Below are 54,861 nucleotides of genomic sequence, written 5' to 3'. Positions count from 1 at the left end.
ACCTGGGCCTTGGCGTGCGCCAGGGACTCCTCGACGCGCTCCAGTAGTTGCCCGGCTTCAACGCGCTGCTGCTCGTCCGCGAACAAGTTCTCGCGCAGGTCGGCAGACATGGGCGGTTCCTCCGGAGCCAGGTTTGGAAGCTGACACTTAGGAGCGTAACACTGTTTCACTTATAAGTGGTGTCGCGCTGATCACGATTCACCTGCCATGGCTACGGGCGCGGCGTCCGCGCTCGTCAGTCGCCGTAGCCGCGGCGGTTGTCGCGCGCTGGCACAGGCGCCGACCGGGGTCCCGATCACCTCGCCAGCGTGGCCAGTGGCGCCTTGCGGTGATGTCGACCGGGACGCCTGGCAGGTCGCGTCGCCTGAGCGAACCACGTGAGAGGCTCGACGGACCGGCAGGTCCACAGCCCCAGGAGGTACCCGTGCGCGCGATCGTGTTCACCGAGCTCGGCGGACCCGAGGTCCTGCACCTCGCCGACGTCCCGGCACCGGAACCGGCCGCCGGCCAGGTCCGCGTGCGGGTCGAGGCCGCTGCCGTCAACGGCTGGGACCTCAAGACCCGCGCCGCCCGGATCCCCGGTGTTCCCCTGCCGGAGTTCCCCGCCGTGCCGGGGCTGGAGGTCGCGGGTGTCGTGGACGCCGTCGGCGACGACGTGACGGGCGTGCGGCCCGGTGACCGGGTCGTCGGGTTCGCCGACACCGGCGGGTACGCCGAGCTGGCCCTGACCTCGACGTTCGCGCTCGTCCCGAGCGGCCTCGACCCCACCCGCGCCGTCACGCTGCCCGTCTCGGCGGAGACGGCGCACCGGGTGCTGCGCGTGCTCGGGGTGGCCGACGGCGAGACCCTGCTCGTGCACGGCGCGTCCGGGTCGGTGGGCGAGCTCGCCGTGCAGCTCGCCCGGCGCCGGGGAACGACGGTGATCGGCACCGCCTCGCCGGCGAACCAGGACCGGGTCGCGGCGCTCGGCGCCACGCCGACGACCTACGGGCCGGGCCTCGTCGAGCGGGTGCGGGACCTCGCGCCGTCGGGCGTCGACGCGGTCCTGGACACCACCGGCGCGGGCGTCCTGCCCGACTCGATCACGCTGCGCGGCGGGACGGAGCGCATCGTCACCATCGCGGACCCGGCGGCCGCCGACCTGGCGATCACCTTCAGCTCCGGGGCCCGGCGCGACCCCGACGAGCTGGCCGACGACGTGACCTCCCTCGCGCGGGGCGAGCTCACCACGACGCTCGGCGAGGTCCTGCGGCTCGACGACGCGGCACGCGCCCACGCGCTGGTCGAGGGCGGCCGCGGCGGCGGCAAGGTCGTGCTCACCCCTCATCCGTCTCATCATGCGACATCGCTTGTCCGCGGGCTGAGCAGCGCGTAGGGTCGGACCCCGACAAGCCATCCAGAGCGGCCGAGAGTCCTGGCTCGACGACGCCGCAGCAACCCGTTCTCCGACGGAAGCCTCCCGAGGACGAAGGTGCTCAACACCAGGCCCGATGGAGTGACGCATGGTCGCCGAGGCATCCCCGCATCTCCCCGCGTTGTCGCGCCCGGAGCCGTCCCGCCAGACGGTGAGCTTCGAGCTCATGCCGCCGCGGCGACCCGACGCCGCCCCGAAGTTCTGGGAGACCGCCCGTCGGCTCGTCGCCGCGCGCCCGGACTTCGTGTCGGTGACCTACGGCGCGGGCGGCGGGGACCGGGACACCGCCCGCGACGTCGTCTCCCGACTCCTCGCCGGCACGCCCGTGCTGCCGATCGCGCACCTGACCTGCGTCGGCGCCTCGCGGGAGAACGTCTCGGAGGTCGTCGACGAGTTCCTCGAGGCCGGGGTGCGATCCTTCCTCGCGCTGCGCGGCGACCCGCCGCGGGACCAGCCCGACTGGCGACCGCCCGCCGGCGGCGTCCACTCGGCCGTCGAGCTCGTGCACCTGCTGCGGGAGGTCGAGGCCCGGCGGTGCGCCACCGACCCGGCTGCCGCCGTCCGCGGCGCCGCCCGCCCGCTGACGATCGCCGTGGCCGCGTTCCCCGACGGCAACGTCCAGGCCGGCACGACCCGTGCCCAGGAGGTCCGGCGCCTGCTGGAGAAGCAGCAGGCCGGCGCGTCCTTCGCCGTCACCCAGTTCTTCTACGAGGCCGAGACCTACACCGACTTCGTCGCCGAGGCCCGCGCGGCCGGCGTGACGATCCCGATCCTCGCCGGGCTGCTGCCCACGACCGAGCCGCGCCGGCTCCGTCGCGTCGAGGAGCTCACCGGCGTCCGTGCGCCCCAGCACCTGCTGGACGCGCTGGACTCCCGGCCGGACCCGGAGGCGCAGTACGCCTACGGGACCGCGTACGGCACCGAGCTCGCCCAGCGGGTGCTCGACGCCGGCGCGCCCGGTCTACACGTGTACACGTTCAACAAGCACCGTCCCGCTCTGGACCTGCTCGAGGGTGTCCACCTCGGCGGTCCGGCGTCCGTCCCCGTCGACGACGCCGACCTGGCCGGCAGGCCGTGGGTACCGAGCATCCCGACCCCCGCACCGGCCGCGCTCTGAGGGGACGGACCGCTGCCCGGGACGCACCCGCGTCCCGGGGAGTCCCGTCGTCCCGACCACGCGTCCCGGAGCCCGCGAAAGGACTGCTCATGACCGTTCCGACCACCACCCCGTTCCCCGGCGGCACCATCCTCGGCTACCCCCGGATCGGCCGCCGCCGTGAGCTCAAGCGCGCCGTCGAGGCGTACTGGGCCGGCCGCACGGACGCCGTCGACCTCGAGGTCGCGGCCGGCACCCTGCGCCGCGAGACCGTGCAGCGGCTCGTCGCGCTCGGTCTCGACCCCGAGGACGGCTCCGTCCCGGGTTCGTTCTCGTACTACGACCAGGTGCTCGACGTCGTCGCCCTGCTCGGCGCCGTCCCGGCCCGGTTCCGGGACCTCCTGGACGCCGACGACGGCTCCCTCGACCTCGACGGCTACTTCACCGTCGCCCGCGGACGCGGCGAGGACGCCCCGCTGGAGATGACCAAGTGGTTCGACACGAACTACCACTACCTGGTCCCCGAGATCAGCGAGACGACACCGATCTCCTTCGCCGACCACCGCGTCGTGCGCGAGTACGCCGAGGCGAGGGAGGCCGGGGTCACCACGCGGCCGGTGCTCGTGGGACCCGTGACCTTCCTGGCGCTGTCGAAGGCGGCCGACGACGCGGGCGACGGGTTCCACCCGCTCGACCGGCTCGACGACGTCGTCGCGGCGTACGCCGAGCTGCTGCGGGCCCTCGCCGCCGTCGGCGTCCCGTGGGTGCAGCTCGACGAGCCCGTGCTGGTGACGGACTCGGTGGACGCCGACCCGGAGCGGGTCGACGCCGCGATCGCCCGGGCCTACCGGGAGCTGGCGACCGGTCTGGCACCCGCGTCGGCGGACGACGCGCTGGACACCGTGCCCGAGCGACCGCGCCTCCTCGTGGCCGCGCCGTTCGGCGGGCTGGCCGCCCCGGGCGCCGACGGCCGGCCGGCCCGGGACGGGCTCGCGCTGCTGGCCGGGACGGACGTCGACGCCATCGCGATCGACCTGGTCCAGGGTGCGGTGCCGAGGGGCTCCGCTCCCGACGGCTCGGTCCCGGGCCTGGGCACGAAGACGCTGGTGGCCGGTGTCGTCGACGGGCACAACGTCTGGCGCACCGACCTCGCTGCGCGACGGGGCACGCTCGAGGCGTTGCGCGGGCTCGGCGCCCGGTCGTTGGCCGTCGGCACGTCGACGTCCCTGCTGCACGTGCCGCACGACGTCGACGACGAGACCTGGTCCGGCCCGTCCGCCGAGCGGGCCGGGCGGACCGAGGCGCTGCGCCGCTGGCTGGCGTTCGCCGACCAGAAGGTCGGCGAGGTGACGACCCTCGCCCGGGCCCTGACCGACGGGCCGGACGCGGTGCGCGCCGAGCTCGAGGAGGCGAGCGCCGCGCTGGCCGACCGGGCCGCCGCGACCGGCGTCGTCGTCCCCGCCGTCCGGGAGCGGCTCGCCGCGCTGTCCGCGACGGACTTCGCGCGGGGTGATCACGCGGGACGCGTCGCCGCCCAGCGCGAGAGCCTCGACCTGCCGCCGCTGCCGACGACGACGATCGGTTCGTTCCCGCAGACGGCCGAGATCCGCCGCACGCGGTCGGCGTGGGCGAAGGGCGAGCTGGCCGACGACGCGTACCGCGCCGCGATGCGGGACGAGATCGCCCGGGTGATCGCGCTCCAGGAGGACATCGGCCTGGACGTGCTGGTGCACGGTGAGCCGGAGCGCAACGACATGGTCCAGTACTTCGCCGAGCTGCTGGACGGGTTCGCGACGACGGACCTCGGCTGGGTGCAGTCGTACGGGTCGCGGTGCGTGCGCCCGCCGATCCTGTGGGGCGACGTCACGCGGCCCGCCCCGATGACGGTGGAGTGGACCCGCTACGCCCAGTCGCTCACCGCGCGCCCGGTCAAGGGCATGCTCACCGGACCGGTGACGATCCTGGCCTGGTCGTTCGTCCGCGACGACCAGCCGCTCGGCGACACCGCCCGCCAGGTGGCGCTCGCCCTGCGCGACGAGGTGACCGACCTCGAGGCCGCGGGCACCGCCGTCGTCCAGGTGGACGAGCCGGCGCTGCGCGAGCTGCTGCCGTTGCGGCGGGCCGACCAGCCGGCCTACCTCGACTGGTCGGTGGGGGCGTTCCGTCTGGCGACGGCGGGTGCCGCGTCGTCGACCCAGGTGCACACGCACCTGTGCTACTCGGAGTTCGGCGAGATCATCGGCGCGATCGACGGGCTCGACGCCGACGTGACCTCGATCGAGGCGGCCCGGTCGCGGATGGAGGTCGTCCCCGAGCTGCACGAGGCCGGGTACGCGCGCGGGGTCGGCCCCGGCGTCTACGACATCCACTCCCCGCGGGTGCCGTCGACCGCCGAGGTCACCGAGCTGCTGGGGCTGGCGACGTCGGCGATCGACCCGGGCCTGGTCTGGGTGAACCCGGACTGCGGCCTCAAGACCCGCGGGTACGCGGAGGTGGAGCCGTCGCTGCGGCACCTCGTGGAAGCCGCGCGGACGGTGCGGGCCGGCCTCTGACCGCACCGGGGTTCCGCCGGACGGTCGCACGGTCGAATGACCTGGACCCGGCCGGGATGCTGTGCGAGCATCGGTCCCGGCCCGCCGACCGGTGGGCCGGGACCGGAGTCGAGGAGCGAGTGATGCGGCGCGTCACGGGGAGCGGGGTGGCCGTGCAGGCCTGCTCGGCCGACGCCGCCCACCGGGTCCCTCGCCGCTGACCGCCCGGCCGGCGTGAGGGCCCGGCGTCAGCCTGCCCACTCCCCCGCCGACCGAAGGCACCCCATGACTCCCCTCACCGAGCAGCAGCTCCGTGCTGCCCTCGTCAACGCCACCCGCAGCGAACGCCAACGCATGCTCCCCCCGGACCTCGACGCCCAGCGGTGGGACCGCCTCGAGTTCCTCGGCTGGCGCGACCGCAAGCAGCCCCTGGCCGCCTATGTCGTGGCCGAGATCGACGGCGCGCCGACCGGCATCATCCTGCGCGCCCCCGAGACCAGCGCGCGGCGCTCGGCGATGTGCGCCTGGTGCGAGCACGCCGGCGACCCCGGCGACGTCGCTCTGTTCGTCGCCCGCCGGGGCGGGGCGTCCGGACGGAAGGGCAACACCATCGGCACGCTGATCTGCACGGACTTCCGGTGCTCACGCAACGCGCGGCGTCGGCCGACCCTGGCCGAGGCGGGGTCCGACGACGACGCGGCCCGCGCCGCCGTCGTCGAGCGGCGCGTCGCGGGCCTCGGCTCGCGCGTGACCGCGTTCGTCGAGCAGGTCCGCAGCACCGCCTGACCCGCTCACGGCTGTGGGCATGAGATCCGCAGTCCCGGACCGCTCCGGTCTGCAGATCTCATGCCCACAGCCGAGGTGGTGCGCTCCTGTTCAGCGCTCGCTGCCGCCGATCATCGGCAGGCCGAACGCCAGCCCGACCGCGACGATCCCACCGGTGAAGACGAACGGGGCGAGCGAGGGGTCGGCCGTGGCGCCGACGCCGATGAGGACGAGCCCCGCGACGAACAGCACGAAGGACACGATGACGCGCCCGAGCATCGCCCCGGGGGCGTCGTTCTGCGGGGCTCGGTTGACCTGGAAGTCGCTCATGGGACCAGCCTAGCCCGCCGGGCGTCCCCGGCATCGGCGGCCGGTCCAGGTCGACGACGGCGTCACGGCAGCCGCGGGCGCCGTACCGCCTCGCCGGCGCGAGCCGGGTCGAGCTCCACCGGGCTGACCAGCACGGCGGGTCCCCGGTGCAGCACACCGTCCGTGACCGGCATGCACCGCACTCCCCCACGTCCCCGCATCGCGGCGTGCACCCCGGGGGCCAGCATGCGGTCCATCCAGGCGCAGGGGTGGGCCGGCCGGCCGCCGCGCAGCGTCACGGCCGAGCGGCGGGAGCGGATCTCGAACTCCTGCCCGATCAGCGGTGCCAGCTCGGCGCCGCGCAGCACCACGTTGCGCCGGGTCAGCAACGGGTCGAGCGGGCCCGTGCCGAGCTCGCGAGCGATCTCCTCGAGGGCCTCGGCCGCGAACACCGTCACCGCGGCGTCCATGTGGGCGGCCTTGCCGAAGAACCGGTCGCCCACGATCCCCCGACCCGCCACGACCTCGGCCTCGTCGCGGTCCGTCGTCGGGACGTCCGCCGCACCCTCGCGGGGACGCCCGAAGTAGGCGTGCTGGGAAGACACGAGCAGGTGCTCGATCACGACCGGGTAGTCGTACGCCGTCATGCCCCGAGTCTGGCAGCATCCGGGCGACGGGACCCCGCTAACCTGGCGGGATGCCCGCCGACACGCCGCCCGCCCTCCCCCGCCGCGTCCTCGTGGCCGGGACCTCGGGCGCCGGGAAGTCGACCCTGGCGGGTCGGATCTCGACGCTGCTCGGCATCACGCACACCGAGCTCGACGGGCTCTACCACGGCCCGGGATGGACGCCGCGACCCGCGTTCGTCACCGACGTCGAGCGCCTGGTCGCCGGGGAGTCCTGGGTGACGGAGTGGCAGTACCGCGCGGTGCGACCGCTGCTCCTCGAACGGGCGGAGCTGCTGGTGTGGCTCGACGTGCCGGTCCGCGTCCGGATGCGGCGCGTGGTCACCCGGACCGTGCGGCGTCGGGTCCGCGGGACCGAGCTGTGGAACGGCAACCACGAACCACCGCTGCGCACGTTCGTCAGCGACCCGGACCACATCGTGCGCTGGGCCTGGCGCACGCGTCACGGGTTCCGGGGACTCGCGTCGCACGTGGCGGAGGTCGCACCGCACCTGACGGTGGTCCGGCTGCGGAGCCAGGACGACGTCGAGCGCTGGCTGGCCGAGCTCGCGGGACGGGTCGGCCGTCCGGTCCCGCCGCCGCGTCGCGACGCCGACCGACGACCCGGAGGCGAGCAGCGCTAGGCGATCCGCCCGGCGAGCTCCTCGACGATCCGGACGTCGCCGTCGAGCCAGTCGACCTCCCACAGCGAGCCGGCGTCCAACCAGCGCAGCTCGTCGTGCTCGATCAGGGGCCGCGGGAAGCCGGTGGCCACCGACGCGAGCCAGAGCCGCAGGACGTGCCGGTCCGTGATGATCCAACCGCCGTCGTCCGGCCCCACGACCTCGTCGCCGAGCTCCACGCGCACCCCGAGCTCCTCGTGCAGCTCGCGGTGCAGGGCGTCGACCGGGTGCTCCCCCGGCTCGGCCTTGCCCCCGGGGAACTCCCAGCGTCCCGCGATGGCCGCGGGACGGGTCCGGCGTGCCGCGAGCAGCCGGGTGGGCCGGTCGAAGGCATCGACGATCGCAGCGGCCACGACGAGTCGACGAGTCATGGCGCGAGTGTGTCACCCGCGGCGACGACGACGCCGTCGCGGAGGTCACATTCCGTCGACGTGCCCGCCCTGCCCACGACATCCCCCGATAGGGGGCAGGGCGTCCGGTGCCGACGCCTCAGCTGGACCGGATGCCCGCCCGGCGGGCCCAGGCCACCGCGTCGGCCCGCGTCGAGACGCCGAGCTTGCGGTAGACGCTGCGCACCTGAGACTTCACGGTGTTGCGCGTGACGAACAGCTTGCTGGCGATCTGCTCCAGCGTGACGTCCTCGGACAGGTTCGACAGCACGACCTGCTCACGACGCGTCAGGGTCGGCTTGAGCGTCGGCCGCTCGAGTTGAATGGCACTCATCGTTCCGCTCCTCCACGACGGCCGCCGATCGCTGACGATCGACCTGGGGATCTGCCGTCATGGATGTGAGAGGGGAACGGAAGACGATCATGACGCGGATCACGGCGAAGAAGTCTGCGCGGACGCCGTCATCGGGCACCGTCACGGCGTCACGGGCGGGAGCGCGGTCACGTCGTCGCAGGTCACCACGTCCTCGAGGCCGGGTGCCGCGGGCAGGTGTCCGATCATCACGATTTGGTCACAGCGCCCCCGGCCCCGGTCCGGAGCACCTCAGCCTGCGTGCTGCGCGTACTCCTCGGCGCTGAGCAGCTGGCCCTCGCCCGACACCTCGATCTTGAACAGCCAGCCCGCGCCGAACGGCTCGGTGTTGACCAGTGCCGGGTCGTCGACGGCGGTCTCGTTGACCTCGACGACCTTCCCGGACACGGGCGTGTAGAGCTCGGAGACGGACTTGGTGGACTCGATCTCGCCGACGACGCTGCCGGCCTCGATCTCGGCGCCCACCTCGGGCAGCTCGAGGTACACGACGTCTCCGAGCGCCTCGACGGCGTAGGAGGTCACGCCCACGGTCGCCGGGGTGCCGTCGTCGATCCACTCGTGCTCGACGGAGTAGCGCAGGTTGCTGGGGTAGTCGGCCATGCTGGGTCTCCTCGGTGGGTGGCTGGTTCTCGGACCGCGCGGCGGGGTCAGCCGCGACGGTAGAACGGCATCGCGGTGACGACGAACGGTTCGGCGCGTCCGCGCACGTCGACGGCGAGCTCGGTCCCCTCGGCGGCGACCTCCGGGCGCACGTACGCCATCGCGATCGGGTGGCCGAGCGTGGGCGACGGCACGCCGGAGGTCACGGTCCCCACCTGCTCGCCGACCTCGCCGTCGTCGGTGGTGCGCACGACGGCGTACCCGGACCGGGCCGGGCGGCGTCCGGTGCCGCGCAGGCCGACCAGGACGCGCTCCGGGTCGGCCTCGCTGCGGGCGGCGAGCGCGTCGCGCCCGACGAACTCCAGCGGCGTGCCGTCCTCGGAGGTCTTGTCGAGCTTGACGATACGGCCCGCGCCGGCGTCGTACGGCGTCGTGGTCGTGTCGAGCTCGTTCCCGTACAGCGGCATGCCGGCCTCGAGGCGCAGCGAGTCGCGGGCCGCGAGCCCGGCCGGCACCAGGCCGTAGGGCTCGCCGGCGGCGAGCAGGGCACGCCACAGCGCCACCGCGTGCGGGGCGTCGACCCAGATCTCGAACCCGTCCTCGCCCGTGTACCCGGTGCGGGCGACGAGCATGCTCTCCTCGCCGAACCGCATGCCGAGGCAGGCGTAGTAGCGCAGGTCGTCCAGCGACGTCCCGCCGGAGATCTCGGCGTCCTCGGTGAGGACCTCTCGGAGGATCTCCTCGGCGCGCGGACCCTGCACGGCGATCAGGGCGAGACCCGCGGAGATGTCCCGCACGGCGACGTCGAAGCCGGCAGCGCGCTCCAGCAGGGCCACGAGCACGGTGTCCGCGTTCGCCGCGTTGGGCACGGCGAAGTACTCGTCGGTACCGTTGTGGTAGACGATCAGGTCGTCCAGCACTCCCCCGTCGTCGGCACAGATCATGGTGTAGCGCGCCCTCATCGGCCGCAGGGCGGAGAAGTTGCCGACCAGTGCGTGGTCGAGGAAGGCGGCGGCCTCCGGGCCGGTGACGCTGATCCCGCCCATGTGCGACAGGTCGAACAGACCGGCCGCCTCGCGGACCGCCCGGTGCTCGGCGAGGTCGGAGGTGTAGCGCAGCGGCATGTCCCAGCCGCCGAACTCGGTCAGGTGGGCGCCCAGCGCGACGTGCTCGTCGTGGAGCGGCGACTTGATCGTGGTCATGATCCCTCAGTTCTCGGCGTAGGCGTCGACGGGCGGGCAGGAGCACTGCAGGTTCCGGTCACCGTGCGCCTGGTCGATGCGCCGGACCGGCGGCCAGTACTTCGCCGACCGCAGGCTCGGCACCGGGAACGCCGCCTCCTCGCGGGTGTACGGGTGGTCCCAGGTGTCCACCATGACGGACGCGGCGGTGTGCGGCGCGTTACGCAGCGGCGAGTCCTCCAGCGGCCAGCGGCCGGCGGCGACGGCGTCGATCTCGCCGCGGATCGCCACCATGGCGTCGACGAACCGGTCCAGCTCGCCCAGGTCCTCGGACTCGGTGGGCTCGACCATCAGCGTCCCGGCCACGGGGAACGCCATGGTCGGGGCGTGGATCCCGAAGTCGACGAGCCGCTTGGCGACGTCGTCGACGGTGACGCCGGTCTCCGCGGTGATCTCCCGCAGGTCGAGGATGCACTCGTGGGCGACGAGGCCGTGGTCGCCCGTGTAGAGCACCGGGTAGTGCGGGGCGAGCCGCGAGGCCACGTAGTTGGCGGTGAGCACGGCGTGCTCGGTGGCCGAGGTGAGCCCGTCCGGGCCCATGAGCGCGAGGTAGGCGTACGAGATCGGCAGGATGCCGGCCGACCCGTGCCTCGTCGCCGACACGGGCGGCACGGGCCCGGCCGGCTGCGCCGCACCCGTGCCGGACGGTGTGGGGTCGCCCGGCAGGAACGGCACGAGGTGCTCGGCGACGCCGACGGGACCGACGCCCGGACCTCCCCCGCCGTGCGGGATGCAGAACGTCTTGTGCAGGTTCAGGTGCGACACGTCGCCGCCGAACCGGCCCGGTCGTGCCAGACCGACGAGCGCGTTGAGGTTGGCGCCGTCGATGTACACCTGACCACCCGCATCGTGTACGGCGGCGCAGACGTCCTGGACGTGCGGCTCGTAGACACCGTGCGTCGACGGGTAGGTGATCATGATCCCGGCCACGCGGCCTGCGTGCTTCTCCAGGGCGGCCTGCAGGTCGTCGAGGTCGATCTCGCCGTCCGAGGCGGTCTTGACGACCACCGCCCGGAGCCCGGCCAGGGTCGCCGACGCGGCGTTGGTGCCGTGCGCGGAGGCGGGGATGAGCACGACGTCGCGCTCCCCCTCGCCCCGCGAGGCGTGGTACGCGCGGATCGCCAGCAGACCGGCCAGCTCCCCCTGCGACCCCGCGTTGGGCTGCACCGAGACGGCGGCGTACCCGGTGATCTCGGCCAGCCACGACTCGAGGGTCCCGACCAGCTCGGCGTAGCCCAGCGCCTGGTCGGCGGGGACGTACGGGTGCAGGTCGGCGAACTGGGGCCAGCTGATCGGCTCCATCTCGGCCGTCGCGTTGAGCTTCATGGTGCACGAGCCCAGCGGGATCATCGTGCGGTCGAGGGCGAGGTCCTTGTCGCTGAGCGCCCGCAGGTAGCGCAGCATCGCGGTCTCGGAGCGGTGGCGGTGGAAGACGGGGTGCTGCAGGTAGTCCGTGGTGCGCAGCAGCGCGTCCCCGAGGGCGGGCTCGTCGGACGCGTCCGCGGCGGACGCGCCGAACAGGCCGAGCAGCGTCTCCACGTCCTCGCCGGTGGTGGTCTCGTCGCACGCGATCTGTACGTGATCCGCACCGTCGATGTACAGGTTGTACCCGGCCTCCACGGCGGCGGCGCCGATCGCGGCGGCCCGCCCGGGGACGGCCACGCGCACGGTGTCGAAGAACTCGGCGTGCACGACCTCGACGCCGGCCGCTCGCAGACCGGCCGCCAGGGACAGCGCCCGGCCGTGCACCCGCTCGCCGATCGCCCGCAGGCCCTCGGGGCCGTGGTAGACGGCGTACATCGCGGCCACGACCGCAAGCAGCGCCTGGGCGGTGCAGATGTTCGACGTCGCCCGCTCGCGCCGGATGTGCTGCTCGCGGGTGGCCAGCGCCAGGCGGTAGCCGATCTGGCCGTCGGCGTCGATCGAGACCCCGACGAGCCGACCCGGGAGCTGGCGCTCCAGGCCCTTGCGCACGGCGATGAACGCGGCGTGGGGTCCGCCGTGGAACAGGGGGACGCCGAACCGCTGGGCCGAGCCCACGGCGACGTCCGCACCGAGCTCGCCGGGGGAGCGGAGCAGGGTCAGCGCGAGGGGGTCGGTCGCCACCGTCACCTGGGCGCCGCGTTCCTTGGCCTCGTCCACCACGGTGCGCAGGTCGAGGACCCGCCCGGAGGCACCGGACTGCTGGACCACCACGCCGACCAGCGACCCCTCGGGCAGCTCGACGCCGGCGGCCGTCAGCTCCGCGAGGCCGGCCTCCAGCCCGTCGGTGAGGTCGGCGACGACGACGGGCAGCCCGACCGCCTCGGCCCGGCCCCGGGTGACGGCGAGCGACTGGCCGAACAGGTCCGCGTCCAGCACGACGTACCCCTGCTTGGCCCGCGAGGCCCGCCACATCAGCGCGACGGCCTCCGCGACGGCGGTCGCCTCGTCGAGCAGGGAGGCGCCGGCGATCTCCAGGCCTGTGAGGTCCTCGATCACCTGCTGGAAGTTGAGGTGCGCCTCGAGGCGGCCCTGGGAGATCTCCGGCTGGTACGGCGTGTAGGCCGTGTACCAGGCGGGGGACTCGAGCACGTTGCGCCGGATGACGGCGGGCGTGACGGCGGGGTAGTAGCCCTGCCCGATCATCTGCCGCTTGACCTGGTTCTTCGCGGCGATCCCGCGGAGGTGGTCCAGCACCTCGGACTCGGTCCGCGCCGCCGGCAGGTCGAGCTCGTCGGGCTGGCGGATCGACGCGGGGACGGCGGCGTCGACGAGCGCGTCGAGGCTCGGGTAGCCGAGCTGGTCCAGCATCGCCGCGGTCTCGTCGCCGCGCGGGCCGATGTGCCGGTCGGCGAAGACGTCCGGGTCGAAGGGGGAGTGGGTCACGAGGAGCGCTCCGAAGGTCGGTGGGCCGGGACCCTCCCCGCTCTGTCATGGGCCTGAGAGTTTGGCCGCCCCGCGCACGGCGGGACGGGATGCACCGTCGGCGGGCCCGTCCCGTCGGGCGGACCGCTTTTCAGAGTTGCCTCACCGTGGCGGTACTGGGGCCTGAGAGATTCCCGGGGAGGGGTCTTGCTCCTTCGGCGCTGCCGGCGCGCGGCAGACTCTCCCGGCACGGTTCGAGCGGCGTGTTCGGTTGTGGTCGAGCGGTCGAGCGCGGTCAGTCTACCCGGCCCGCCACGACGGCCGAAGGGCTCAGGTCAGCTCGAGGTCGCGGGCGATCTCGACCATCGTGTCGACCACGGCACGGACCGCCGGCCCCGGCTCGTGGCGCGTCGAGCGGTGCCGCACGACGATCCGCCGGGACCCGAGCCCGGGCATCGCGACCACCTCGGTACCCTCCGGCGGCTCGCTGCGGCGCACGGCCAGCGCCGGCAGCATCGCGACGCCCTGCCCGGCGTCCACGAGGGCGAGCGCCGTGTCGAAGTCGAAGTAGCCGTGCCGCACGTTCAGGGTGGTGCCGAGCGTGCGGCCGAGGCGGCGCAGGGCGCGGTCGGCGGCGGTGTTCTGGACGGCGCCGATCCACGGCATGTCCCGCAGGTCGTCGAGCCGCTCGGGCGTGGGCAGGGTGGACGGCACCACGAGCAGCCACGGCTCGTCGATCAGGGGGATGTCGTGCGCGCCGCGAGGGGCGGGGGAGTCGACCTCGACGTCGCGCTCGAGCAGGACGACGTCGAGGTCGCCGGCGCGCAGCATCCGGATCGCGTCCGCCGGCTCGTGCTCACGCACGTCCAGCGTGACCCCGGGGTGGTCCTCGATGAACGGCTGGAGCATCGGGGCGACCACGGACCGGATGGCGGACTGGAACGCACCGATCGTCACGGTGCCGCTCACCCCCTCGCCGAGGTTGGCGATCTCCTGGTGCGCCTCCAGCAGCTCGGCCTCGATGCGTTCGGCGGCATCGGCGAGCACGCGACCGGCCGGCGTCAGGCTGACGCCCCGGGGGCCGCGGTCGAGGACCGGGAAGCCCTCCTCGGCCTCTAAACGGGCGATCTGCTGGGAGACCGCCGAGGGGGTGACATGCAGAAGATCTGCTGCCGCGAGCACGCCCCCGGAGCGGTGCACGGCAAGGAGAAAGGCAAGTCTTCGTGGGTCGGCAGCCATGTAGCAATGCTAACCGGCTTCTGCAGGAGCGTTCGATTGTCCTGAAGCAACTTCATGCTCCAGAATGGTGCCTGCGCCCGCAGGTAGCACATCGCTCCCGGCTCGGCCGGCTTCGTGGCGCCCACCCCTCAACGTTCGTCGTCGACGACCGTCCCCACTTGTGTTAGGAGGCTAAGCATGTCGCAGACCCTGTCCCTCGTCATCACCGGGCTCGGGTGGTTCGGAGCTCTGATCGGGCTGGTCGCGTATGCGATGGTCTCGAAGGGGCGCTGGGCACCGAACTCGCTCCCGTTCCAGACCGCCAACCTGACCGCCACGTCGACGCTGTTCCTCGTCGCCGCGGTGGAGGGCGTCTGGCCCTCGGTCTTCGCCAACGTCGCCTGGATGGTCATCGGCGCCCAGGCCCTGATGGTCATGGCCAAGGCTCGTCGCACCGGCCGCGAGCACGTGACGCGGGTGCAGGTCGCCCCGCGCGAGCCCGCCGCCGAACCGGTCGTCGCGGCCGCCCCGGCCGTGCTGCGCTAGACCACGGCGCGCGGCGCGACGACCGCCCCCGCTCCCGGGACGACCCCGGGTGACGGGGGCGTTCTCATGCCCGGGACAGACCGTCCTGCCAGGCCACGATCCGGTCCACGGCCCGCGCGACCGTCACCGGGTCCGCGGCGAACGACAGCCGTACCCAGTCACCACCGGTCCGGCCGTCGAAGTCGGTGCCGGGGGTGATCGCCACGTCGGCCTCGGCCAGCAGCCGCGAGCAGTAGGTCACCGCGTCCAGGCCGAAGCGGGAGACGTTCCCGTACAGGTAGAACGCGCCGTCGGCCGGCGCCACGGGTCGCCAGCCGAGCTCCTCCAGCCGGTCCAGCAGCGCGGCGCGCGACGCCCGGTACCGGACCACGTTGTCGGCCGCCGCCTGGTAGCCCGCGGGGGAGAAGGCCGCGATCGCCGCGTGCTGCGCCAGCGCCGGCGGCGACAGCGCCACGTTCCCGGCGAGCGCCCCCACCGGGCCGACGAGCTCCTCCGGCAGGACGAGCCAGCCCAGCCGCCAGCCGGTCATGGCCCAGTACTTGGAGAACGAGTTCACGACGACGGCGCCACCGTCGCCGTGCACCGCCGCGGTCGCCTGCCCGAGGTCGTCCCCGTAGGCGATGCCGTGGTAGATCTCGTCGCTGATCAGGCGCACCCCGTGGTCGGCGCACCAGCGCGCCACCGCGTCCAGCTCGGCGGGCGCGATCATCGTCCCGGTGGGGTTCGCGGGCGAGGCCACGATCAGACCCGCCAGCGGCCCGTCGGCGACGAGCTGCTCGAGCTGGGCGACCGTCGGCTGGTAGCGCGTCTCCGGTCCGCAGTCGATCTCGACGACCTCGCAGCCCAGTGCCGCCAGGATGTTCTTGTAGGCGGGGTAGCCGGGGCGGGCCAGCGCGACCCGGTCACCGACGTCGAACGCCGCCAGGAACGTCAGGACGAACCCGCCGCTGGATCCCGTCGTCACCGCGACGCGGCCGGGGTCGACGTCGACCCCGTACCACCGCCGGTAGTGCCCCGCGATCTCCTCGCGCAGCGCCGGGACGCCGAGCGACTCGGTGTAGCCGAGGTCGCCCTGCCGCAGCAGGTCGGCGGCACGGTCACGGACGACGTCCGAGGCACCGGCCGACGGTTCGCCGGCGCAGAGGTTGAGGACGTCGTGCCCGGCGCTGCGCCGGACGTTGGCGGCCGCCAGGACCTCCATGACGGCGAACGGGGGGACCTGGCTGCGGCGGGAGACCTTCATGCCCCCATGATGCCCGTCCGCCGAGGTCCGGGGCCCGGCCGGTGCGTACCGTGGCGTCATGGGCAGCGACGACCGCACCGACGGACCGGACCCCGGCTCGCCCCGGGCGTCGGCCACGTCCGGGGACGACCCGGCGCGCCGTGCCGCGCAGTACCGGGTGGACCGCGAGATCGAGCGCGAGCGCGCCGAGGCCGGGCTCCCGCCCCGCACGGCGGAGGAGGCCGCGGCGGACCGCGCCGACGGGCGCCGCGTGCCCATGTCCGAACGAGCCCGGTTCGCGGACACGGCGATCGACCAGGCGATCCGCCGGGGCGAGTTCGACGACCTGCCGCTGCAGGGCAAGCCGCTGCCCGGCATCGGCGGCTCGCACGACCCGGACTGGTGGCTGAAGAACCTCGTGCAGCGCGACCGCATCACCGGCGTCCTGCCCGCCGCCCAGCTGCGCCAGGAGGACGCCGTGCTGGAGGAGACGCTCGACCGTGAGGGCGACGAGAACCGGGTCCGCCAGGTGCTCGAGGACTTCAACGCCCGGGTGGTGGACGCCCGTCGTCAGCTCCGGGGCGGACCCCCCGTCGTCACGCCGACGCGCGACGTCGAGCAGGAAGTCGCACGGTGGCGAGCGCGCCGACGGCGCTGACACGACCACGGGGCGGCACCGCACCGTTCGCGTCCCGCCGCGGCCGTGCCTAGGTTGAGCGCCATGCAGGACGGGGGACCCGAGAGCGCGACCCGGACGCCGGGCACGGACCCGACGGCCGGTGCCGCCGAGCCCGTGACCACCCCGGGGTGGGAGCCTGACGTGCTGCCCGGGTTCGAGCAGCGGACCCTGCGCCTGGCGCCCGACTTCGAGGGCGAGGTCGACACCACCCTCGTCCGGCCCGTCCCGCCCGCACCGGACGAGGCAGCCCGGCCCGACGTCGGCGTGGACCTGCTCTACGTGCACGGCTGGACCGACTACTTCTTCCAGACGCACCTCGCCGACTTCTGGGAGCGGCTCGGCGTCCGTTTCCACGCCCTGGACCTGCGCAAGTACGGCCGGAGCCTGCGCCCGCACCACACCCCGGGGTTCGTCACCCGGCTGGAGACCTACGACGAGGACCTCGAGGCGGCACTGGCGACGATCGGGCACGGCCGGGACGACCGGACGGACCGGCGTCTGGTGCTCATGGGCCACTCGACCGGCGGGCTGATCCTGAGCCTGTGGGCCGCCCACCACCCCGGGCGCGCCGCGGCGCTGGTCCTGAACAGCCCCTGGCTGGAGTTCCAGACGCGCAAGGTGGGCCGCCGCGTCCTCGAGCCCGGTGTCCGCGCGCACGCGGCGCTCGCGCCGCGCAGCCATCTGGTGAACGTCGACCAGGGGTTCTACGTCCGGTCCATCTCCCGGCGGTACGAGGGCGCCTGGGACGTCGACCCGGCGTGGCGGCCCGACGACGGATGGCGTGCCACACCCGCCTGGCTGTCGGCGATCTTCGACGGCCACGAGGAGGTCGCCCTGGGTCTCGACCTCGATGTCCCGGTGCTCGTCATGCTCTCGACACGGACGGTCCGCCCGGTGCGGTGGTCGCCGGAGATGCTGCGGGCGGACACCGTGCTCGACGTCGAGGGGATCGCCGAACGCGCCGCCCGGCTGGGCCGCCTGGTCACGATCGCCCGGATCGAGGGGGCCCTGCACGACGTCACGCTCTCCGCGCCGGACGTGCGCGCCGTCGTGCGGCACGAGACCGAACGCTGGTTCCGCGCCTACGTGCCGACCCGTCCGCCCGCACCCGAGCCCGCTCCGGAGGCGCCGTGGTGGCGCCGGTTGTTCGGGTCGGCGCGGGAGCGCTCCGCCGGCTGGGATGCGTGACCCCGGAGCACTCGCGGCCCACCGCAGGCACGGTTCTGCCGGCAGCTGCGGGGTCAGTGCCCCGGACCGGCGATCTCCCGCAACGTACGCATGTGGGCGTCGAACGCGGAACGGCCGTCCTGGGTCAGGGACAGCCACATGATCCGCCGGGCGTCGCCGCGCCGGGTCGATGCGGCTTTGCGCGAGCAGACGTAGCCGGCAGCGGCGAGGGTCTTGACGTGCTTGGACAGCGTGGCGTCGGAGACCTCGAGAGAATCGCGCAGCAGTGCGAAGTCCACGCTGTCGACGTGGCGCAGGAGCCCGCAGATGCGCAGACGCAGTGGTGCGTGGATGATCTCGTCGAAGCGCGCCTCAGCCACGGCCCAGCTGCTCCACGGCGGAGCGGCAGGCGACACCGGCCAGCCAGGTGGTGATCCCGAACGCCGCGAGGCTCGTCACGGCGACCGCCCAGCGCAGGTCGAGCGACACCAGGCCCAGCGACACGCTGAACAGTCCGAGGCACGCCACCACGACCCCGGCGATCGCCCAGCTCGCGCGCGCACCCAGGGCGCGGAAGCGGATTCCGGTCTCGCGTTGCAGCAGATGCACGACGACGAGAACACCGAGGAGTGCTGTCCACGCGGTCGCCGGCGGCTGGTAGTCCGCTCCGGTGTCGGTGGTCGCGGCCGAGGCGACCCACCACGCGCCCAGCGCGCCGAACGCTGCCATCAAAGCCCCCGGCACCCGCACCCGCTGCGTGAGGCGCTGCCGATCGGCAGACATCGCCTCCAGCACCTCGGTGCCCTCGGTGCGTTCCTCATCATCAGGCTTGTCGTCCACGCCGGAACGCTATGGGAGAGTTTCCATCATGGCAAGTGAAGTGCTCGGCGGCCGACGACGACCACCCAGGTCGCGCCCGTCCGCCACGCACGCGTTGCCGTGCGGCGGCCCGCGGGGTCAGGCGAGGCCGAGCTCGACCCGCACGTGCGCCACGATCCCGTCGGCGGCGGCCTCGATCTCGTCGAGGCACACCTCGAAACCGTCCGCGTCGCCGTACCAGGGGTCGTCGACGTCGAGCCGTGACTCCTCGCCCCGGCCCCCGACCTGCGGAGCGTCCGGGTCGAAGGACCTGTACATCCGGATCTGTGGATCTGTACCGTTCGCGAGCCGTCGCAGGACGTCTGCGTGCCGCGACGTCATCGCCAGCACGAGGTCGCGCTCACCGAGCTCGTCGGCCGAGACCTGCCGCGCCCGGTGGCCGTCACCGACCGCGTAGCCCCGGGCGGCCAGGGCGCGCCGGGCCCGCGGGTCGACGGGGTTCCCGTGCTCCTCGTCGCTGACACCGGTCGAGTCGACCGTGACGCGGTCGGCGAGACCCGCCCCGTGCAGCCGGTCGCGCAGCACCACCTCGGCCATGGGGGAGCGGCAGATGTTGCCGGTGCACACGGTCATCACGCGGTAGATCGTCTCGCTCACGACCCCATGCTGCCACGGCCTCGCGGACCCGTGCCGGGCGTCCGCGGTCGGCGTGGTCGCGCGGCGTGAGGACCCACGACCCCGTACCGTGACCGCATGAGGTGGTCCGCCGAGGGTCTCATCGCCGTCACCGGGGCGTCCGGGCGCGTCGGGTCCCGGCTCGCGTTCCGGCTCGCCGCGGAGGGTGCGCACCAGCGCCTCGTGGTGCGGGACCCCTCCCGCGTCCCGCGCCTCGACGACGGCCGCCCCCTGCCGGAGTGCGAGACCGCGGTCGCCGACGGGTACCACGACGACGAGGGCATGCGGGCCGCGTTCGACGGCGTCCAGACGGTGTTCCTCGTCAGCGCCCGCGAGTCGGAGGACCGCGTGGCCGAGCACGTGGCCGCCATCGACGCCGCCGTGCGGGCCGGCGTCGAGCGCATCGTCTACGTCTCGTTCGTCGGCGCCGCCCCCGACGCCACCTTCACGTTCGCCCGGGACCACTTCCACACCGAGCAGCACCTGCGCACCACCGGGCTGCGCTGGACCGTCCTGCGGGACAACCTGTACCACCAGGCGCTGGCGTCGTTCGTCGGGCCGGACGACGTCATCCGCGGCCCGGCCGCGAACGGACGCGTCGCGTCGGTGGCCCACGACGACGTCGCCGACGTCGCCACCGCCGTGCTGCTGGACGAGGATCCCCGCCGCCACGACGGCGTCGTCTACGACGTGACCGGCCCGGAGGCGATGAGCCTGCTCGAGGTGGCGGCCGCGCTGACCGTCGCCACCGGCCGCGAGATCCGGTACCACGCGGAGTCCGTGCCCGAGGCGTACTCCTCCCGCGCGCAGTTCAACGCCTCCGCCGTCGAGCTCGCGGGGTGGGTCTCGTCCTACGAGGCCATCGCGGCCGGCGAGATGGCCACCGTCTCGCACGACGTGGAACGCCTGGTGGGCCGTCCCGCCCGGTCGTTCGTGCAGTGGCTCGACGACTACCCGGACGAGTGGGAGTCGCTCCGCCGCAGCGGCCCCGTGGGTCCGGTCGCATAAATCGCTGGGCACCTCCGGCCGCCGGGCGTAGCGTGCTCGGCGTACGCGAAAGGAGGTGATCCGCACGGTGAAGAACCGACGGACGCACGAGGTGGTCGCGGTCTGAGCACCGCGACCACCCGGGACCCGCGGGGGCCACGCCGTCGTCCAGCGTGGCAGGAGGACCACCTCCGACCCGCGGGTCCTGTTATCCCTTGACGCAGAACCCCGTGATGGCGTCGGCCGCGATGATGTCGGCCACCGGGTCCGGGCTGGCCGCGCAGTTCGCGACCCCGGACTCGACGATCTCGAAGCCGGTCCAGGCGACCTCGACCGACGTGCTGCCGTCCGCGCACGACACGAGCGCGGTCTGCGTGCGGTGCTTGGCGTAGTCGTACAGGACGTACTTGCCCTTCTCGGCACCGGCCAGCGCCTCGGCGGGGTCGGCCGGCCGCGGGACCTGGTCGGCCTCCAGCAGCCCGCCCGCCACGGCGTCTGACACGACGGCCCGCTGCGCGCCGTCGGCGTCGGACAGGTGCCGGGCCCCGGCCTCCTCGCCTCGCTGCCAGTCGTCACGCACCGTCAGCCCGTCGTCGCCGACCTTGATCACCTGCGCCGAGGTGTACATCTCCTGGGTGTCCGGCTCCCCCTGCCACTCCACGACGACGCCGTCCGTGCAGCTGCTCTCGACGGCCGGTGCGGCCGCCTCCTCGGACGCGGCGGCCGACGACGAGGGCTCGCCGCCCGGTTCGTCAGCCCCTCCGCAGCCGGCCAGCACCAGCGCACCGGCGCTCACGAGCACCACACCCACGGTCCCTCGACGCACCCTCGTCCACATCGCCTCATCGCGTGTCATGCGCCGCAAGGTAGCGGAGCGGAGCCGCTCCCCGGCACCCCTCAGGACAACGATTCGGCAACGGTTGACACGTGTCACCCCTCGAGCCCGTTCTTCCCGCACGGCGGAGGGGCCTCAGTCCCGTCGACGCACGACGACCGGCAGCACCCCCCAGAGCCCGAGCAGCAGGGCCGCGACCGCTCCACCCACCACCAGGCCGACGGCGCGGCTCACCACCACGTCGAAGACGAGCAGGGCCGTGGCCGACAGCGCGACGGCGAGCAGCACCAGCCCGAACCGCGTCATCCGGTCCCCGAGGCTGACCACGGCGAGCTTGAGGCGTCGGCGGAACAACCCCCGGTGGATCGCCACCGGGGCGATGAACAGGCCGGACGTCACCAGGCACACCAGGACGTCGACCAGGTACACCGTGTGCTGGAAGGGGTCGAGGTCGGAGAACCGCGCCTGGAACGGCAGGATGAGCAGGAACCCCGTGAGGATCTGCACGCCCGTCTGCAGCACGCGCAGCTCCTGCAGCAGCTCGTTCCAGTTCCGGTCCGACCGCTGCTCCGCGGTCTCCGGCCGTCCGCCGCGCAGGCGGATCCGGCCCGTCTGGTCGCTCATCTCCCCATCGTGGCTCCTCCGCCGCTCCCGCACACTCGACGGCATACCCCTAGGGGTATTACAGTGGATCGTGTCCGGAGGCGCCCCTTCGCCCCGGAACTCCCGCCGGAAGGAGCACGCCATGTGCAGTCCCGCTCGTTGTCCCCGCTGCGGCAAGGTCACCTGGACCGGCTGCGGCATGCACGTCGACCAGGTCATGGCCGACGTCCCGCCCGCCGAGCGCTGCACCTGCCGATGACGTCGGCGCCGGACACCCAGGCGCGCCCGGCGGCACCGGCGCGTCGACCGGTCAGCGCACGCCGGGTCGTCGTCGGCGTGCTGGCCGCCGCCGCCCTGGCCGTCTGGTACGTCACCGCCGCCGGCGTCCCGGGCGCCGCGGCCACCGGACTGCTGGTCGTCAGCGCCGCGATCGGCGGCTCCACGCTCGCCACGTACGTCCCGCCGACGGGGACCCGGTGGCGTGCGGTGCTGGGCTGCGGACCCTGCGACGTCGCGGCGGCGGCGACCGTGCTGGTCCCGCCCGTCCTGCTGGCCGGCTCCCCGACTGCCACCATGGCAGTCGTCGCCGTGCTCGCGACCGCCTTCGGGCGCTACCAGCGCCGGGCCGCCGCGGCGACGGCCTGCCCCGTCTGAGCACCCGCGATCCGGGGGAACGCCCCGGGAAGGAGTTCGTATGAGCTACACCCTCACCGCCACCGTCACCGCGCCCTTCGACGAGGCCGTCTCGGCGGTCCGCGCGGCGCTGTCCGACCAGGGCTTCGGCGTGCTGACCGAGATCGACATGGCCACGACGCTGCGGACCAAGATCGGGGCCGAGATCGAGCCCTACCTGGTGCTCGGCGCCTGCAACCCGCCGCTCGCGCACCGCGCGCTGCAGGCAGACCGCTCCGTCGGAGCGCTGCTGCCGTGCAACGTGGTCGTGCGTGACGCCGGGGACGGGACCACGACGGTCGAGGCGATGGACCCCCACGCGATGATGTCCGTCGCCGACAGCGCCGAGCTGGAGGCCGTCGCCGACGACGCCGCCCAGCGGCTGCGCACCGCGCTCGGGTCGCTGTCCTGATCCGTCCGCCGCCCGGGCGATGAGTCCGGGCGGTGCCGGCGGTCCACCCGGGTGACACCGACTCGAGGAGCGAGGACACCCGTGCATACGATCGTCGCCGTGGAGAACGTCTCGCTGGACGGCGTCATGCAGGCGCCGGCCGGCCCGGACGAGGACCCGCGAGGGGGTTTCACCCGGGGCGGCTGGGCCACCCCGTACCTGCAGGCCGACCCCGAGGCCGCGATGGCGGCCTTCACGGGACGCGCCGCCCACGGCACCGCGCCGGGCGGGATGCTGTTCGGGCACCGCACCTACGACGACGACGTCGGGTACTGGTTGACCACCACCGAGCCGAACCCGTTCAGCGAGGTGCTGCGCGAGTCCCCCAAGTACGTCGCGACGCGCGACCCGGACGTCCAGCTCGCCTGGCCGGCGTCGTTCCCGCTGGTCGGCGAGGCCACCCAGACCGTCGCCCGGCTCAGGGAGCAGGGTGACGGCGACCTGGTCGTCCTCGGCTCCGGCGCGCTCGTGCGCGATCTCGCCGCCGCAGGGCTGGTCGACCGGTACGTGCTGACGACCCTGCCCGTCGTGCTGGGTCAGGGCACCCGCCTGTTCGGCGGGACACCCCTGGACCTCGAGGTCCGGTGGTCGACCACGTCCCCGAGCGGGATCGTCACCACCGAGTACGCGGTGCGGCGGCCGTAGCGCCCGCCGCACCGCGCCCCGGCCGCTCACCCCGCGGCGACCGGTGCGCCGCGGCGCTGCCGGGCGAGGTGCTCCGCGACGTACCGCGCGTCCCGGCTCACGCCGGGGATCTGCTCGGACGCCTTGGCGTACTGGAAGTCCTGGCCGACGGAGTACAGCCCCGGCACCTCGGTGACCCCGCGGACCTGACGCACGCGTCCTCGCTCGTCCAGGACCGGCAGGTCGATCCACTCCTCCAGCCCGGTCCGGTACCCGGTGCACCAGACGACCGTGCCGACGTCGAGCACCGTGCCGTCCGACGCCACGGGCAGGCCGTCACGGGCCGCCTCGATGCGCGGGACCCGGTGCACCCCGGCCCGCCGCAGGTCCCGGGGTCGCTCCCGCACCAGCAGGTCCGCCCGGGACTGCAGCACGGGCTGCGCGCGGCGCCCGACCGGGGTGTCGATCGTCAGCACGTGGCGGAACACGAGCCCCACGACCCGGGTGCCGAGGTTGCGCCCGAACCAGCCGTCCACGCGGAACGGCAGGTGCCCGGTCTCGGTGCCGGCCAACCAGGTCTCGTGGTCCCGGGCGGCCTCGACCGCGATCTCCGCCCCGCTGTTGCCCACGCCGACCACGAGGACCGACCCGTCGGCGAGCTGGGAGGGGTTGCGGTAGTCCGCGGAGTGCAGGGTCCGGATGCCGGGCCGCAGGTCGCCCGCGACCGCCGGCACCCGGGGGACCTGGAGCCCACCCATCGCCACGACGACGGCCTCCGCCCGGTGCTCGCCGTCCGAGGCCTCCAGCCGGAACCCCGCACCGTCGGACGCGAGCCGTCGCACCCGGACACCGTGGCGGACGGGCAGGTCGAACTCGTGCTCGTAGCGCTCCAGGTAGTCCGCGAACTCGTCCTTGGTCGGCACCGGGCCGCGGCGCCCGAGGTCCAGGCCGTCCAGGTGGTCGACCCGCGCCGGGGTGAAGAGGCGCAGGGAGTCCCAGCGCCGACGCCAGGAGTCCCCCGCCCGGGCGGCGGCGTCGAGCACCACGTGCTCGACACCCTGTCGCGAGAGGTGGTACGAGGTGGCCAACCCGGCCTGGCCCCCGCCGACCACCACGACGGGTACCTCGTGCTGCTGCGTGCTCATGACTCCTCCTCGGGTCGGACGGAACGCAGGAAGCTCAGCGCCTGGACGGAGCCGGAGACGACCACCACGGCGGCGCTGCCGGAAGCCCCGAGCGCCCACCGGCGCCGGGTGCGCAGCCGCTCCGCGAGATCCCCGGGGGAGACCGGGGCCGCGGACCGGGTCGGCACGGTGTCCATGCCGTCGACGCTACGGAGCCGTGCGCCGCCCCGGTATCAGGAGTTCTCCCCAGGCGAGCAGGCCGTGCTCGGCCGCGAAGAGCGCGACGGCCGCCCGGCTCGACACCCCGATCTTGCGGTACGCGTGCTGCAGGTGCTGGTCCGCCGTCTTCGGGCTGATGCCGAGGGTTCGCGCGACCTGCTTGGTCGCCAGCCCGCGGGCGACGAGCCCCACCACCCGGCTCTCCTGCTCCGTCAGCCCGGCCGGCCGGCGCAGCGGCGGGGGCTCGAGCCCGGCGGCCTCGACGACGGCGGCGACCGCCTCGGCGTCGAGGCGCCCCTCGCGCACGTCACGGCCCAGCGCGTACACCGCCGCGGCGCGGCTCAGCCCTCGACCGTGCGGCGGTGCCTCGCAGGCAGACCGCATCGCGTCGGCGGCGGCGAGGAGCCGCGCCGGGACCCCGAGCGCCGCGGCCGGCAGCCCCCGGTGGTACCCCGACCCGTCCAGCCGCTCGTGGTGGCAGACGGCGTCCCGGGCCAGGTCGCGCAGGAACGGGGAGGCGGCGCACACCCGCTCGGTGAAGTATGGGTGCAGCCGGACGTGCTCCCGGTCCTCGGCGGACAGCGTCCGGTGGGCGTGCCAGATCCGCGCCGGGACGCTGATCCGCCCGACGTCCTGCAGCAGCGCGGCCCGACGGACGTGCCGGACCTCCGCGGGGTCCAGTCCGGCCAGCTCCGCCGCGTCGCCCGCGAGCGCCGCCACCGCCCGGGACCGGCCGGCCCACGCCGGCCCGACCACGTCGGCCAGCTCGCCGAGCGTCGCCACGGCGTCGTCGACCTGCTCGGCGGGGATCTCCCGCGGGGTGCCCGGTTCGGCGGCGAGCACCTCGTCCCAGGTCGCCCCCTGCTCGTGCGGCTCGCCGAGGATCTCGTGGTGGTGCCGCACGAGCATCCCCGCCACCCACGGGTCGTGCGCACGTCCCGCCCGGTCGGCGATGACGTCGGCCGCGTACCCGCTGCCGCCGACGGACGCCTGGTGCGCGGCGTCCCGGGCGACCAGGACGATCCGCAGCGCGGTCGGGATCTCCTCGCCCCGACCCCGCCCCAGCACCCCGGACCCGTCCCACCGGTCGGTCAGGTGGTGCAGGTCGTCGGCGACGCCGTCGAGCCCCAGGTGGCGGGACAGGTGCTGGGCGACCTCGCACAGGGCGAGCTGCTCGCGCGGCTCGTGGGCGACGGCACGCGGCAGCCGGGCGACCGTCTGCCCGACGGCGGCGGGCACCGGCGCACCGGGGTCGGGCAGCGACCGCAGCACCACACCCATCTGCTCGCGCCGGGTGCCCCAGATGACGTCGACGATCGACTCGGTGATGGGCCCCCCGAAGAACTCCGCCTTGACCGTCGCGTCGGCGGCGCAGCCGGCGTACGCCAGGAGGCTGAGGAAGTACGCCTGCCGGCGCACGGCCTCGTCGGCTCCCGCGACGTCGCACAGCCGCATCGTCGCGGCGGTCGCCTCGAGACCGTGCGCCCAGGGGAAACCCATGCCGAGGTCGGTGGCCAGGCAGAGGGCCGCGGCGACCTCGGCGGCGCGCACCGGCCCTGCGGTGGCCGACGCCGTCTCAGCCATGCTTCGACGATAGTCCTCGGCGGGCGGCTCGCCGCCGGTCACCCGTCGTGGGCGCGGAGCCAGCCGACGGCCGCGGGCAGAGCGGCCAGCACGCCGATGTGCCCGTCGTGCGGCCGGAGCCACAGGTCGGCCTGCGGCAGCGCGTCGCGCAGCGACGCCCCGTGCCTGCGCGGGACCACCCGGTCGGCGCCACCCTGGACCACCAGCGTCGGGACGGTGACCTCGGCCGGGTCGACGCCCCAGGGCCGGACGAACGCGACGTCGTCGTCCACCAGACCCTCCGGCCACTGCTCGCCGGCCCGGCCGGCGTCGGCCCCGAGCGCGCCCCAGGGCCCGGACAGCATGGCGACGTCGGCGTCGGTGAAGCTCGCCGGGTCGAACTCGGCCGTCTCCTCGTAGGTCTCGCGCGCCGTGGTGCCGTCGAGCGCGGACCGCAGCCCGCCGTCGTCGGCCATCGCCGCGAACCAGGCCTCGGTCCCGTCGTACGGCGCGATGCCGGCGAGCGTCACCGCCCCGCGGACCAGGTCCGGGCGCAGGGCCGCGAGCGCCAGCGCGTGCGGACCGCCGCCCGAGGCACCGACCACGTGACAGGCGGTGACCCCGAGCTCGTCCAGCAGGTGGCCGACGTCGCCGGCGGCGTCGGCCACGCTGCGTCCGGGACGCCGGGTCGACCCGCCGTACCCCGCACGGGCCACGGAGACCACCCGCATCCCGCCGACCGCGGCCGCCCGGACGACCGGCGCGAGCAGCTCGCCGGACTGCGGCGACCCGTGGTGCCACACCAGGACGGGAGCACCGCCCGGTCCGCCGCTGTCGTGCCCCACGAGCACGCGCCCGTCGGGCAGGTCGATCTCGTGCCGCACCGTCTCGGTCATGCCACGCTCCTCGTCGCCGCCCCCATCGTCGCACCTGGTCCTGTGGCGCGGGCCCCCGCCCGCCCCCGAGGATGGACCCGTGCCCACAGCCCCCGACGACGCCGAGATCGAGCTCATCCGACGGTCCGGCGTGGCGTTGCGCGTCGGCCGGCTGTCCCTGTCCGCCGGGACCGGTTCGTACCGGGTCAAGGCCTCCATGGCCCGTGCCGCCCGCGCGCTGGGGATCGAACGGCACCAGGCCCACGTCACGCTCACCGAGATCACCACGACCTCGCACCGCGGCCCGAGCTTCCGCACGGAGGTGACCGAGGTCCGCAGCGTCGGCATCAACGCCGACCGGCTGTGCGCCCTGGAACGGTTCGCGCAGGACGTCGAGCGGGACCAGCCCGTCAGCGTCGAGGACGCCACCGCGCGGCTCGACCGGATCCAGGACAAGCCCCCGCTGTACCCCGCCGCCCTCAACGCCCTGTGGGCAGCGATGGCGTGCGCGGCGTTCGCCTTCCTCAACCACGGCGGCGTCGTCGAGATCGCCGGGGTGTTCCTCGGGGCCGGCCTCGGGCAGGCGCTGCGCCGCGCCCTCATCCACCGGGGATGGAACCAGTTCGGCGTGACGATGCTCGCCGCGGCGCTGGCCACCACCACCTACGTGGGGTTCCTCGCCGCGTTCGGCGCGCTCGGGGGAGCGGCCACCAACCACGAGGCCGGGTACGTCTCCGCCGTGCTGTTCCTCGTGCCCGGGTTCCCGCTGGTCACCGGCGCGCTGGACCTCGCGAAGCTGGACTTCTCCGCGGGCCTGGCCCGGCTGACCTACGCCCTGATGATCCTCACCTCGGCCGCGCTGTCGGTGTGGGGCGTCTCGATGGTGGTCGGCCTGGACCCGGTCCCGGCCGAACCCATGGACCTGGACCCGGCGCTGCTGGTGTCGCTGCGGGCGCTGGCGAGCTTCCTCGGCGTCCTCGGGTTCGCGCTGATGTTCAACAGTCCCTGGTCCATGGCGCTGGCGGCCGCCTCCATCGGGATGGTCGCCAACACCGGGCGGCTGTGGCTCGTCGACGCCGACGTCCCCGTCCAGGCGGCGGCCGCGGCCGCGGCCCTGCTCGTCGGGCTGCTGGCCGCCGTCGTCGCCCCGCGCATGAACGTGCCGCGGGTGACCGTCTCGGTGCCCGCCGTCGTCATCATGGTCCCGGGCGCGTCCGCCTACCGGGCGATCTACCACGTGTCGAACGGCGCGACGTCCGAGGCCCTCACCTACGCGGTGGAGGCGACGCTGGTGGTGGCGGCGCTGGCGATCGGTCTGGCGATCGCGCGGATGCTCACCGACCCCGAGTGGGGGTTCGAGCGATGACGCGGGCCGGTCGAGGCAGCTCAGGCACCGCCGTCCACCGCCTCGTACCGCGCGGTCCGACGCTCGCCGACGACCCGCAGTCTTCCGCCGTCGACGAGCCGCTTCAAGATCGTTCGGGCCTGCGGCGGGGAGGTCTGGCAGAGCTCGGCAGCGCGACCTCGGGTGATCGAACCGAAAGCATCGACGTAGTCGAGGATCATGCGCTCCTGCTGCAGCGGGTCGACCCCCTTCACACGGACGTAGGCGTTCCGGTCCTGCGCCCTGTCGTAGAAGCGGGCCGTGAGGTGGTACCGACGGCTCCGGCCGTCGCCCCTGGCCTCGAGAATGCCCATCTCGACAAGGTGCGTGGCCACCGCACGCGCTCGACCGACGGGCAGCCCCGTCATGCTCGCGATCTCGTGGCTGCCGGCGGACCCTGCTGCCTTGACCTCGTGCACGACCTGCAGCTCCGGGAGGCCGAGCGCTTGCTGGCGCTCGTCTTCCCAGGCCAGAAGAAATCGCACCAGGTCCAGATCGGCAGTGCCGAGCGGAACAGTGACCGTGACGGAGTCGGGGGTGCTCCTCGTGTAGTCGGGGGAGTCCCGGCCTGCCCGCAGCTGCTGCTCGAACATGTCGTTGACACCCTTGCCCCGTCGCTCCACCAGGCCTGCTCGCTTGAACGCGTCCGCGAGCAGTGGGCTCCGAGGTCGGGACTGTTCCAGGATGTTGTCCACGGTGACACCCGGGGGGAATCCTCCCGGGCTCGACACGGCGAACTCGGCATCGGTCAGCTGGACCGTCGTCGGGCCCAGCGCCGAGTAGTCGCGGTGCACCAGTGCGTTCGCCACCGCTTCTCGACGCGTGACCGACGGGATCAGCGGGATATCGACACGGTGCAGGCCGATGACGAACTCGTGGGACGTGTTGCGCTCGTCGAGCAGTCGCGCGAGCTCCTCGGCCACCTGGAGCAGCGGACCGACGAGCCGCCGATTCGTCCGTGAGGTTCCACGGAGATCCTGGAACAACAGCTCGGCGTTCGGAGTCCATCGCTGAACGGCTGCTCGCCGCCCGAAGAGCAGGACCGCCCCCAGGCTCACCGGGGCCTGCAACGGCTCCAGTCCGAGAGCCTTGAGGACGTCGCGGTCAGACAACTGGTCAACATGATCTCCGCTGGTGGCGCAGAGCCGCCGGAACCGCTTGAACTCGTCCGGGTCGAGATCGTCCTCCACCGTCGCCCCGGCCGCGGCGGCGGCCGCGAAGTCCTGTCCCCGTGTCACCATGCCGAGACTCACGATCTCGTGCGCCGACATGGGGAGACACTGCGGTCGCCCGTTGGTGTCGATCGAGCGCCTCGTGAAGACGCCGGACTTCGTGCCCACTGGCCCGGGATCACCCCGCGGCACCTCGATGCGTACCACGTCCTCGCCGTCGATCTGCTCGAGCTCGGCCGTGACCGGAAGCGGGGGGTCGGTGGTGTTCTGGATGTACGCGGCCATGAGTTCCGGGTCCGGACGGGAACCACCTGGTCCCCTGGCACCGACCACCGTGCCGTCGTCGTCCACGCCGATGAGGAGCACACCGCCGTCGCCGTTGGCCAGGCACGCGGCAGCCTTCGTCAACTCGTGGTTGAGGGCCTCGGACTTGAACTCGGTCGTCAGGGTCTCACCCGCCTCGATGAGGCTGCGCGTCTCCACGATCTCAAGCCTATGCATAATTTTGAGGCTCGCGAGCCGTGACTGTCCATCGTCCATAGTTTTGAATGGACTTTGGTGGGCCGGCTGTCGCGCACAGCGGACGTGGGGTCCAGCAGCGCGCGTCCTGACGGCGTTCGACGCGTCCGTCGTCGTCGCTCACCGAGTGGGGGTTCGAGCGGTGAGCACACCTCCCGCCACTTTCAATCTACAGCGCGGAGGGGGTCTTGCGGCAAGACCCCCTGGCAGGCGCAGAATCACAGGCCTCACCGGCCCCCCGGGCCGATCGACCGGAGCTGATGCCCGTGCTGCCTCGCCGACCGTTCCGCCTGTCCGAGCACCTCGCCGCCAAGGACGACCCCGCGCTGATCGCCGCCGACGAGGCGCACTTCGCCGCGATCGCCACCGCGATCGACCGGCAGGTCGTCGACCTGACCACCCGGCTGGACGCCGCCCGCCGGGCACCGGGCCGGTCCGGGCAGGCCGCCTTCGACCGTGACCAGGAGATCCACCGCCTGTCCGCCCGGCTGCGGATGCTGCGGCGCTTCGGCATCGACCTGTGCCTGGGGCGCATGGTGCGGGCCGACGGCGTCGTCACCTACCTCGGCCGGGTCGGCCTGACGGACGCCGCGGGGGAGCGGTTGCTGCTCGACTGGCGCTCACCCGCCGCCGAGCCCTTCTTCGGCGCCACCCACGGAGACCCGAGAGGGCTGGTCAGCCGCCGGCGCTACCGGTGGACCGCAGGGCAGGTCACCGACTACTGGGACGAGGTGTTCACGTCCGACGGGCTCGCGGGGCACGCCGCGCTCGACGACCAGTCCTCGTTCGTCGCGAGCCTGGGAGCCAGCCGTTCGCCCCGCATGCGCGACGTGCTCGCGACGATCGCCGCCGACCAGGACGCGATCGTCCGGGCCGGCTCGGCCGGCACCCTCGTGGTCGACGGCGGGCCGGGCACCGGCAAGACCGTCGTCGCCCTGCACCGCGCCGCCTACCTGCTGTACTCCGACCCGCACGTCGGCGAGCACCACGGGGGCGTGCTGTTCGTCGGCCCGCACCGGCCCTACCTCGGCTACGTGGCCGACGTGCTGCCCGGCCTCGGCGAGGACGGGGTGCGCACGTGCACGCTCGCGGACCTGCTGCCCGAGGGGGACGCCGCCCGGCCCGAGCCCGACCCCGAGGTCGCCCGGCTCAAGGCGGACGCGCGGATGGTGGCCGCCGTCGACCCGGCCGTCGCGCTCTCGGAGGAGCCGCCGACGGAGGGCATGCTCCTCGAGACCGCGTCGGGCGACGTGTGGCTCGACCCGCGCGACTGGGCCGAGGCGTTCGCCGCCCCTGATCCGGGGACACCGCACAACGAGGCGGCCGACGTGGTCCTCGCCGAGCTGCTGACGATCCTGGCCGACAAGCTCGCCGACGCGGCCGGGGAGCCCGCGGAGGAGGGGTTCGGGTCCGACGAGAACCCCGGCTGGGACGCCGTGCCCGGGGTGCACCTCGGTGACGACGAGTTCGACGCCTACGGGATCGCGGGCCCCGAGCCCGGGACCGACCTGCGGGAGGAGCTGGCCGCCGACGACACGCTGCGGCGCGCCGTGGCCCGGGCCTGGCCGCTGCTGGAAGCCACCGACGTCGTCGGGGACCTGTGGACCGTGCCCGCCTACCTGCGCCGGTGCGCGCCGTGGCTCACGCCGGACGAGGTCGCCGCCCTGCAGCGTCCGGACGCCCGCACGTGGACCGAGGCCGACCTGCCGCTCCTGGACGCGGCGCGGCGCCGGCTCGGGGACCCGGACGACGCCCGACGCCGTCGCCGGGCCACGGCCGCGCGCGCCGCCGAGCGCGCCCGGATCGCCGACGTCGTCGACCACCTGATCGCCACCGACGACTCCGACCTCGGCGTGATGTCCATGCTGCGCGGGCAGGACCTGCAGGCTGCGCTGGTGGGCGACGCGGGCCTCCCGGTCGTCACCCCGGACGCCCTCGCCGGGCCGTTCGCGCACGTCGTCGTCGACGAGGCCCAGGAGCTCACGGACGCGCAGTGGCAGATGCTGCTCGCCCGCTGCCCGTCGCGCAGCCTCACCGTGGTGGGGGACCGGGCCCAGGCCCGGCACGGCTTCGCCGAGTCCTGGACCGAGCGGCTGGCCCGGGTCGGGCTGGACCGCGTCGAGCAGGCGTCCCTGACGATCAACTACCGCACGCCCGAGGAGGTCATGGCGGTGGCCGCCCCGGTGATCCGCGCGGCCGTCCCCGACGCCAACGTCCCGACGTCGGTGCGCCCCGGCGGGACTCCGGTCCGGTACGCCACGACGGCGGAGCTCACGGACGTGCTGGACACCTGGCTGGCGCAGCACCCCGAGGGCACCGCGTGCGTGATCGGTGCCGGTCCGCCGGCCGCCGCCGTCGAGGACCGCGACCGGGTGCGGTCCCTGACCCCCGCGACCGCCAAGGGCCTCGAGTTCGACCTCGTGGTGCTCGTGGAGCCGGAGGGGTTCGGCGACGGGATCGAAGGGGCCGTGGACCGGTACGTCAGCATGACCCGGGCGACCCGCGAGCTGGTGGTGCTGGGTCGGCCGTGAGCGGCCGGGAGTGTACCCACGCGCACCTGAACAGGACCTGATCACCACCTGCTCCCGTTCCCAGACTCGTGTGTTTACGCTCGATGCTCCGCACCCCCTTGTCTGGAGTCACCCATGTCGATCAAGCGTCCCCTCGCCGCCGTCACCCTGGCGGCGGTCGTCGCCCTCGCCGGCTGCAGCGCCGGGTCCGACGGCGACGACACCTCGTCCGCCCCGGCCTCCCCCAGCGCCGAGGCCGCGCCGGACGCCGGCGCCGCGCCCGAGGCCGACCTCGAGGACGTGCCCGACGTCGTCGCCGAGGTCAACGGGGAGGAGATCGGCCGCGAGGAGTTCGTCACGAGCTTCGAGGGACAGCTGCAGCAGGCGGCCCTGTCCCAGCAGCAGAGCGGTGCCGGTGAGGTCGACCAGGACGCGCTGAAGAAGCAGGTCGTCGAGCAGCTGGTGAACAACCGGCTCCTGACCCAGGCGGCGGCGGACGCCGGGATCGAGCCCACCGCGAAGGACGTCCGGTCCACGCTCGAGGACGTCGCCGCGCAGAACGGGCTCGAGTCCGCCGACGCGGTCATCAGCGCGTTGAAGGAGCAGGGCCTGACGGAGGAGCAGGTGCGCGCGGACGCCGCGACCCAGTTCCAGGTCTCGACCTACATCGAGCAGGAGGCCGACGTGCAGGAGCCGTCCGAGAAGGAGCTGCGCGCGCAGTACGACGAGCTCGTCGCGCAGATGGAGTCCCAGGGCGGCGACGGCGCGTCGGCACCGGAGGTTCCCCCGTTCGAGGACGTGCGCGACCAGCTCGCCCAGCAGGCCACCAGCCAGCAGCAGAGCGCGGCGATCGACACGATCGTCACCGACCTGCGCGAGGACGCGGACGTCACGATCAACCTGTGAGCTCCGCCGGGCGGAACGCCCGGCCGGGACGTCCGGCCGCCGTCGGCCGCCGCCTCAGCCCCGGAGGAACTCCCGGACCACGGCCGCGAAGGTCTCCGGGTCGGTCTGGTCCGCGACGTGCTGCTGGCCCTCGAGCGTCACGACCCGGCAGTCCGGGACCGACCCGGCCACGGTGCGGATGGCGTCCTGCAGGAACTCCGGGCTGTCCCCGCCGCGGATGAGCAGGGTCGGGGCCGTGACGCCGGCCGCCTCGGCGGGGTCCAGCAGCAGCGGGACGCTCTCCTCGCGGGGCAGGGTCGGCGCGGTGGCCACGCGGGCCGGCCAGCTCGGCTGCTCCCGGAGCATCGCGAGCTCCGCCTCGGGCATGTGCAGGACGTCGCGCATCATGATCTCGACGGCCTCCTCGTACCGTCCGGCGTCGACCGCCGCCTGCACGCGGGCGACCAGCTCGGGCGGCTGAGGGTGCTGGACGACGGCCGGTTCGTAGAGCACCAGCCGCCGCACGTGCGGGGTGCGCCCCGCGGCCCGGACGCAGAGGTAGCCGCCGAACGAGTGGCCCAGCACGTCGGTCGGCCGCCCCGCGTCCGCGGCCACCGCCTCGATGACGGCGACGACGTCCTCGACCTCCCGCTCCGGCGTCCAGTCGAGAGCGTCCGTGCTGCCGCCCCGACCGCGCCGGTCCATCGCGTGCACCGTCCGGTCCTGCGCGAGCAGGTCGACGATGCGCCAGCGCCGGTGGTCGGACATCGACCCGTGCACGAGCAGCAGCGGGGGACCGGTGCCCGTGCTCCACACCGCCAGACGGGTGCCGTCCGTCGACGTGACGTGCCAGGGACCTGAGGACTGGTGCTGGACCATCGCGACCTCCCGGGGACGCCCTTCCAGGATCCCACCGGGTGTGCCGCCCGGCCATGTCACATCCCGGCCTCCGCCGGTGTCGTATGGGTGACACGAGAGGACGTGAGGGACATGCAGCACATCGTCGTGGTGGGCGCCGGGTACGCCGGGGTCGCCGCCGCCAACCACCTGTCCGCCGAGGCGCCGACGCCGGTCCGGGTGACCGTCGTCAACCCGCGGGACGAGTTCGTCGAGAGGATCCGGCTGCACCAGCTCGTGGCGGGCACCGGGCCGGCCGTGCGCCCGCTGCGGCCGCTGCTCCGCCCCGGGGTCGACCTGCGGCTCGACACGGTCACGCGGATCGGTGCGGACGGGGTGGCGCTCGCCGGCGGGGGAGACCTGGCCGCCGACCGGATCGTCTACGCGGTGGGCAGCGGTACCGGCCCCGCGATGCCGGGGGCGCTGGCCGTACGCCACCTGGACGGGGCCGTCGCGCTGCGCCACCGGGTCGACGGGGCAGCCGCCGGGACGCGGCTCACCGTCGCCGGCGGCGGGCTGACCGGGATCGAGGCCGCGTCCGAGCTCGCCGAGGCCCACCCGCACCTGCGGGTGCGGCTCGTCGCGGGGACCCTCGCCGCCGGGCTGTCCCCGGCCGCCCGGGACGCCGTCCGGCGCGGCCTCGAGGCGCTCGGTGTCGAGGTGCGCGAGGGTGAGCACGTGGACGCACCCGGCGACGGCATCACGGTGGACACGACGTCGTTCGCCGTGCCCGGCCTCGCCCGGGACAGCGGCCTCGCGGTGGACGACGCCGGACGCCTGCGGGTCGACGGCGCCCTGCGCGGCGTCGACGTGCCGACCGTCGTGGCCGCCGGGGACGCGGCGTCGACCCCGCTGCGGATGAGCTGCCAGACGGCGATCCCGCTGGGGATCGCAGCGGCCGAGACGGTCCTCGCGGAGCTGCGCGGCGAGCAGCCGCAGCCGGTCTCGGTCGGCCTCACGATGACCTGCGTGAGCCTGGGTCGCCGGCGCGGCGTCGTGCAGCCGACGGACCGTCTGGACGTACCGCGGGGCCCGGTGCTGCGCGGGCGGGCCGCCGCCCTGGTCAAGGAGCAGGTCTGCCGCGCCACCGTGCGGTTCGTCCGGCATCCTGCCCGGGCCGTGACCCGTGCCGGGGACGGTCCGCTGCTGCCCGCGACGGTGCCGGCATGAGCACCGACCCGTTCGTCGAGCACCGCCCGCTGCTGTTCACCATCGCCTACGAGCTGCTGGGCAGCGCCGCCGACGCCGAGGACGTGCTGCAGGAGACGTGGCTGCGCTGGTCCGCCGCCGTCGAGGCCGCCGAGGAGCCGGGGCGGGAGATCCGCGATCCTCGCGCCTACCTGGTCGCCACCGTGACCCGGCAGGGGCTGAACCACCTGCGCACGCTCCGCCGGCGACGCGAGGACTACGTCGGGCCGTGGCTGCCCGAGCCGGTCCGCACCGCTGCCGACCCGGCCGCCGATGCCGAGCTGACCGAGTCGGTGAGCATGGCGATGCTGCTCGTGCTGGAGACGCTGAGCCCGATCGAACGTGCCGTGTTCGTGCTGGGCGAGGTCTTCGGCTTCTCGGGGGCGGAGATCGCCGCCGCGACCGGTCGCACGCCGGCCGCGGTGCGGCAGACGGCGCACCGTGCGCGCGAGCACGTGCGCGCACGGCGCCCCCGGTTCGAGGCCTCACCGGAGCAACGTGCCCAGGTGGCGCGCCGCTTCGTCGTGGCGGCGCAGGCGGGCGATTTCGCCGGCCTGATGGATGTGCTCGCCCCGGACGTGGTCTCGCTGTCCGACGGCGGCGGGCTCGCCTCGGCCGCACGGCACCCGATCCGCGGGGCGGAGAAGGTGGCCGCGTTCGTCTCCGGGCTCGTGCGGACCGCTGGCACCGGCACCCGGTGGGAGGAGGCGACGTACAACGGGCTGCCCGCCGTCGTGGTCCGACGGGACGGCGCTGTCGAGGTGGTCGCCCTGGTCGAGACCTCCGGCGACGCGGTCACGGCGCTGTACTTCGTGCGCAACCCCGAGAAGCTCGGCGGCGTCGACGAGGTGCGGCCACTGGTGCGATGACCCGAGGACCAGCGGCGCCGTGCGCGGTCACCGTCCCGACGGGGTCTCCCTGTGGCCACGGTCCTTCCCGTCGGGCATGCGTCACCGCGCCGGCGGCAGCATGCTGACAGGAGCCGGCATCGGACGGCCCTGTGGCACCGTCGCGCCCCGCGCGAGCTGAACGAAAGGACACCGCACATGACTGTCACCGACGAGGGCCCCCGTCCTCAGGCCTTCGACATCGAGGCTGCCACCCGGCACAACGACGCCTACCGAGCGGTCGTCTGGACGGGGGTGCATCTCCAGGTCACGCTGATGTCGATCCCGGTCGGAGAATCCGTCGGGCTCGAGGTCCACCCGGACACCGACCAGTTCCTCCGGCTGGACGCCGGCCGGGGTCGGTGCGTCATGGGTCCGGCGCGCGACGACCTGGACTTCGTGCAGGACGTCGCCGACGGCTGGGCGATCCAGGTGCCGGCCGGCACCTGGCACGACGTGATCAACACCGGGGACGAGCCGATGCGGCTGTACGCCGTGTACGCCCCCACCCATCACGCGGCAGGAATCGTGCAGGAGACCGCTGACGAGGCCGAGCGCGACGAGTCGAGCGGGCGCGACGAACCGCCGTCGTGGACCGAGCAGCCGGAGGAGGGCGAACCCGACCGGCACGCCTGAGTCGCGCCGATCGCCAGGCCCCCGGGAACGACGAAGGCCCCGGTTCGAGGAACCGGGGCTTTCGTGCCACGCACCGTGGGGAGGTGGGAAAGCCGGTGGGGATGACGGCGAGCTGGGGTCAGCCCGCGGATCGGACGGGCTGGCCGGCCCCCACGGAGGCCGCCGACGCCAGCAGCGCCTCGCGGGAGGGGATGTACTCGAAGCCGAACTGGCGCGGCGCGTCCGAGCCGTCCACGTCGGCGTTGAGCCCCAGGCCCGAGGAGGCGGTCTTCATCGTCGGCATGACGACCGACATCGCCCGGATCAGCCAGTTCGGCGCGACCCGGTTCGTGATGCCGGCGTCCGGGTAGGCCGAGCGGAGCACGCCGGCCATCTCGGGGATGGACATCGGCCCCGCGTTCGCCGGGAACCGCTGCCCGACGGCGCCCTCGTCCGACATCGCCCGCACGTGGATCCGCGCGACGTCGCGGACGTCGACGACGGGCATGTTCATCTGCGGCAGCATCGGCAGCTGCCCGGTCACGAGCTGCTCGACGGTGCCGAGCGAGGACCCGTAGTGCTCGTCCATCGCCGGGCCGAACACCATGCCGGGGTTGACGACGGTCAGCCGCATCTCGGGGTGCTCGGCGACGAACCGCCACGCCGCCTGCTCGGCCAGCGTCTTGGACGCCTCGTACGGGGTGGTCCTGGGGCCGTCGGTCTCGGTCCAGTCCTCGCGGGTCTTCCGGCGGGACCACTCGTGGTCGGCGGGCTTGTAGATCGCACCGCAGGTCGAGGTGAGCACGACGCGGTGCACCCCCGCGGCCCGGGCGGCGCGCAGGGCGCGCAGGGTCCCGTCCACGGCGGGACGGATGAGGTCCTGCGGGTCCCTGGGCGGGTCGGTCGGGAAGGGGGACGCCGTGTGCATGAGCACGTCGACACCGACGAGGGCGTCGTCCCAGCCCTCGTCGGAGGTCAGGTCGAGCGAGACGAACTCGAGGTCGGCGTCCGGGAAGAGCGCCTCGACCTGGGCGCGCCGCCGGTCGGACCGGACGGTGGCCCGTACGGTGTGCCCGTCGGCGAGCAGCTCGCGCAGGATGTGCTTGGCGATGAATCCGGAGGCTCCGGTGACCAGGACGGTGGACATGATGCTCCTTCGGGGGTGGTTCCGGGCGAGGTGCCGCTAGCGGGCGGCGTTCCGTGCGGTGATCGACGCCCACGCCATCTCGAACGCGACGGCGCGCTCGGCCTCGGCGAGGTCGCGGGAGACCGCGAGGTCGATCTGGGTCTCGACGACCTCGGCGAGGTACGGCAGCGGCATGTCGACGAGCTGCCCGTCGGCCGCCGCCTCGGCCAGCACGTCGGGCACGGCGGCGAAGTAGGTCTGGGCCTCCTCGACGGCGGCCCGCCGGATCAGACCTGCGCCCTTGAGCAGCAGGACCACCCGGTGGCGCGCCGGGTGCGCGGTGCCCCAGGCGACCCACCGGTCCCAGATCGTGCGGGACCGGTCCTTCGTCGAGCCGGTGGCGTCGACGTCGCCGATCGCCGTCGCGAGGTCGCGCTTGAGGTGCAGGTACAGCTCGTCGAGCAGGTCCTGCTTGGTGCGGAAGTAGTGGAAGAGCGTCCCGTTGGACACCCCCGCGGCCGCCGCGACCTTGGCCGTGGACACGCCGATCCCGTCCGCGTCGATCAGGGTCACCGCGGCGTCGAGGATGTCGGCCGGCACGAACTTCATGAGCCTAGAGTAGACACTCTAGAGTGATCGGTCAACGGAACGGTCGGCGAGCACACGCGCCGTCGGCCGTATCAGGCACATCGGTGGCTTTCTCCCTGGAGAGTGGGCATCGGCCCGACGACGGTGTCGTCGTCCGGCGTCGCCTCCGCGTGGGGCGGGAGACCTACTGGCCACCTCTGGGGCCTTTCCGCAGGAGCCGCACGACGATTTCCACAGGTGAGGACCATGGCGAACAAGGGCAAGAAGGTCGGGCACGGCGAGCTCGACAAGAAGGTCACCCCGAGCCGCGGCGGGTTTCGTCACGACGGGTCTGTCGATGGTCGCCCTCGGCTCACTCGTGATGATGCTGGGCGGCATCTTCGCCTGGCTCGGTGGGCTCGTCGCTCTCGTCGGCCTCGTCGTCACACTGAACGGCGTCTTCTACGCCGTCCAAGCACTCGACTCGATCGCTGCCGTGACGTACAACCAGCACCTCCGCGACACCTCCCGGTCATGAGCGGGCAGGCCGGTCCCGCGGACCGGTCGGGAGGCCCCGGGTGAGGGGTGAGGCTCGCTACCTGAAGTCGGAATCTGCCGCCGCAAAGAGTCGGACCCTGCCGCCCATCAAGCTCGGAATCTGCCGCAGAGTCGCGACGGCCTTCGTGCCGCCGACCAGGACCACGCCGGCCCACGCCACGTGCGGCCCGGAACGAACCACCCGGAAACGACAAAAGTCCCGGCCGGGTCACCCCGGCCGGGACTCAGTCTGCGGTGCGCGAGGGGGGAGTTGAACCCCCACGCCCTCTCGGGCACACGGACCTGAACCGTGCGCGTCTGCCTATTCCGCCACTCGCGCTTGCCGGAGCAGATTAGCACGCACCCGCCCCCGCATCCCAACCCGATCCGGGGCCTCGTGCGGGGACGTACGTCACACCTGCACCGCGCGCTCCGCGTCGTGATCCGGCCGTGATCCGGAGCGCCACCTCTTCCCGAGGGATTCGCACGAAATCCACAGGTTCACGGGCGCGGATGGTGCAGCGATGCCTACGATCTGGATAGTCTGCCCGCACACGCGGGCTGACGGAAGGAGGTGGCATGGGAGCGCTGGACCGCTTCGAGAAGAGCGTCGAGCGGGTCATGAACAACGCGTTCGCGAAGGTCGGGCGAGGCAGCGAGGTCAAGGCGGTCGAGCTGGCGAGCAGGCTGCGGCGCGAGATCGACGACCGTGCCGCCGTCGTCGGCTACGACAGGACCGTGGCGCCGAACGAGTTCACGATCGAGCTCGGGCCGGAGGACTTCGACCACGTGCAGTCGTGGGGAGCGGAGACCATGGCCGACGAGCTCGCCGCGAACCTCACCGAGTACGCCTCCTCCCAGCACTACGCGTTCGTCGGTCCCGTCAGCGTGACCTTCGAGCGCAACAGCCAGCTGACCCGGGGCCGGTTCGAGCTCCGTTCGGCGACGGTGCGGGGCAACGTCGCGCCGGCGACCAACCCGGCACCCAGCACGCGCCACCCGCTCATCGACATCGACGGTCAGCGCTACCTGCTCACCGGCCCCGTCACGGTCATCGGCCGTGACGCCGAGGCGGACATCGTCGTCGACGACCCGGGCGTCTCGCGCCGACACCTGGAGATCCGGGTGACGCAGGAGGGAGCGGTGGCCACCGACCTCGGCTCCACCAACGGACTCTTCGTCGAGGGCCACCAGGTCCCGGCGGCGACGCTGCTGGACGGCAACACCTTGACCATCGGACGGACCCGGATCATGTTCTGGACCGGCACGTCCGCCGGACGATCGAACGAGGAGTGGTGATCCGCCCCGGATGAGCGAGCTGACGTTCACCCTGCTGCGGCTGGGATACCTGGTGCTGCTCTGGGTGTTCGTGCTCTCCGCCGTGGCCGTGCTGCGCCGCGACCTGGCGCTGCGCGGCACCCCCCGGGCGCCCAAGAAGTCGGACGACGTCGCCGCGGCGGCGGCGCCGGTCGCCGCTCCCCGGCCCTCCGGCCGTTCCGGCCCGACCCGCCTGGTCGTCACGCAGGGGCCGTTGACCGGTACGACCCTGCCGCTGTCCGGTTCGTCGATCCTCATCGGCCGCGCCCCGAGCTGCACCCTCGTGCTGGACGACGACTACTCCTCCTCCCGGCACGCTCGCATCTTCCCGCAGGGCGACCAGTGGTACGTCGAGGACCTCGGGTCCACGAACGGCACCTACCTCGGCGACCAGCGCGTCTCGTCGCCCGCCCAGCTCGCCCCCGGTGTCGGCGTGCAGATCGGCCGCTCCGTCGTCGAGCTGCAGGGATGACCGCCCCGTGACACTCGCCCTGCGCTACGCCGCGCGCTCCGACGTCGGTCTGGTGCGCCACGACAACCAGGACTCCGCCTACGCCGGACCCAACCTGCTGGTGGTCGCCGACGGCATGGGCGGGCACGCCGGCGGCGACATCGCCTCCAGCCTCGCGATCTCCGCCCTGGCGCCGCTCGACACCCCGGAGCACGGCCCCGACCAGGCGCTGCAGGACCTCGAGGAGACGGTCGAGCGAGCCCGCCAGGACCTCGTGCACGCCTCGGAGATCTCGCCCGAGCTCGCCGGGATGGGCACCACCGTCACGGCGCTGCTGCGCTCCGGCAACACGCTGGCCATGGCGCACCTGGGTGACTCCCGCGCCTACCTGCTGCGCGACGACAAGCTCACCCAGGTCACCGTCGACCACACCTTCGTCCAGCACCTCGTGGACACCGGCCGGATCTCACCGGACGAGGCCGAGACGCACCCGCAGCGCAACGTCGTCATGCGCGTCCTGGGCGACTTCGACGTCGACCTCACCCCGGACATGTCGATCCGCGAGGCACGGGCCGGCGACCGCTGGCTCCTCTGCTCGGACGGCCTGTCCGGGTTCGTCCCCGTGGACCAGATCACCGAGGTCCTGGCCCGGTGCGAGTCGCCGGACGAGGCGGCGGACATGCTGATCACGCTGGCCATGACCGCGGGCAGCACCGACAACATCACCGTCGTCGTCGCCGACCTGGTCGACGACGAGACCACTCCGGCGGCGGCCCCGACCGAGACGACCCAGGTCGTCGGGGCGGCGGCCACCGACGTGGCCGCCCCGGTCTCTCGCGACACGGGCACCGAGCCGGCGACCACGGAGTCGGCACCGACCGACCCGACCGACGACGCGGACGACGAGGACGACGGCACCGACGACGTCCGCCCGAAGCGTCGCCCCTGGGTCGGGGTGCTCGTGCTGCTCCTCGTGCTCGCCGGGGTGGGCCTCGGGGGCTGGTGGGCCTACGGCTGGACGCAGGACCAGTACTACCTCGGGGTCGCGGATGGCCAGGTCGCCGTCTACCAGGGCATCCCGCAGGACGCCGGCCCCTTGACGCTCTCCCGCGCCGTCGAGGTGACGGACACCTCGGTCGACGACCTGCCCGCCTACTGGGTGGAGCGCCTCGACGGCTCGATCCGCACGGGCTCGCTGGACGAGGCGCTGGAACGCGCCGACCGTCTCGCCGAGGAAGCCGCACCGACGCCGGTCCCGAGCCCCTCTCCCAGCCCGTCGTCCTCACCGAGTCCGTCGGGCAGCCCGCGCCCCGACTCCTCGCCGAGCGAGGAGCCCGCGCAGGCGGCGGAGGAGGGTGACGCGTGACCGTTGACGAACCCGCCGTGACGCCACGGCAGCGTCGTCCGCTGCGCCTGGCCGAGGTCTTCCTGCTCCTGCTGGCCCTCGCCGGCGGCATCGGCGGCTACGCGATGGTCGGGACGTCCATCCGCGGGGAGCTGCCGGACAGCTTCTGGGGGAGCAGCGCCCTGCTGGCCGCCACCGCCCTCGTCGCACACATCGTCCTGCGGCTGCGCGCCCCGTGGTCCGACCAGGTCATCCTGCCCGCGGTCGTGCTCCTCAACGGCATCGGGCTGTCGATGATCTGGCGGCTGGAGATCTCCGGCTCGCCCGGCATGGCCCCGGCGGACGCCGTCGGCAACATGACCGCGTCCCTGCTGGGCGCGAGCGTGGCCTTCACCCTCCTGTGGCTGCTGCGCGACCATCGCTGGCTGCGCCGCTACACGTACATCTTCATGCTGGTGGGTCTGCTGCTGGTGTCGCTGCCGCTGATCCCGGGCCTGGGCCAGCAGATCAACGGCGCCCGGATCTGGATCACGATCGGCGGCTTCTCGCTGCAGCCCGCCGAGTTCGCGAAGATCGCGCTGGCCGTGTTCTTCGCGGGCTACCTGGTCGTCAACCGGGACACCCTCGCCCTGGCCGGCCCCAAGGTCCTCGGCCTGCACCTGCCGCGCCTGCGGGACCTGGGGCCGATCATGCTCGTCTGGGGCGTGTCCCTGGTCATCCTCGTGTTCCAGCGCGACCTGGGGACGTCGCTGCTCTTCTTCGGCCTGTTCGTCGCGATGCTGTACCAGGCGACGGCCCGCTCGAGCTGGATCCTGCTCGGCATGACGCTCTTCGCCCTGGGGGCGTTCTCCGCGGCCCAGCTGTTCCCGCACGTCGGCGCGCGCATCGACGTCTGGCTGCACCCCCTGGACGCCGAGCAGTACGACCGCGAGGTCGGTGGCTCCTTCCAGCTCGTCCAGGGCATGTTCTCCATGGCGAACGGCGGGTTGTTCGGCACCGGCTGGGGCGAGGGCCGGCCGTTCCAGATCCCGTACGCCTACTCGGACTTCATCTACGCGGCCCTCGGCGAGGAGCTGGGTCTGACCGGCCTGGCCGCCGTCCTGCTGTCCTACCTGCTCATCGTGCAGCGCGGGTTCAAGGCTGCGTTGACCGTGCGGGACGGCTTCGGCAAGCTGCTGGCCGCCGGGCTGGCGTTCGTCATGGCCCTGCAGATCTTCGTCGTCGTCGGCGGGATCACGCGGATCATCCCGCTGACGGGTCTGACGTTGCCGTTCATGGCCCAGGGCGGGTCGTCCCTGCTCGCCAACTGGATCGTCATCGCACTCCTGCTGCGCATCTCCGACAGCGCACGGCGCCCCTCCGACCTGCCCGTGCGCGGCCAGGTCGGCGCGGCCGAGCGTGAGCCCGTCCTCGTCGGCGGCACGTCCGCGGACGACGGCACCCCTGTGGCCGGCACCCCGTCCGTGGGCGGGACGCCCCCGCCCCCGCCCGACGGCGGCACCCCGGCGGCCGGCAACCGGCTGCCACGCCGCAGCCTCGCCGAGCGCGAGAGCTCGGGCACCACCGGCGCGAGCGGTTCGTCGGACCCCACCGAGTACATCGACCCGTCCACCCCCGAGGCCCCGCGAGGAGGTGACCGCCCGTGAACAAGACCGCTCGTCGTCTGGCCTCGATCGTGATGGTCATGTTCCTCGCGCTGCTGGTCTCCACCACGTGGATCCAGTTCTTCGCCGCGGAGTCGCTCAACAACGACCCGCGCAACGCCCGCACGCTCTACGAGCAGTTCGGCACCGACCGCGGCCCCATCGTGGTCGGCGGCGAGGCCGTGGCCGACTCCGTCCCCGTCGACGACGAGTGGAACTACCAGCGCGAGTACGCCCAGGGACGCCTCTACGCGCCGCTGACCGGGTACTACTCGCTGGTCAGCGGCACCTCCGGCATCGAACGGGCGGAGAACGACTTCCTCGCCGGTTCGGCCGACGCCCTGTGGGCGGACCGGCTGCAGAACCTGCTGACCGGGTCCGACCCGCAGGGGTCCGCCGTCGAGCTCACCGTGAACCCGGCCGCCCAGCAGGCCGCCTGGGACGCGCTCGGTGACCAGCGCGGCGCCGTCGTCGCCCTCGAGCCGTCCACGGGCCGCATCCTGGCGATGGTCTCCAAGCCGACCTTCGACCCGAACGAGCTGGCGACGCACGACACCAAGCAGGCCAACGACGCCTACCTCGCACTGTCGAACAGCGACGACAAGCCGCTGAACAACCGCGCGACCTCCGAGATCTACCCTCCGGGGTCGACGTTCAAGCTCGTCACCGCCGCCGCGGCGCTGGAGAGCGGGGACTACACGGCCGAGTCGGTCGTGGACGCGCCCGAGACCTACACCCCGCCGGGCACGAACAGCGCCATCCGCAACTACGGTGGCACCGCCTGCTCGCCGTCCGGGGAGCAGACCCTCGCCGACGCGCTGCGGATCTCCTGCAACACGGCGTTCGCCCAGCTCGGCGTCTCCCTCGGCGACGAGGCGCTGCAGGAGCAGGCCGAGGCGTTCGGGTTCAACGAGAGCTTCGCCGTCCCGTTCGGCACGGCGGCCAGCGTCTTCCCGGACCCGCCGATCGACCCGGCCTTCGTGGCGACCTCCGCCATCGGCCAGTGGGACGTCAGGGCGACACCCCTGCAGATCGCCATGGTCTCGGCCGGCATCGCCAACGACGGCGAGGTCATGGAACCCCACTCGGTCGCCCGGGTGCGTGACCAGAACCTCGACGTCGTCTCCGAGACGCGGCCCAGCGGACTCGGCCGTGCCGTCTCCGCCGACACGGCCCAGCAGCTCACCGAGATGATGATCGGCGTCGTCGAGGGCGGGTCCGGCACGGGGGCGCAGATCTCCGGCGTGACGGTGGCCGGCAAGACGGGCACCGCCCAGCACGGCACGGGCTCCGAGCCGCCGCACGTGTGGTTCACCGGGTTCGCCCCGGCCGACGACCCGCAGGTGGCCGTCGCCGTCATGGTGGAGGACGGCGGGTCCATCGGGACGTCCGAGGCGACCGGCGGCAGGGTGGCCGCGCCGATCGCGCGGGCCGTCATGGAGGCGGTGCTCAACGGATGAGGCCGACGACCGGACTGTCCCTGGGGGACCGTTACCGCCTGACCCGACGGATCGCCGTCGGGGGCATGGGCGAGGTGTGGGTCGCCGACGACAGCTACCTGGGCCGGGACGTCGCGGTGAAGGTGCTCCGTGAGGAGTACACGGGCAACGAGGACTTCCTGCGTCGGCTGCGCATCGAGGCGCGCAACAGCGCCTCGCTGTCCCACCGCAACATCGCCCAGATGTACGACTACGGCGAGCAGGACGGCGCCGGGTTCCTCGTCATGGAGCTGGTGCTGGGCGAGCCGCTGGCGGACCTGCTCGAGCGCGAGCCCGTGGTGGCGCCCCGCAAGCTGCTGCCGATGCTCGCCGCCACGGCCCGCGGCCTGCACCACGCCCACAAGGCCAAGGTCGTCCACCGCGACGTCAAGCCCGGCAACATCCTGCTGGAGCACGACGGCGGGGTGAAGATCACCGACTTCGGCGTCTCGCTGGCGGCCAACCAGGTGACGATGACCGCGACGGGCATGGTCATGGGGACCGCGCAGTACCTGTCGCCCGAGCAGGCCGTCGGGCAGGCCGCCACCCCCGCCTCCGACCTCTACGCCCTCGGTGTGGTGGCCTACGAGGCCACCGCCGGCAAGCGGCCGTTCACCGGGTCGACCCCGGTGGACATCGCCGTCGCGCACGTCAACAACGCCGTCCCGCCGCTGCCGCAGGCGGTGCACCCGGGCCTGGTCGACGTCATCATGCGGATGCTCGCCAAGGACCCGGGCAAGCGACCGGCGTCCGGAGCCGACCTGGCCGACGAGCTCGACGCGCTCGCCGCCGAGATCGCCGAGGACCCGCTCGGCGCCCGGTCCCGGTCCGCGCGACGCGCGGCCCGCACCGGCCGGCCGGCACCGGTCCGGCACGCGCGCACCGAGGAACCGTCACCCCCGGCCGAGCGCCGGACGGCTCCGGCCCGTCCGGACCGGTCGGCGGGCGTCGCGACGCCGGACGCGCCGGAGGTGCCGGCACGTCCGCCGCGGGACCCGGCCCGTCCGCCCGTCCCGCGCGCCTACCCGGCGCGGCGCGACGTGCACGGCGCCACTCGCGCGACCCCGGCACAGGTCGAGGAGCGGACCCGCCGGAGCGGCTCCTCCCGCAGCAGGAACCGGTCGGGGCCGGAGCGGACCTCCACGACGACCGGGCACCGGCTCGGGCCGCTCGGTCGGCTCTCCTGGCCGCTGCTCGCGCTGCTGGGTCTGCTCGGCGTCCTGCTGGTGGCGACGCTGGTCAGCGGCTCCGGCGGCGACGGGGACGCCTCCGCGACCGCAGGCACGACACATTCCGTGAACGTGGGGGCGATGACCGTGACCGACTCTGGGATGATGCTCCCAGACCCGCCGCGCCCCGTCGGCGCGGCCATGACCGAGAAGGACGTCTGAGTGGTGGAGAACACGCCCCGAGTACTCGCCGGCCGTTACGAGGTCGGTGAGCTCATCGGCCGTGGCGGCATGGCCGAGGTGCACATCGGCCACGACGCACGCCTGGGCCGCACGGTCGCGATCAAGGTGCTGCGGTCCGACCTCGCACGCGACCCGTCGTTCCTCGCCCGGTTCCGCCGCGAGGCGCAGTCCGCCGCAGCACTGAACCACCCGGCGATCGTCGCCGTCTACGACACCGGCGAGGACATCTCCACCGACGCCGTCGGTCACCAGGTCCACATCCCGTTCATCGTCATGGAGTACGTCGAGGGCCACACGGTCCGGGACATCCTCGCCGACGGCGCCGCCGTGCCGATCGAGGAGGCCGTCGAGATCACGGTCGGCGTGCTCAGCGCGCTCGAGTACTCCCACCACGCGGGCATCGTGCACCGCGACATCAAGCCCGCCAACGTCATGATCACGCCCACGGGTGCGGTCAAGGTGATGGACTTCGGCATCGCCCGCGCCGTCGCCGACTCCGCCGCGACGATGACCCAGGGCCAGGGCGTCATCGGCACCGCGCAGTACCTCTCGCCCGAGCAGGCGCGGGGCGAGCAGGTGGACGCCCGCAGCGACCTGTACTCCACCGGCTGCGTGCTGTTCGAGCTGCTCACCGGCCGTCCGCCCTTCATCGGCGACTCCCCGGTGGCGCTGGCCTACCAGCACGTCGGCCAGGCGCCGCAGCGACCCAGCGAGTTCGCCAACGACGTGCCCGAGGTGCTCGACCGCATCGTCCTGACCGCCCTGACGAAGGACCGCGACCAGCGGTACTCGACGGCCGCGGACTTCCGTTCGGACCTCGAGTCCGCGATGCGCGGCGGTGCCGTGGGGGCGCCGGCCATCGGTGCGCTGGCGGCCGGCGCTGCTGCCGGCTACGCCGCGACGCAGGTCCTGGGTGACGGCAGCTCGACCCAGGTCATGAACCCCGCCCAGCAGTCGCCGTGGGGGACGACGGGAACGACCGCCGACCAGTCGGCCGTCGGTGCGGGGCCGCCGGAGAGGGACGACCAGAGCCGCAAGGGCCTGATGTGGACCCTCATCGCCGTCGCCGTGCTGGCCCTCGCCACGATCCTGTTCTTCGCGCTGCGCGGCGGCGACTCCGCCCCGGAGACCGTGACGGTGCCCGAGCTCACCTCGGACATGAGCCCGACCGAGGCGGAGCGGGCACTCGAGGCCGTCGGGCTCGGCTTCTCCCAGCGGCCAGACCCCGACTCCGACGAACCGGAGAACACCCTGACCCGGTCGGACCCGGCGTCGGGCGAGGAGGTCGAGGCCGGCTCGACGGTCGACGTCTTCTTCTCCACCGGCCCGGAGACCTTCGGCATGCCGGACCTCACCGGCTTGTCCCAGGACGAGGCCGAGTCCCAGATCGAGGACGCCGGCCTCGAGGTCGGCGAGGTCTCCGAGCAGGCCAGTGCCGACTTCGACGAGGGCGAGGTCATCTCGACCGACCCGGCGCCCCGCGAGGCGGTCGAACCCGGCGACAGCGTCAACCTCACCGTGGCCAACGGCCAGGTCGAGCTGCCGAACCTCATCGGCATGTCCGAGGACGAGGCCAAGAGCACCCTCGACGGGCTCAACATCAGCTGGAACACCGAGCGCCAGGAGGTCGACGACGCCAACGACGCCGGCCGCGTGGTCAACCAGTCGCCCGAGGCCGGCACGATCGGTCGCGACGAGTCGGTGACGATCTCCATCGGCGAGGAGCGTGAGGTCGAGACCGTCCAGCTGCCCGACGTGGTCGGGCTCTCGGCCCAGGAGGCCGAGCAGCGGCTCAACAGCGAGGCCAACGTCAACGTCCAGCAGACGACCGCCAGTTCCGCGGACTACTGCTCCGGCTTCGTCTCGGCCATGGACCCGGGCGCCGGCTCCGAGGTCGAGGTGGGCTCCACCGTCACGATCACCGTCTCGACCGGCGAGCCCGGGCAGAACTGCACCGGTGGTCCGACACCGGAGGAGCAGCCCCCGGGTCAGCAGGACGGGAGCGGCAGCGCCGACGACGGTGCCTGGCTCCCGGTCGAGCCGGACCCGACCGACTGACCGCCGGTGGCGGGGACTCCAGAGGTCCCCGCCATCGCACCGTCGGCATCGGCCAGCGACCTGTGGTCGGCCGCTCGCTGTCGATTCAGAACAACTTCTGTCGACTCAGGACAACTCCTGTCGAGTCAGGGCGTTCCTGCCGCGAGTCAGTACATTCCTGCCGCGAGTCAGGACGACCTCGATCGAGTCAGGGCGCGGGCATCAGCCGGGTTCCCCGACGAGATCAGGCCATGCCGGCCCTGACCGGGCCACGCACGTCCTGACTCCACAGAGTTCGTCCTGACTCGGCGAGGATCGGCCTGACTCGGCGGCCTTGGTCTTGACGCGCGCAGGGTCCTGGCCGGCCGGCCCGTGGGCTGATCAGGCGGCGTGCACGAGCGGGGCCATGCCGGCCGACCGCTCCACGGCACCGGCGTCGCCGCACACGGCCAGCCAGTTGGCGAGGAGCCGGTGACCCCCCTCGGTCAGCACCGACTCCGGGTGGAACTGCACCCCGTGCAACGGCAGCTCGCGGTGCTGGAGGCCCATGACGACCCCGCTGGCGGTTGCCCCCGTGACCTCGAGCTCGGCCGGCACCGTGTGCGGCTCGACGGCGAGGGAGTGGTACCGCGTCGCCGTGAAGGGCGAACCCAGGCCGGCCAGCACGCCGACTCCCCGGTGCTCGACCTCGCTGGTCTTGCCGTGCATGAGCTCGGGCGCGTGGGAGACCGTGGCGCCGTAGACCTCGGCGAGGGCCTGGTGCCCGAGGCAGACGCCCAGCATCGGCGTCGTGGAGCGGGCGCAGGCCCGGATGACGTCCTCGGAGGCCCCCGCCTGCTTCGGCGTTCCCGGCCCCGGGGAGATCAGCACGCCGTCGAACGCTGTGCCGTCCTCGGTGCGGTAGCGCCCGTCGGCGTCCGGCTCGGGCACGGCGTCGTTGCGCACCACGGTGGTACGCGCGCCGAGCTGGTCCAGGTAGCCGACGATCGTGTAGACGAAGGAGTCGTAGTTGTCCACGACGAGGATGGAGGTCATGGTGCGTGCGCCTCGACGGTGTTGTCGTTGATGGGGACGTACTCGGAGAACCAGGGGAAGACCCACTCGAAGCAGACCCAGACGGCCGCGACGAAGAGCGCCAGGAGCAGGAGCGCCCGGAACCAGGCCGGACCCGGCAGGGCGCGCCACAACAGGCCGTACATCATCTCACCCCCGCGTCGTCGTCGGCCAGGGCCTGGATCTCGACCCCGGCGTCGAGGAGCTCCGCCGGGACCCCCTCGTCCACCGGCGCCCAGTAGTCCAGCTCGCCGTGCACGACGTAGCGCTGCGCCGCCGAGTACATCGGGTGGCACGCCGTCATCGTGAGGAAGCGCTGGGTCAGCTCGGGCAACGGTTCGCCCGGCCGCACGCCGGGGACCGGGGAGACGACCTCGACCTGGTTCGGCCAGACGATCTGCGACGAGGTCATCTTGTAGACGTACCAGGTGTCCCGGGTTCGCACGACGAGGGCGTCACCCTCTCGGAGATCGGCGATCTGGTGGAAGGGACGTCCGTAGGTGGTGCGGTGGCCCGCCATCGCGAAGTTGCCGAGCTCACCCGGGTTGGCGCTGTCCGGGTAGTGACCGATCCCGAGCCGGTCGAGCACGGTGGCCTTGTCGATGCCCTCGGCGATCGGCTCGACGTAGTCCGTGCCGAACCTGGGCACGTAGAACTGCGCGAACACCTCGGCGAACGCCGCGTCGTCGGCGGCGGGTGGCTCACCACGGTGCTCCGAGGCGACCGCCGGGCCCTCGGCAGCGGTGTTGCCGGACGGCACCTCCGCTGCTGGCGGCTCGGGCCAGTCGAGCTCGGCGAGCACCTGGCTGTGGATGCGCTCCGCCTGGACGTCCGTCCACCAGAGCTGCCACACGACGAACAGTCCGAGGACGACCCCTGCGGTGATGAGGAGCTCGCCGAAGACGCCGATCACGGTGCTGAACGCGCCGCCACGGCGCCCGGCCCCGGCCCCGGTCGCGTGCCTCACGAGAAGACGTCCGTTCCGTCGGGCACACCGGCGAACTGCAGGTCCTGGCCACCGGACGCCGCCGGCACCTCGATGCTCTCGACGGGGTCGGCGGCGTACCCGAGATCGATCCAGTCCACGTAGTCGCGGTAGATGGCGACGCCGGGGGAGGAGTCGAGCGCCGCCTGGAGCCGGTCGGGGTCCCCGACGGCCTCGACCACGTACGGCGGGGAGAACACCTTGCCGTGCAGCAGCATGATGTTCCCCGAGCACCGGAAGGCGCTGGTCGGCGTCACCCGCTCGCCCTGCAGCGTCATCGCCTCGGCGCCGCCGGCCCACAGGGCGTTGATGACGTGCTGGACATCCTGCTGGTGCACCACGAGGTCGTCGGCCGTGACGTTCTCGATGGACAACGAGGACGACGGCGCGTCCTCCAGGCTGACCCGCATGCCCGGACCCTCGACGGGCCAGGCTCCCGAGACGACGCCTTCCTCGGCCCGCAGCTCGGCGGGACGGCGCGGGACGTCCCCCGACACGGACGAGCTGAGCTCCTGGATCTGCGCGTCCAGCGCGGCGACCTCGTCGCTCAGGGCGGCGACACGGTCGGACTCCTCGGCGACGACGGCGGAGAGATCCTCGGCGTGCCGGCTCTCGCCACCGCGGCTGAGCTGTGCGCTGACCGTGAAGAGCACACCCGACAGCGCCAGGACCACCGCGACGGTGATCCCCGAGCGGATGCGTGGTGACACGGCGGGCCCCCTTCGTCATGATCGTGCCCGGAGCGGTGCTGCTGACCACTACGCTAGACGACGAACCGTCGTCGGCGTGCCGGGATCTCGTCCCGGACGTCGCATCATCGTCCTGACAGGAGCCGATCCGTGCCCGAGAAGTCCGAGAAGCCCCGCAAGAAGTCCGACGCCTCGGAGCCGTCCCTGCCGCACAAGGCCTCGGCCAACCCGCGCTGGCTCGTCCCGACGATGCTGACCCTCATGGTCGCCGGACTCGCCTGGATCGTCACCTACTACCTCACGAGCCAGGGCCTCGGCCTGCCGGTCCCCGCCCTGGGGAACTGGAACCTGCTCGTGGGCTTCGCGCTCATCATCGCCGGCTTCTCGCTGACGACCAGGTGGAAGTGACGCTGCTGTACAGGTGACACCGGTGTGATTCCACACCTGTGCATATCCCTGGGGACGACGGCGCGCGGGCCCCGACGGGGCCCGCGCTCAGAACAGCCCCAGCACTCCCGCTGCGGTCGGCACCGTCGAGTACTTCCACACCGCCGCCGCGACCAGGAGCACACCGACCGCGGTCGGCAGCGCCCAGCCCACCAGTCGCTGCCGCTCCCGGGGAGCGAGCGCGAAACCGGCTCCGAGGGCGAGGCCGACCACGAGCCCGCCCACGTGCGCCTGCCAGGCGATGTTGGGCAGCCACAGCGGCAGCGCCATGTTGATGGCGATCAGCACGACGATCTGTCCCGCGTTGCGACCGAGCCGTCGCAGCACCGGGATGATGGCGCCGAAGAGGCCGAAGACGGCTCCGGAGGCGCCGACCACGCCGACGTACCAGCTCTCCTGCAGAGGATCGGCGAGCAGCAGCACCCCGACCTGGCCGCCGACCGCGGCCAGCACGTAGAGCGCGATGAACCGGGCGCGCCCGAACGCCTGCTCGAGGAACGGCCCCACCAGCCACAGCGCGTACATGTTGAACAGGATGTGCAGCGGGGTCGTCGAGTGCAGGAACGCGGCCGTGAGGAAGCGCCAGGGCTCGACCTGACCGATCGCCGGCGAGAACGCCCACTGCTGGGTCCAGGCGCCCCCGGTGGCGAGCTGGAGGATCCAGCTCACCGCGCACAGGCCGATGATCGTCAGGGTGACGACCGGGCGACCTCCCCGCGCCGTCCCGCCGAACACGGTGCGCGCGCTGCGCGTGTTCCGCTGCGCCTCGGCGACGCAGTCGACGCACTGCACGCCGACGGCGGCCGGCCGCTGGCACTCGGGGCACGCCGGACGGCCGCACCGCTGGCAGCGCACGTAGGAGACGCGGTCCGGGTGGCGCGGGCAGACGGGAGGCGCGTCCGTCGGCGGACCCGACGGCGGGAGCGGCGGGGTGCTGATGTCGGGTCCTTCAGTCCTCGATCGTCACGCTCTGGATGACGACGTCCTCGACGGGACGGTCACCCGGTCGCGTCTGGGTGGTGTTGACGGCGTCCACCACGGCGCGGGACGCGTCGTCGGCCACCTCGCCGAAGATCGTGTGCTTGCCGTTCAGCCACGGCGTCTCGGCGGTCGTGATGAAGAACTGGGACCCGTTGGTCCCCTCGGCCGCACCGGTCACCGGGTTGCGCCGCTTGCCGGCGTTGGCCATCGCCAGCAGGTACTTGCGGTCGAACGAGAGCTCCGGGTGGATCTCGTCGTCGAAGGTGTAGCCCGGACCGCCGGTACCGGTGCCGAGCGGGTCCCCGCCCTGGATCATGAAGTTCTCGATGACGCGGTGGAAGATCACGCCGTCGTACAGCGGCTCGTTGCGCTCGGCGCCGGTCCGCGGGTCGGTCCACGGCGTCGTCCCGCGGGCCAGACCGACGAAGTTCGCGACGGTCTTCGGCGCGTGGTTCGGGAACAGCTCGAGGCGGATGTCACCAGCGGTGGTGTGGAGGGTTGCGAACATGGCACCCATCATGTCACCACCCGGGGAACGGGCGAGGCACCTGGCGTGTGACGCTGCGCCCTTCTACCAGGGGTGGCAGAGTGGGGCCATGGTGCAGACTCCCAAGATCGACCCCGCCAAGGTGAAGGACTCCACCGCGGAGGTCACGGCCGCGCTGTACGGCGCGGGCACCCGTGCCGCGGGCAGCGCCAAGGACGCCGCAGGTCAGGCCAAGGACTGGGCCGGGCCGCGCTACGACGCCTTCGTCGAGTGGCTCAGGCCACGCGCGGAGAAGGCGTGGTACGAGAGCGTCCAGGCTGCCGCACCCCGCGTGGAGGAAGCGGCCGGCAAGGCCGCACCGCTCGTCGACAAGACCCACGACAAGATCGTCGACGACTATCTCCCCCAGATCGTGACCGCGTTCAACGCCGCGGCCGCCAAGGCGGCGCTCACCGCGGAACAGGCCAACAAGGCCGCGAAGAAGGCCGCCGCGGCGGCCGAGAAGTCGGCGCGCAAGTCGCAGCGCCGGTCCCGCCGGCGCAAGACCGTCGGCTGGTCCGTCGTGCTCGGCGCTCTGGCGGCCGTCGGCTACGCCTTCTACCGCCGTGCCCAGCCGCAGAACGACCCGTGGGCCGAGCCGTGGGAGCAGTCCCGGACGCCGGACTTCGACGGTGTCGCGCGGGATGCCCGCCACGCGGTCGGTGACGCGGCCGAGGCCGTCGGCGAGGCCGCCGGCTCCGCCGTGGCCAAGGGTAAGGAGGCCGTCTCCGACGCCCGCGAGAAGGCCGCCTCCCGGACGTCCAAGTCCCGCCAGAAGGCGACCGAGGCGACCGGCGAGACGGCCGAGAAGTCCGGCGCGGCGGCAGCCACCGGTGCCGACAAGACCACAGGCTCCACCCCGAAGACGGGTGCGGCGGCAGCCACCGGTGCCGACAAGACCACAGGCTCCACCTCGAAGACCGGGTCCTCGACGAAGGCTGCCGAGGACGCGAAGAACTCCGCGGGCCAGGCATCGCCCGCCGAGGACAAGAAGGAGTAGTCGTCAGCTGATCCCCGA

Annotated in this window: 57 protein-coding genes, 1 tRNA gene and 2 riboswitches (1 of these 60 only partly in view); of the genes, 28 read left to right on the top strand and 30 right to left on the bottom strand. The window is 73.3% G+C overall.

All coding sequences use genetic code 11. From position 1 onward, the window contains the following. On the bottom strand, positions 1-110 hold the beginning of the coding sequence (locus Q6347_RS01600; protein ID WP_304606468.1) for a helix-turn-helix domain-containing protein. It extends 322 nt beyond the left edge of the window; 110 of the gene's 432 nt are visible here — the first part of the coding sequence; the start codon lies at positions 108-110; its stop codon lies off the left edge, out of view. A gap of 314 nt (positions 111-424) precedes the next feature. Here Q6347_RS01600 and Q6347_RS01595 point away from each other — a divergent pair, with 314 nt between their 5' ends. The 4 genes from Q6347_RS01595 (at position 425) to Q6347_RS01580 (ending at position 5,827) form a co-directional block, all read left to right on the top strand. Beyond that, entirely contained in the window at positions 425-1,375 is a 951-nt protein-coding gene (locus Q6347_RS01595) for an NADP-dependent oxidoreductase (protein WP_304606467.1), read from the top strand. Between the two features lie 14 nt (positions 1,376-1,389). Next, positions 1,390-1,497: riboswitch (SAM riboswitch) on the top strand. Between the two features lie 5 nt (positions 1,498-1,502). Beyond that, the gene (locus Q6347_RS01590) at positions 1,503-2,531 is read left to right on the top strand and encodes a methylenetetrahydrofolate reductase (protein WP_304606466.1); all 1,029 of its coding nucleotides are present in this window, start codon (positions 1,503-1,505) and stop codon (positions 2,529-2,531) included. 89 nt (positions 2,532-2,620) lie between these two features. Then, the gene (metE, locus tag Q6347_RS01585) at positions 2,621-5,062 is read left to right on the top strand and encodes a 5-methyltetrahydropteroyltriglutamate--homocysteine S-methyltransferase (RefSeq protein WP_304606465.1); all 2,442 of its coding nucleotides are present in this window, start codon (positions 2,621-2,623) and stop codon (positions 5,060-5,062) included. 264 nt (positions 5,063-5,326) lie between these two features. Continuing rightward, positions 5,327-5,827: an FBP domain-containing protein gene (locus Q6347_RS01580; protein WP_304602937.1), complete on the top strand. Its 501-nt coding sequence runs from the start codon at positions 5,327-5,329 to the stop codon at positions 5,825-5,827. A 90-nt stretch (positions 5,828-5,917) separates the two neighbouring features. On the opposite strand, the gene Q6347_RS01575 is transcribed toward Q6347_RS01580, so the two are convergent. Together Q6347_RS01575 and Q6347_RS01570 are read right to left on the bottom strand one after the other, a co-directional pair. Continuing rightward, positions 5,918-6,136: a hypothetical protein gene (locus Q6347_RS01575; protein ID WP_171246728.1), complete on the bottom strand. Its 219-nt coding sequence runs from the start codon at positions 6,134-6,136 to the stop codon at positions 5,918-5,920. 62 nt (positions 6,137-6,198) lie between these two features. Continuing rightward, positions 6,199-6,762, bottom strand: coding sequence for an MOSC domain-containing protein (locus tag Q6347_RS01570; RefSeq protein WP_304602938.1), 564 nt, complete (start codon positions 6,760-6,762; stop codon positions 6,199-6,201). A 50-nt stretch (positions 6,763-6,812) separates the two neighbouring features. Between Q6347_RS01570 and Q6347_RS01565 the strand changes: the two genes are divergently transcribed. Beyond that, positions 6,813-7,424, top strand: a complete 612-nt coding sequence (locus tag Q6347_RS01565; RefSeq protein ID WP_304606464.1) for an AAA family ATPase — start codon at positions 6,813-6,815, stop codon at positions 7,422-7,424. On the opposite strand, the gene Q6347_RS01560 is transcribed toward Q6347_RS01565, so the two are convergent. The 6 genes from Q6347_RS01560 to Q6347_RS01535 form a co-directional block, all read right to left on the bottom strand. Further along, the gene (locus Q6347_RS01560; RefSeq protein ID WP_171246724.1) at positions 7,421-7,834 is read right to left on the bottom strand and encodes a (deoxy)nucleoside triphosphate pyrophosphohydrolase; all 414 of its coding nucleotides are present in this window, start codon (positions 7,832-7,834) and stop codon (positions 7,421-7,423) included. The genes Q6347_RS01565 and Q6347_RS01560 overlap by 4 nt on opposite strands. A 118-nt stretch (positions 7,835-7,952) precedes the next feature. Then, positions 7,953-8,186, bottom strand: coding sequence for a LuxR C-terminal-related transcriptional regulator (locus Q6347_RS01555; protein WP_304602941.1), 234 nt, complete (start codon positions 8,184-8,186; stop codon positions 7,953-7,955). A gap of 270 nt (positions 8,187-8,456) precedes the next feature. Then, the gene (gene gcvH, locus Q6347_RS01550) at positions 8,457-8,825 is read right to left on the bottom strand and encodes a glycine cleavage system protein GcvH (protein ID WP_171246722.1); all 369 of its coding nucleotides are present in this window, start codon (positions 8,823-8,825) and stop codon (positions 8,457-8,459) included. A gap of 47 nt (positions 8,826-8,872) precedes the next feature. Further along, positions 8,873-10,027: a glycine cleavage system aminomethyltransferase GcvT gene (gene gcvT, locus Q6347_RS01545; RefSeq protein ID WP_304606463.1), complete on the bottom strand. Its 1,155-nt coding sequence runs from the start codon at positions 10,025-10,027 to the stop codon at positions 8,873-8,875. A 6-nt stretch (positions 10,028-10,033) separates the two neighbouring features. Then, positions 10,034-12,934: an aminomethyl-transferring glycine dehydrogenase gene (gene gcvP / locus Q6347_RS01540; RefSeq protein ID WP_304606462.1), complete on the bottom strand. Its 2,901-nt coding sequence runs from the start codon at positions 12,932-12,934 to the stop codon at positions 10,034-10,036. A 140-nt stretch (positions 12,935-13,074) separates the two neighbouring features. Beyond that, positions 13,075-13,170, bottom strand: a riboswitch (glycine riboswitch). Between the two features lie 73 nt (positions 13,171-13,243). Continuing rightward, on the bottom strand, positions 13,244-14,152 hold the full coding sequence (locus tag Q6347_RS01535) for a LysR family transcriptional regulator (protein ID WP_304602944.1): 909 nt from the start codon (positions 14,150-14,152) through the stop codon (positions 13,244-13,246). Positions 14,153-14,329: 177 nt separating this feature from the next. Between Q6347_RS01535 and Q6347_RS01530 the strand changes: the two genes are divergently transcribed. Then, on the top strand, positions 14,330-14,677 hold the full coding sequence (locus Q6347_RS01530; protein ID WP_216077440.1) for a hypothetical protein: 348 nt from the start codon (positions 14,330-14,332) through the stop codon (positions 14,675-14,677). 64 nt (positions 14,678-14,741) lie between these two features. Here the strand turns inward: Q6347_RS01530 and Q6347_RS01525 are convergent, their stop codons facing one another. Further along, positions 14,742-15,920 carry a pyridoxal phosphate-dependent aminotransferase gene (locus Q6347_RS01525; RefSeq protein WP_304606461.1) on the bottom strand — a complete coding sequence of 393 codons (1,179 nt, stop codon included), beginning with the start codon at positions 15,918-15,920 and terminating at the stop codon, positions 14,742-14,744. Between the two features lie 58 nt (positions 15,921-15,978). On the opposite strand from Q6347_RS01525, the gene Q6347_RS01520 reads away from it, so the two are divergent. Next, entirely contained in the window at positions 15,979-16,557 is a 579-nt protein-coding gene (locus tag Q6347_RS01520) for a DUF1992 domain-containing protein (protein WP_304606460.1), read from the top strand. Positions 16,558-16,620: 63 nt separating this feature from the next. Beyond that, positions 16,621-17,766, top strand: coding sequence for an alpha/beta hydrolase (locus Q6347_RS01515; RefSeq protein ID WP_304606459.1), 1,146 nt, complete (start codon positions 16,621-16,623; stop codon positions 17,764-17,766). A gap of 53 nt (positions 17,767-17,819) precedes the next feature. Here the strand turns inward: Q6347_RS01515 and Q6347_RS01510 are convergent, their stop codons facing one another. The 3 genes from Q6347_RS01510 to Q6347_RS01500 all read right to left on the bottom strand — a co-directional run bounded on the left by Q6347_RS01510 (position 17,820) and on the right by Q6347_RS01500 (position 19,197). After that, entirely contained in the window at positions 17,820-18,125 is a 306-nt protein-coding gene (locus tag Q6347_RS01510; protein ID WP_304606458.1) for a transcriptional regulator, read from the bottom strand. Continuing rightward, positions 18,118-18,585 (bottom strand): hypothetical protein, encoded by a 468-nt coding sequence (locus tag Q6347_RS01505; RefSeq protein WP_304602949.1) that lies wholly within the window; start codon positions 18,583-18,585, stop codon positions 18,118-18,120. The genes Q6347_RS01510 and Q6347_RS01505 overlap by 8 nt, the downstream gene beginning before the upstream one ends. A 117-nt stretch (positions 18,586-18,702) precedes the next feature. Beyond that, a complete protein-coding gene (locus Q6347_RS01500) occupies positions 18,703-19,197 on the bottom strand; it encodes a low molecular weight protein-tyrosine-phosphatase (RefSeq protein WP_171246794.1) in 495 nt (164 codons plus the stop codon). Between the two features lie 120 nt (positions 19,198-19,317). On the opposite strand from Q6347_RS01500, the gene Q6347_RS01495 reads away from it, so the two are divergent. Further along, a complete protein-coding gene (locus Q6347_RS01495) occupies positions 19,318-20,247 on the top strand; it encodes an SDR family oxidoreductase (RefSeq protein ID WP_304606457.1) in 930 nt (309 codons plus the stop codon). A gap of 187 nt (positions 20,248-20,434) precedes the next feature. Here Q6347_RS01495 and Q6347_RS01490 read toward each other — a convergent pair whose 3' ends face one another. Further along, positions 20,435-21,082 (bottom strand): hypothetical protein, encoded by a 648-nt coding sequence (locus Q6347_RS01490; RefSeq protein ID WP_304606456.1) that lies wholly within the window; start codon positions 21,080-21,082, stop codon positions 20,435-20,437. 114 nt (positions 21,083-21,196) lie between these two features. Continuing rightward, the gene (locus Q6347_RS01485; RefSeq protein ID WP_304602951.1) at positions 21,197-21,685 is read right to left on the bottom strand and encodes a DUF6328 family protein; all 489 of its coding nucleotides are present in this window, start codon (positions 21,683-21,685) and stop codon (positions 21,197-21,199) included. Positions 21,686-21,919: 234 nt separating this feature from the next. Between Q6347_RS01485 and Q6347_RS01480 the strand changes: the two genes are divergently transcribed. From Q6347_RS01480 to Q6347_RS01470, 3 genes are all read left to right on the top strand, one after another. Further along, positions 21,920-22,318: a hypothetical protein gene (locus tag Q6347_RS01480; protein ID WP_304606455.1), complete on the top strand. Its 399-nt coding sequence runs from the start codon at positions 21,920-21,922 to the stop codon at positions 22,316-22,318. Positions 22,319-22,358: 40 nt separating this feature from the next. Then, the gene (locus tag Q6347_RS01475) at positions 22,359-22,748 is read left to right on the top strand and encodes a DUF302 domain-containing protein (RefSeq protein ID WP_304602953.1); all 390 of its coding nucleotides are present in this window, start codon (positions 22,359-22,361) and stop codon (positions 22,746-22,748) included. An 81-nt stretch (positions 22,749-22,829) separates the two neighbouring features. Next, entirely contained in the window at positions 22,830-23,432 is a 603-nt protein-coding gene (locus Q6347_RS01470; protein ID WP_304606454.1) for a dihydrofolate reductase family protein, read from the top strand. 26 nt (positions 23,433-23,458) lie between these two features. On the opposite strand, the gene Q6347_RS01465 is transcribed toward Q6347_RS01470, so the two are convergent. Genes Q6347_RS01465 through Q6347_RS01450 form a run of 4 tightly spaced genes read right to left on the bottom strand, consistent with a single transcriptional unit; the run spans position 23,459 to position 27,213 of the window. Beyond that, on the bottom strand, positions 23,459-24,556 hold the full coding sequence (locus Q6347_RS01465; protein ID WP_304606453.1) for an NAD(P)/FAD-dependent oxidoreductase: 1,098 nt from the start codon (positions 24,554-24,556) through the stop codon (positions 23,459-23,461). After that, positions 24,553-24,732 (bottom strand): hypothetical protein, encoded by a 180-nt coding sequence (locus Q6347_RS01460; RefSeq protein ID WP_304606452.1) that lies wholly within the window; start codon positions 24,730-24,732, stop codon positions 24,553-24,555. The genes Q6347_RS01465 and Q6347_RS01460 overlap by 4 nt, the downstream gene beginning before the upstream one ends. Before the next feature lie 10 nt (positions 24,733-24,742). Continuing rightward, a complete protein-coding gene (locus Q6347_RS01455; protein WP_304606451.1) occupies positions 24,743-26,338 on the bottom strand; it encodes an HD domain-containing phosphohydrolase in 1,596 nt (531 codons plus the stop codon). Positions 26,339-26,376: 38 nt separating this feature from the next. Then, positions 26,377-27,213: an alpha/beta fold hydrolase gene (locus tag Q6347_RS01450; RefSeq protein WP_304606450.1), complete on the bottom strand. Its 837-nt coding sequence runs from the start codon at positions 27,211-27,213 to the stop codon at positions 26,377-26,379. 79 nt (positions 27,214-27,292) lie between these two features. On the opposite strand from Q6347_RS01450, the gene Q6347_RS01445 reads away from it, so the two are divergent. Continuing rightward, positions 27,293-28,558, top strand: a complete 1,266-nt coding sequence (locus Q6347_RS01445) for a threonine/serine exporter ThrE family protein (RefSeq protein WP_304606449.1) — start codon at positions 27,293-27,295, stop codon at positions 28,556-28,558. 20 nt (positions 28,559-28,578) lie between these two features. Here the strand turns inward: Q6347_RS01445 and Q6347_RS01440 are convergent, their stop codons facing one another. After that, a complete protein-coding gene (locus Q6347_RS01440) occupies positions 28,579-30,231 on the bottom strand; it encodes an RNA-binding domain-containing protein (protein ID WP_304606448.1) in 1,653 nt (550 codons plus the stop codon). A gap of 296 nt (positions 30,232-30,527) precedes the next feature. Between Q6347_RS01440 and helR the strand changes: the two genes are divergently transcribed. Both helR and Q6347_RS01430 read left to right on the top strand, forming a co-directional pair. Then, the gene (gene helR / locus Q6347_RS01435) at positions 30,528-32,798 is read left to right on the top strand and encodes an RNA polymerase recycling motor ATPase HelR (protein ID WP_304606447.1); all 2,271 of its coding nucleotides are present in this window, start codon (positions 30,528-30,530) and stop codon (positions 32,796-32,798) included. A gap of 114 nt (positions 32,799-32,912) precedes the next feature. Continuing rightward, positions 32,913-33,683, top strand: a complete 771-nt coding sequence (locus Q6347_RS01430; RefSeq protein ID WP_304602960.1) for a SurA N-terminal domain-containing protein — start codon at positions 32,913-32,915, stop codon at positions 33,681-33,683. Between the two features lie 54 nt (positions 33,684-33,737). Here the strand turns inward: Q6347_RS01430 and Q6347_RS01425 are convergent, their stop codons facing one another. Then, positions 33,738-34,541, bottom strand: a complete 804-nt coding sequence (locus Q6347_RS01425) for an alpha/beta fold hydrolase (RefSeq protein WP_304602961.1) — start codon at positions 34,539-34,541, stop codon at positions 33,738-33,740. A gap of 111 nt (positions 34,542-34,652) precedes the next feature. Between Q6347_RS01425 and Q6347_RS01420 the strand changes: the two genes are divergently transcribed. The 3 genes from Q6347_RS01420 (at position 34,653) to Q6347_RS01410 (ending at position 37,270) form a co-directional block, all read left to right on the top strand. Beyond that, positions 34,653-35,729 carry an NAD(P)/FAD-dependent oxidoreductase gene (locus Q6347_RS01420; protein ID WP_304606873.1) on the top strand — a complete coding sequence of 359 codons (1,077 nt, stop codon included), beginning with the start codon at positions 34,653-34,655 and terminating at the stop codon, positions 35,727-35,729. Continuing rightward, positions 35,726-36,616, top strand: a complete 891-nt coding sequence (locus tag Q6347_RS01415) for an RNA polymerase sigma-70 factor (protein WP_304606446.1) — start codon at positions 35,726-35,728, stop codon at positions 36,614-36,616. The genes Q6347_RS01420 and Q6347_RS01415 overlap by 4 nt, the downstream gene beginning before the upstream one ends. 177 nt (positions 36,617-36,793) lie before the next feature. After that, positions 36,794-37,270 (top strand): cupin domain-containing protein, encoded by a 477-nt coding sequence (locus tag Q6347_RS01410; RefSeq protein WP_171246701.1) that lies wholly within the window; start codon positions 36,794-36,796, stop codon positions 37,268-37,270. Between the two features lie 118 nt (positions 37,271-37,388). On the opposite strand, the gene Q6347_RS01405 is transcribed toward Q6347_RS01410, so the two are convergent. Both Q6347_RS01405 and Q6347_RS01400 read right to left on the bottom strand, forming a co-directional pair. Next, positions 37,389-38,396: an NAD-dependent epimerase/dehydratase family protein gene (locus Q6347_RS01405; RefSeq protein WP_304606445.1), complete on the bottom strand. Its 1,008-nt coding sequence runs from the start codon at positions 38,394-38,396 to the stop codon at positions 37,389-37,391. 36 nt (positions 38,397-38,432) lie between these two features. Beyond that, positions 38,433-38,984, bottom strand: a complete 552-nt coding sequence (locus Q6347_RS01400) for a TetR/AcrR family transcriptional regulator (RefSeq protein ID WP_304602964.1) — start codon at positions 38,982-38,984, stop codon at positions 38,433-38,435. Between the two features lie 316 nt (positions 38,985-39,300). Here Q6347_RS01400 and Q6347_RS01395 point away from each other — a divergent pair, with 316 nt between their 5' ends. Continuing rightward, positions 39,301-39,480, top strand: coding sequence for a hypothetical protein (locus tag Q6347_RS01395; protein ID WP_304602965.1), 180 nt, complete (start codon positions 39,301-39,303; stop codon positions 39,478-39,480). A gap of 255 nt (positions 39,481-39,735) precedes the next feature. Here the strand turns inward: Q6347_RS01395 and Q6347_RS01390 are convergent. Continuing rightward, positions 39,736-39,819: transfer RNA gene (locus Q6347_RS01390), tRNA-Leu, on the bottom strand. 239 nt (positions 39,820-40,058) lie between these two features. Between Q6347_RS01390 and Q6347_RS01385 the strand changes: the two genes are divergently transcribed. The 7 genes from Q6347_RS01385 to pknB are packed head-to-tail and all read left to right on the top strand — an operon-like array spanning position 40,059 to position 49,183. After that, positions 40,059-40,778, top strand: a complete 720-nt coding sequence (locus Q6347_RS01385) for a DUF3662 and FHA domain-containing protein (RefSeq protein WP_171246694.1) — start codon at positions 40,059-40,061, stop codon at positions 40,776-40,778. Positions 40,779-40,788: 10 nt separating this feature from the next. Beyond that, entirely contained in the window at positions 40,789-41,268 is a 480-nt protein-coding gene (locus tag Q6347_RS01380; RefSeq protein WP_304602966.1) for an FHA domain-containing protein, read from the top strand. Between the two features lie 7 nt (positions 41,269-41,275). Beyond that, positions 41,276-42,613, top strand: a complete 1,338-nt coding sequence (locus Q6347_RS01375) for a PP2C family serine/threonine-protein phosphatase (RefSeq protein WP_304606444.1) — start codon at positions 41,276-41,278, stop codon at positions 42,611-42,613. Next, positions 42,610-44,238, top strand: coding sequence for an FtsW/RodA/SpoVE family cell cycle protein (locus tag Q6347_RS01370; RefSeq protein ID WP_304606443.1), 1,629 nt, complete (start codon positions 42,610-42,612; stop codon positions 44,236-44,238). Before Q6347_RS01375 ends, Q6347_RS01370 begins: the two co-directional genes overlap by 4 nt. Further along, positions 44,235-45,695 carry a penicillin-binding protein 2 gene (locus Q6347_RS01365; RefSeq protein ID WP_304602969.1) on the top strand — a complete coding sequence of 487 codons (1,461 nt, stop codon included), beginning with the start codon at positions 44,235-44,237 and terminating at the stop codon, positions 45,693-45,695. The genes Q6347_RS01370 and Q6347_RS01365 overlap by 4 nt, the downstream gene beginning before the upstream one ends. Continuing rightward, entirely contained in the window at positions 45,692-47,104 is a 1,413-nt protein-coding gene (locus Q6347_RS01360; RefSeq protein ID WP_304606442.1) for a serine/threonine-protein kinase, read from the top strand. Before Q6347_RS01365 ends, Q6347_RS01360 begins: the two co-directional genes overlap by 4 nt. Further along, on the top strand, positions 47,105-49,183 hold the full coding sequence (pknB, locus tag Q6347_RS01355) for a Stk1 family PASTA domain-containing Ser/Thr kinase (RefSeq protein WP_304606441.1): 2,079 nt from the start codon (positions 47,105-47,107) through the stop codon (positions 49,181-49,183). Positions 49,184-49,543: 360 nt separating this feature from the next. On the opposite strand, the gene Q6347_RS01350 is transcribed toward pknB, so the two are convergent. From Q6347_RS01350 to Q6347_RS01335, 4 genes are read right to left on the bottom strand one after another with little or no spacing between them, the layout of a single operon-like run. Next, positions 49,544-50,197, bottom strand: coding sequence for an aminodeoxychorismate/anthranilate synthase component II (locus Q6347_RS01350; RefSeq protein ID WP_171246688.1), 654 nt, complete (start codon positions 50,195-50,197; stop codon positions 49,544-49,546). Then, complete coding sequence (locus Q6347_RS01345) at positions 50,194-50,361, bottom strand: hypothetical protein (RefSeq protein WP_171246687.1); 168 nt, start codon at positions 50,359-50,361, stop codon at positions 50,194-50,196. Before Q6347_RS01345 ends, Q6347_RS01350 begins: the two co-directional genes overlap by 4 nt. Beyond that, entirely contained in the window at positions 50,361-51,182 is an 822-nt protein-coding gene (locus Q6347_RS01340) for a class E sortase (RefSeq protein ID WP_304606440.1), read from the bottom strand. Before Q6347_RS01340 ends, Q6347_RS01345 begins: the two co-directional genes overlap by 1 nt. Next, on the bottom strand, positions 51,179-51,910 hold the full coding sequence (locus tag Q6347_RS01335; protein WP_304606439.1) for a DUF881 domain-containing protein: 732 nt from the start codon (positions 51,908-51,910) through the stop codon (positions 51,179-51,181). The genes Q6347_RS01340 and Q6347_RS01335 overlap by 4 nt, the downstream gene beginning before the upstream one ends. A gap of 129 nt (positions 51,911-52,039) precedes the next feature. On the opposite strand from Q6347_RS01335, the gene Q6347_RS01330 reads away from it, so the two are divergent. Then, positions 52,040-52,297: a cell division protein CrgA gene (locus Q6347_RS01330; protein ID WP_304606438.1), complete on the top strand. Its 258-nt coding sequence runs from the start codon at positions 52,040-52,042 to the stop codon at positions 52,295-52,297. Positions 52,298-52,384: 87 nt separating this feature from the next. On the opposite strand, the gene Q6347_RS01325 is transcribed toward Q6347_RS01330, so the two are convergent. Further along, positions 52,385-53,128, bottom strand: a complete 744-nt coding sequence (locus Q6347_RS01325; RefSeq protein ID WP_369810789.1) for a rhomboid family intramembrane serine protease — start codon at positions 53,126-53,128, stop codon at positions 52,385-52,387. Positions 53,129-53,285: 157 nt separating this feature from the next. Continuing rightward, on the bottom strand, positions 53,286-53,825 hold the full coding sequence (locus tag Q6347_RS01320; RefSeq protein WP_171246683.1) for a peptidylprolyl isomerase: 540 nt from the start codon (positions 53,823-53,825) through the stop codon (positions 53,286-53,288). Positions 53,826-53,913: 88 nt separating this feature from the next. On the opposite strand from Q6347_RS01320, the gene Q6347_RS01315 reads away from it, so the two are divergent. Beyond that, positions 53,914-54,843 carry a hypothetical protein gene (locus Q6347_RS01315; protein WP_304606437.1) on the top strand — a complete coding sequence of 310 codons (930 nt, stop codon included), beginning with the start codon at positions 53,914-53,916 and terminating at the stop codon, positions 54,841-54,843. Positions 54,844-54,861: the final 18 nt, after the last annotated feature.

It is taken from the genome of Isoptericola sp. b408 (assembly GCF_030588085.1).
Lineage (GTDB): Bacteria > Actinomycetota > Actinomycetes > Actinomycetales > Cellulomonadaceae > Isoptericola > Isoptericola sediminis.
Note: the sequence above shows the minus strand (reverse complement) of the source record. Positions and strands in the feature narration are given on the sequence as shown.

Bases quoted from the DNA above. Each gene is read 5' to 3' on its own strand.
- Q6347_RS01590 (WP_304606466.1), top strand. From the start codon at position 1,503: ATGGTCGCCGAGGCATCCCCGCATCTCCCCGCGTTGTCGCGCCCGGAG.
- metE (WP_304606465.1), top strand. From the start codon at position 2,621: ATGACCGTTCCGACCACCACCCCGTTCCCCGGCGGCACCATCCTCGGC.
- Q6347_RS01580 (WP_304602937.1), top strand. From the start codon at position 5,327: ATGACTCCCCTCACCGAGCAGCAGCTCCGTGCTGCCCTCGTCAACGCC.
- Q6347_RS01575 (WP_171246728.1), bottom strand. From the start codon at position 6,136: ATGAGCGACTTCCAGGTCAACCGAGCCCCGCAGAACGACGCCCCCGGG.
- Q6347_RS01570 (WP_304602938.1), bottom strand. From the start codon at position 6,762: ATGACGGCGTACGACTACCCGGTCGTGATCGAGCACCTGCTCGTGTCT.
- Q6347_RS01565 (WP_304606464.1), top strand. From the start codon at position 6,813: ATGCCCGCCGACACGCCGCCCGCCCTCCCCCGCCGCGTCCTCGTGGCC.
- Q6347_RS01560 (WP_171246724.1), bottom strand. From the start codon at position 7,834: ATGACTCGTCGACTCGTCGTGGCCGCTGCGATCGTCGATGCCTTCGAC.
- Q6347_RS01555 (WP_304602941.1), bottom strand. From the start codon at position 8,186: ATGAGTGCCATTCAACTCGAGCGGCCGACGCTCAAGCCGACCCTGACG.
- gcvH (WP_171246722.1), bottom strand. From the start codon at position 8,825: ATGGCCGACTACCCCAGCAACCTGCGCTACTCCGTCGAGCACGAGTGG.
- gcvT (WP_304606463.1), bottom strand. From the start codon at position 10,027: ATGACCACGATCAAGTCGCCGCTCCACGACGAGCACGTCGCGCTGGGC.
- Q6347_RS01535 (WP_304602944.1), bottom strand. From the start codon at position 14,152: ATGGCTGCCGACCCACGAAGACTTGCCTTTCTCCTTGCCGTGCACCGC.
- Q6347_RS01530 (WP_216077440.1), top strand. From the start codon at position 14,330: ATGTCGCAGACCCTGTCCCTCGTCATCACCGGGCTCGGGTGGTTCGGA.
- Q6347_RS01525 (WP_304606461.1), bottom strand. From the start codon at position 15,920: ATGAAGGTCTCCCGCCGCAGCCAGGTCCCCCCGTTCGCCGTCATGGAG.
- Q6347_RS01520 (WP_304606460.1), top strand. From the start codon at position 15,979: ATGGGCAGCGACGACCGCACCGACGGACCGGACCCCGGCTCGCCCCGG.
- Q6347_RS01515 (WP_304606459.1), top strand. From the start codon at position 16,621: ATGCAGGACGGGGGACCCGAGAGCGCGACCCGGACGCCGGGCACGGAC.
- Q6347_RS01500 (WP_171246794.1), bottom strand. From the start codon at position 19,197: ATGACCGTGTGCACCGGCAACATCTGCCGCTCCCCCATGGCCGAGGTG.
- Q6347_RS01495 (WP_304606457.1), top strand. From the start codon at position 19,318: ATGAGGTGGTCCGCCGAGGGTCTCATCGCCGTCACCGGGGCGTCCGGG.
- Q6347_RS01490 (WP_304606456.1), bottom strand. From the start codon at position 21,082: ATGACACGCGATGAGGCGATGTGGACGAGGGTGCGTCGAGGGACCGTG.
- Q6347_RS01485 (WP_304602951.1), bottom strand. From the start codon at position 21,685: ATGAGCGACCAGACGGGCCGGATCCGCCTGCGCGGCGGACGGCCGGAG.
- Q6347_RS01480 (WP_304606455.1), top strand. From the start codon at position 21,920: ATGACGTCGGCGCCGGACACCCAGGCGCGCCCGGCGGCACCGGCGCGT.
- Q6347_RS01475 (WP_304602953.1), top strand. From the start codon at position 22,359: ATGAGCTACACCCTCACCGCCACCGTCACCGCGCCCTTCGACGAGGCC.
- Q6347_RS01465 (WP_304606453.1), bottom strand. From the start codon at position 24,556: ATGAGCACGCAGCAGCACGAGGTACCCGTCGTGGTGGTCGGCGGGGGC.
- Q6347_RS01460 (WP_304606452.1), bottom strand. From the start codon at position 24,732: ATGGACACCGTGCCGACCCGGTCCGCGGCCCCGGTCTCCCCCGGGGAT.
- Q6347_RS01455 (WP_304606451.1), bottom strand. From the start codon at position 26,338: ATGGCTGAGACGGCGTCGGCCACCGCAGGGCCGGTGCGCGCCGCCGAG.
- Q6347_RS01450 (WP_304606450.1), bottom strand. From the start codon at position 27,213: ATGACCGAGACGGTGCGGCACGAGATCGACCTGCCCGACGGGCGCGTG.
- helR (WP_304606447.1), top strand. From the start codon at position 30,528: ATGCCCGTGCTGCCTCGCCGACCGTTCCGCCTGTCCGAGCACCTCGCC.
- Q6347_RS01430 (WP_304602960.1), top strand. From the start codon at position 32,913: ATGTCGATCAAGCGTCCCCTCGCCGCCGTCACCCTGGCGGCGGTCGTC.
- Q6347_RS01425 (WP_304602961.1), bottom strand. From the start codon at position 34,541: ATGGTCCAGCACCAGTCCTCAGGTCCCTGGCACGTCACGTCGACGGAC.
- Q6347_RS01420 (WP_304606873.1), top strand. From the start codon at position 34,653: ATGCAGCACATCGTCGTGGTGGGCGCCGGGTACGCCGGGGTCGCCGCC.
- Q6347_RS01415 (WP_304606446.1), top strand. From the start codon at position 35,726: ATGAGCACCGACCCGTTCGTCGAGCACCGCCCGCTGCTGTTCACCATC.
- Q6347_RS01410 (WP_171246701.1), top strand. From the start codon at position 36,794: ATGACTGTCACCGACGAGGGCCCCCGTCCTCAGGCCTTCGACATCGAG.
- Q6347_RS01405 (WP_304606445.1), bottom strand. From the start codon at position 38,396: ATGTCCACCGTCCTGGTCACCGGAGCCTCCGGATTCATCGCCAAGCAC.
- Q6347_RS01400 (WP_304602964.1), bottom strand. From the start codon at position 38,984: ATGAAGTTCGTGCCGGCCGACATCCTCGACGCCGCGGTGACCCTGATC.
- Q6347_RS01395 (WP_304602965.1), top strand. From the start codon at position 39,301: ATGGTCGCCCTCGGCTCACTCGTGATGATGCTGGGCGGCATCTTCGCC.
- Q6347_RS01385 (WP_171246694.1), top strand. From the start codon at position 40,059: ATGGGAGCGCTGGACCGCTTCGAGAAGAGCGTCGAGCGGGTCATGAAC.
- Q6347_RS01380 (WP_304602966.1), top strand. From the start codon at position 40,789: ATGAGCGAGCTGACGTTCACCCTGCTGCGGCTGGGATACCTGGTGCTG.
- Q6347_RS01360 (WP_304606442.1), top strand. From the start codon at position 45,692: ATGAGGCCGACGACCGGACTGTCCCTGGGGGACCGTTACCGCCTGACC.
- Q6347_RS01350 (WP_171246688.1), bottom strand. From the start codon at position 50,197: ATGACCTCCATCCTCGTCGTGGACAACTACGACTCCTTCGTCTACACG.
- Q6347_RS01345 (WP_171246687.1), bottom strand. From the start codon at position 50,361: ATGTACGGCCTGTTGTGGCGCGCCCTGCCGGGTCCGGCCTGGTTCCGG.
- Q6347_RS01320 (WP_171246683.1), bottom strand. From the start codon at position 53,825: ATGTTCGCAACCCTCCACACCACCGCTGGTGACATCCGCCTCGAGCTG.
- Q6347_RS01315 (WP_304606437.1), top strand. From the start codon at position 53,914: ATGGTGCAGACTCCCAAGATCGACCCCGCCAAGGTGAAGGACTCCACC.